Annotated in this window: 58 protein-coding genes (2 of these 58 only partly in view); 26 read left to right on the top strand and 32 right to left on the bottom strand. The window is 45.5% G+C overall.

Annotated features, from left to right (window positions below; all coding sequences use genetic code 11):
* The 4 genes from rpsT to mutM form a co-directional block, all read right to left on the bottom strand.
* Positions 1-55, bottom strand: partial view of a 30S ribosomal protein S20 gene (rpsT, locus tag ACN0QW_RS08465; RefSeq protein ID WP_299378107.1) — the start only. Its footprint begins 209 nt before the window's first position; 55 of the gene's 264 nt are visible here — the first part of the coding sequence; it begins with the start codon at positions 53-55; the stop codon falls past the left edge of the window.
* Positions 56-256: 201 nt separating this feature from the next.
* The gene (locus tag ACN0QW_RS08470; protein ID WP_417430530.1) at positions 257-1,033 is read right to left on the bottom strand and encodes an enoyl-CoA hydratase; all 777 of its coding nucleotides are present in this window, start codon (positions 1,031-1,033) and stop codon (positions 257-259) included.
* 168 nt (positions 1,034-1,201) lie between these two features.
* The gene (locus ACN0QW_RS08475) at positions 1,202-1,609 is read right to left on the bottom strand and encodes a hypothetical protein (protein WP_417430532.1); all 408 of its coding nucleotides are present in this window, start codon (positions 1,607-1,609) and stop codon (positions 1,202-1,204) included.
* A gap of 7 nt (positions 1,610-1,616) precedes the next feature.
* Positions 1,617-2,462: a bifunctional DNA-formamidopyrimidine glycosylase/DNA-(apurinic or apyrimidinic site) lyase gene (mutM, locus tag ACN0QW_RS08480; RefSeq protein WP_417430534.1), complete on the bottom strand. Its 846-nt coding sequence runs from the start codon at positions 2,460-2,462 to the stop codon at positions 1,617-1,619.
* Between the two features lie 123 nt (positions 2,463-2,585).
* Between mutM and ubiE the strand changes: the two genes are divergently transcribed.
* The 8 genes from ubiE to ACN0QW_RS08520 all read left to right on the top strand — a co-directional run bounded on the left by ubiE (position 2,586) and on the right by ACN0QW_RS08520 (position 10,906).
* The gene (gene ubiE, locus ACN0QW_RS08485) at positions 2,586-3,362 is read left to right on the top strand and encodes a bifunctional demethylmenaquinone methyltransferase/2-methoxy-6-polyprenyl-1,4-benzoquinol methylase UbiE (RefSeq protein ID WP_417430536.1); all 777 of its coding nucleotides are present in this window, start codon (positions 2,586-2,588) and stop codon (positions 3,360-3,362) included.
* Between the two features lie 22 nt (positions 3,363-3,384).
* Positions 3,385-4,953 (top strand): 2-polyprenylphenol 6-hydroxylase, encoded by a 1,569-nt coding sequence (gene ubiB, locus ACN0QW_RS08490; protein WP_417430538.1) that lies wholly within the window; start codon positions 3,385-3,387, stop codon positions 4,951-4,953.
* 95 nt (positions 4,954-5,048) lie between these two features.
* Positions 5,049-6,263: a bifunctional phosphopantothenoylcysteine decarboxylase/phosphopantothenate--cysteine ligase CoaBC gene (gene coaBC, locus ACN0QW_RS08495; protein ID WP_417430540.1), complete on the top strand. Its 1,215-nt coding sequence runs from the start codon at positions 5,049-5,051 to the stop codon at positions 6,261-6,263.
* A gap of 30 nt (positions 6,264-6,293) precedes the next feature.
* The gene (dut, locus tag ACN0QW_RS08500) at positions 6,294-6,752 is read left to right on the top strand and encodes a dUTP diphosphatase (RefSeq protein ID WP_299374220.1); all 459 of its coding nucleotides are present in this window, start codon (positions 6,294-6,296) and stop codon (positions 6,750-6,752) included.
* A 21-nt stretch (positions 6,753-6,773) separates the two neighbouring features.
* Complete coding sequence (locus ACN0QW_RS08505; protein WP_299374217.1) at positions 6,774-7,232, top strand: RrF2 family transcriptional regulator; 459 nt, start codon at positions 6,774-6,776, stop codon at positions 7,230-7,232.
* Between the two features lie 35 nt (positions 7,233-7,267).
* A complete protein-coding gene (cysK, locus tag ACN0QW_RS08510; RefSeq protein WP_299374215.1) occupies positions 7,268-8,239 on the top strand; it encodes a cysteine synthase A in 972 nt (323 codons plus the stop codon).
* Between the two features lie 74 nt (positions 8,240-8,313).
* A complete protein-coding gene (locus ACN0QW_RS08515; protein WP_417430543.1) occupies positions 8,314-9,093 on the top strand; it encodes a HesA/MoeB/ThiF family protein in 780 nt (259 codons plus the stop codon).
* 172 nt (positions 9,094-9,265) lie between these two features.
* Positions 9,266-10,906 (top strand): autotransporter domain-containing protein, encoded by a 1,641-nt coding sequence (locus tag ACN0QW_RS08520; RefSeq protein ID WP_417430545.1) that lies wholly within the window; start codon positions 9,266-9,268, stop codon positions 10,904-10,906.
* Positions 10,907-10,930: 24 nt separating this feature from the next.
* Here ACN0QW_RS08520 and ACN0QW_RS08525 read toward each other — a convergent pair whose 3' ends face one another.
* Positions 10,931-11,419 carry an Lrp/AsnC family transcriptional regulator gene (locus tag ACN0QW_RS08525; protein WP_299374208.1) on the bottom strand — a complete coding sequence of 163 codons (489 nt, stop codon included), beginning with the start codon at positions 11,417-11,419 and terminating at the stop codon, positions 10,931-10,933.
* Positions 11,420-11,806: 387 nt separating this feature from the next.
* Here ACN0QW_RS08525 and ACN0QW_RS08530 point away from each other — a divergent pair, with 387 nt between their 5' ends.
* The 5 genes from ACN0QW_RS08530 to astB are packed head-to-tail and all read left to right on the top strand — an operon-like array spanning position 11,807 to position 18,152.
* Entirely contained in the window at positions 11,807-12,997 is a 1,191-nt protein-coding gene (locus ACN0QW_RS08530; RefSeq protein ID WP_417430548.1) for an aspartate aminotransferase family protein, read from the top strand.
* A 12-nt stretch (positions 12,998-13,009) separates the two neighbouring features.
* Positions 13,010-14,239: a hydrolase gene (locus ACN0QW_RS08535; protein WP_417430550.1), complete on the top strand. Its 1,230-nt coding sequence runs from the start codon at positions 13,010-13,012 to the stop codon at positions 14,237-14,239.
* A gap of 31 nt (positions 14,240-14,270) precedes the next feature.
* The gene (locus ACN0QW_RS08540) at positions 14,271-15,314 is read left to right on the top strand and encodes an arginine N-succinyltransferase (RefSeq protein ID WP_417430552.1); all 1,044 of its coding nucleotides are present in this window, start codon (positions 14,271-14,273) and stop codon (positions 15,312-15,314) included.
* A complete protein-coding gene (gene astD, locus ACN0QW_RS08545) occupies positions 15,311-16,798 on the top strand; it encodes a succinylglutamate-semialdehyde dehydrogenase (RefSeq protein ID WP_417430554.1) in 1,488 nt (495 codons plus the stop codon). Before ACN0QW_RS08540 ends, astD begins: the two co-directional genes overlap by 4 nt.
* Before the next feature lie 4 nt (positions 16,799-16,802).
* The gene (gene astB / locus ACN0QW_RS08550; RefSeq protein WP_417430556.1) at positions 16,803-18,152 is read left to right on the top strand and encodes an N-succinylarginine dihydrolase; all 1,350 of its coding nucleotides are present in this window, start codon (positions 16,803-16,805) and stop codon (positions 18,150-18,152) included.
* Positions 18,153-18,270: 118 nt separating this feature from the next.
* Here the strand turns inward: astB and ACN0QW_RS08555 are convergent, their stop codons facing one another.
* Positions 18,271-19,587 carry a class I SAM-dependent methyltransferase gene (locus tag ACN0QW_RS08555; protein WP_417430558.1) on the bottom strand — a complete coding sequence of 439 codons (1,317 nt, stop codon included), beginning with the start codon at positions 19,585-19,587 and terminating at the stop codon, positions 18,271-18,273.
* A gap of 399 nt (positions 19,588-19,986) precedes the next feature.
* On the opposite strand from ACN0QW_RS08555, the gene ACN0QW_RS08560 reads away from it, so the two are divergent.
* The 3 genes from ACN0QW_RS08560 to folD all read left to right on the top strand — a co-directional run bounded on the left by ACN0QW_RS08560 (position 19,987) and on the right by folD (position 22,100).
* Entirely contained in the window at positions 19,987-20,286 is a 300-nt protein-coding gene (locus ACN0QW_RS08560; protein ID WP_417430560.1) for a YggT family protein, read from the top strand.
* Between the two features lie 42 nt (positions 20,287-20,328).
* Complete coding sequence (gene pncA, locus ACN0QW_RS08565) at positions 20,329-20,964, top strand: bifunctional nicotinamidase/pyrazinamidase (RefSeq protein WP_417430562.1); 636 nt, start codon at positions 20,329-20,331, stop codon at positions 20,962-20,964.
* Positions 20,965-21,200: 236 nt separating this feature from the next.
* Positions 21,201-22,100 (top strand): bifunctional methylenetetrahydrofolate dehydrogenase/methenyltetrahydrofolate cyclohydrolase FolD, encoded by a 900-nt coding sequence (gene folD / locus ACN0QW_RS08570; protein ID WP_417430939.1) that lies wholly within the window; start codon positions 21,201-21,203, stop codon positions 22,098-22,100.
* A 123-nt stretch (positions 22,101-22,223) separates the two neighbouring features.
* On the opposite strand, the gene ACN0QW_RS08575 is transcribed toward folD, so the two are convergent.
* From ACN0QW_RS08575 to ACN0QW_RS08595, 5 genes are all read right to left on the bottom strand, one after another.
* On the bottom strand, positions 22,224-22,508 hold the full coding sequence (locus tag ACN0QW_RS08575; protein WP_085901731.1) for a DUF3253 domain-containing protein: 285 nt from the start codon (positions 22,506-22,508) through the stop codon (positions 22,224-22,226).
* 135 nt (positions 22,509-22,643) lie between these two features.
* Complete coding sequence (tam, locus tag ACN0QW_RS08580) at positions 22,644-23,423, bottom strand: trans-aconitate 2-methyltransferase (protein WP_417430564.1); 780 nt, start codon at positions 23,421-23,423, stop codon at positions 22,644-22,646.
* A gap of 67 nt (positions 23,424-23,490) precedes the next feature.
* The gene (locus ACN0QW_RS08585) at positions 23,491-24,693 is read right to left on the bottom strand and encodes an argininosuccinate synthase (protein ID WP_417430566.1); all 1,203 of its coding nucleotides are present in this window, start codon (positions 24,691-24,693) and stop codon (positions 23,491-23,493) included.
* Between the two features lie 168 nt (positions 24,694-24,861).
* The gene (locus tag ACN0QW_RS08590) at positions 24,862-27,015 is read right to left on the bottom strand and encodes a pyridoxamine 5'-phosphate oxidase family protein (protein ID WP_417430568.1); all 2,154 of its coding nucleotides are present in this window, start codon (positions 27,013-27,015) and stop codon (positions 24,862-24,864) included.
* Between the two features lie 103 nt (positions 27,016-27,118).
* On the bottom strand, positions 27,119-27,733 hold the full coding sequence (locus tag ACN0QW_RS08595; RefSeq protein WP_417430570.1) for a glutathione S-transferase family protein: 615 nt from the start codon (positions 27,731-27,733) through the stop codon (positions 27,119-27,121).
* Between the two features lie 151 nt (positions 27,734-27,884).
* Between ACN0QW_RS08595 and ACN0QW_RS08600 the strand changes: the two genes are divergently transcribed.
* On the top strand, positions 27,885-28,787 hold the full coding sequence (locus ACN0QW_RS08600) for a LysR family transcriptional regulator (RefSeq protein WP_299378144.1): 903 nt from the start codon (positions 27,885-27,887) through the stop codon (positions 28,785-28,787).
* A gap of 125 nt (positions 28,788-28,912) precedes the next feature.
* On the opposite strand, the gene ACN0QW_RS08605 is transcribed toward ACN0QW_RS08600, so the two are convergent.
* Positions 28,913-30,289 carry an MFS transporter gene (locus ACN0QW_RS08605; protein WP_417430572.1) on the bottom strand — a complete coding sequence of 459 codons (1,377 nt, stop codon included), beginning with the start codon at positions 30,287-30,289 and terminating at the stop codon, positions 28,913-28,915.
* A gap of 280 nt (positions 30,290-30,569) precedes the next feature.
* Between ACN0QW_RS08605 and ACN0QW_RS08610 the strand changes: the two genes are divergently transcribed.
* Positions 30,570-32,825, top strand: a complete 2,256-nt coding sequence (locus tag ACN0QW_RS08610; RefSeq protein WP_417430574.1) for a methyl-accepting chemotaxis protein — start codon at positions 30,570-30,572, stop codon at positions 32,823-32,825.
* A 54-nt stretch (positions 32,826-32,879) separates the two neighbouring features.
* On the opposite strand, the gene ACN0QW_RS08615 is transcribed toward ACN0QW_RS08610, so the two are convergent.
* Positions 32,880-33,503 carry a LysE/ArgO family amino acid transporter gene (locus ACN0QW_RS08615; RefSeq protein WP_417430576.1) on the bottom strand — a complete coding sequence of 208 codons (624 nt, stop codon included), beginning with the start codon at positions 33,501-33,503 and terminating at the stop codon, positions 32,880-32,882.
* 118 nt (positions 33,504-33,621) lie between these two features.
* Complete coding sequence (locus ACN0QW_RS08620) at positions 33,622-34,269, bottom strand: glutathione S-transferase family protein (protein WP_417430578.1); 648 nt, start codon at positions 34,267-34,269, stop codon at positions 33,622-33,624.
* Positions 34,270-34,480: 211 nt separating this feature from the next.
* Here ACN0QW_RS08620 and ACN0QW_RS08625 point away from each other — a divergent pair, with 211 nt between their 5' ends.
* Both ACN0QW_RS08625 and ACN0QW_RS08630 read left to right on the top strand, forming a co-directional pair.
* On the top strand, positions 34,481-35,377 hold the full coding sequence (locus ACN0QW_RS08625; RefSeq protein ID WP_417430580.1) for a LysR family transcriptional regulator ArgP: 897 nt from the start codon (positions 34,481-34,483) through the stop codon (positions 35,375-35,377).
* Between the two features lie 88 nt (positions 35,378-35,465).
* Entirely contained in the window at positions 35,466-36,269 is an 804-nt protein-coding gene (locus ACN0QW_RS08630; RefSeq protein ID WP_417430582.1) for a class I SAM-dependent methyltransferase, read from the top strand.
* A gap of 67 nt (positions 36,270-36,336) precedes the next feature.
* Here ACN0QW_RS08630 and rlmN read toward each other — a convergent pair whose 3' ends face one another.
* The 3 genes from rlmN to ACN0QW_RS08645 form a co-directional block, all read right to left on the bottom strand.
* The gene (rlmN, locus tag ACN0QW_RS08635) at positions 36,337-37,575 is read right to left on the bottom strand and encodes a 23S rRNA (adenine(2503)-C(2))-methyltransferase RlmN (protein WP_417430584.1); all 1,239 of its coding nucleotides are present in this window, start codon (positions 37,573-37,575) and stop codon (positions 36,337-36,339) included.
* A gap of 230 nt (positions 37,576-37,805) precedes the next feature.
* The gene (locus tag ACN0QW_RS08640; protein ID WP_299375842.1) at positions 37,806-38,351 is read right to left on the bottom strand and encodes an invasion associated locus B family protein; all 546 of its coding nucleotides are present in this window, start codon (positions 38,349-38,351) and stop codon (positions 37,806-37,808) included.
* Between the two features lie 141 nt (positions 38,352-38,492).
* Positions 38,493-39,026 carry an RNA methyltransferase gene (locus ACN0QW_RS08645; protein WP_417430587.1) on the bottom strand — a complete coding sequence of 178 codons (534 nt, stop codon included), beginning with the start codon at positions 39,024-39,026 and terminating at the stop codon, positions 38,493-38,495.
* A 160-nt stretch (positions 39,027-39,186) separates the two neighbouring features.
* Here ACN0QW_RS08645 and ACN0QW_RS08650 point away from each other — a divergent pair, with 160 nt between their 5' ends.
* The 3 genes from ACN0QW_RS08650 (at position 39,187) to ACN0QW_RS08660 (ending at position 42,631) form a co-directional block, all read left to right on the top strand.
* The gene (locus tag ACN0QW_RS08650) at positions 39,187-40,239 is read left to right on the top strand and encodes an asparaginase (protein ID WP_417430589.1); all 1,053 of its coding nucleotides are present in this window, start codon (positions 39,187-39,189) and stop codon (positions 40,237-40,239) included.
* Positions 40,240-40,351: 112 nt separating this feature from the next.
* A complete protein-coding gene (locus tag ACN0QW_RS08655) occupies positions 40,352-41,608 on the top strand; it encodes a class I SAM-dependent methyltransferase (RefSeq protein WP_417430941.1) in 1,257 nt (418 codons plus the stop codon).
* 81 nt (positions 41,609-41,689) lie between these two features.
* Complete coding sequence (locus tag ACN0QW_RS08660; RefSeq protein WP_417430591.1) at positions 41,690-42,631, top strand: DMT family transporter; 942 nt, start codon at positions 41,690-41,692, stop codon at positions 42,629-42,631.
* 25 nt (positions 42,632-42,656) lie between these two features.
* Here the strand turns inward: ACN0QW_RS08660 and ACN0QW_RS08665 are convergent, their stop codons facing one another.
* The 3 genes from ACN0QW_RS08665 to ACN0QW_RS08675 all read right to left on the bottom strand — a co-directional run bounded on the left by ACN0QW_RS08665 (position 42,657) and on the right by ACN0QW_RS08675 (position 44,231).
* A complete protein-coding gene (locus ACN0QW_RS08665; protein ID WP_417430593.1) occupies positions 42,657-43,379 on the bottom strand; it encodes a substrate-binding periplasmic protein in 723 nt (240 codons plus the stop codon).
* A 110-nt stretch (positions 43,380-43,489) separates the two neighbouring features.
* On the bottom strand, positions 43,490-43,864 hold the full coding sequence (locus ACN0QW_RS08670; RefSeq protein WP_417430595.1) for a YkvA family protein: 375 nt from the start codon (positions 43,862-43,864) through the stop codon (positions 43,490-43,492).
* 55 nt (positions 43,865-43,919) lie between these two features.
* Positions 43,920-44,231, bottom strand: coding sequence for a 4a-hydroxytetrahydrobiopterin dehydratase (locus ACN0QW_RS08675; RefSeq protein ID WP_417430597.1), 312 nt, complete (start codon positions 44,229-44,231; stop codon positions 43,920-43,922).
* A 185-nt stretch (positions 44,232-44,416) separates the two neighbouring features.
* Between ACN0QW_RS08675 and ACN0QW_RS08680 the strand changes: the two genes are divergently transcribed.
* Positions 44,417-44,848 (top strand): metallopeptidase family protein, encoded by a 432-nt coding sequence (locus ACN0QW_RS08680; protein ID WP_047763928.1) that lies wholly within the window; start codon positions 44,417-44,419, stop codon positions 44,846-44,848.
* Between the two features lie 25 nt (positions 44,849-44,873).
* Here the strand turns inward: ACN0QW_RS08680 and ACN0QW_RS08685 are convergent, their stop codons facing one another.
* The 8 genes from ACN0QW_RS08685 to ACN0QW_RS08720 form a co-directional block, all read right to left on the bottom strand.
* Entirely contained in the window at positions 44,874-45,458 is a 585-nt protein-coding gene (locus ACN0QW_RS08685; protein WP_417430599.1) for a uracil-DNA glycosylase family protein, read from the bottom strand.
* 193 nt (positions 45,459-45,651) lie between these two features.
* Positions 45,652-46,020 (bottom strand): glyoxalase, encoded by a 369-nt coding sequence (locus tag ACN0QW_RS08690; RefSeq protein ID WP_417430601.1) that lies wholly within the window; start codon positions 46,018-46,020, stop codon positions 45,652-45,654.
* Between the two features lie 41 nt (positions 46,021-46,061).
* Positions 46,062-47,117, bottom strand: a complete 1,056-nt coding sequence (locus ACN0QW_RS08695) for a dipeptidase (RefSeq protein ID WP_417430603.1) — start codon at positions 47,115-47,117, stop codon at positions 46,062-46,064.
* A gap of 37 nt (positions 47,118-47,154) precedes the next feature.
* Positions 47,155-47,949, bottom strand: a complete 795-nt coding sequence (locus ACN0QW_RS08700; RefSeq protein WP_417430605.1) for an ABC transporter ATP-binding protein — start codon at positions 47,947-47,949, stop codon at positions 47,155-47,157.
* Positions 47,936-48,796 carry an ABC transporter ATP-binding protein gene (locus ACN0QW_RS08705; RefSeq protein WP_417430607.1) on the bottom strand — a complete coding sequence of 287 codons (861 nt, stop codon included), beginning with the start codon at positions 48,794-48,796 and terminating at the stop codon, positions 47,936-47,938. The genes ACN0QW_RS08700 and ACN0QW_RS08705 overlap by 14 nt, the downstream gene beginning before the upstream one ends.
* Positions 48,793-49,722: an ABC transporter permease gene (locus ACN0QW_RS08710; protein WP_417430609.1), complete on the bottom strand. Its 930-nt coding sequence runs from the start codon at positions 49,720-49,722 to the stop codon at positions 48,793-48,795. The genes ACN0QW_RS08705 and ACN0QW_RS08710 overlap by 4 nt, the downstream gene beginning before the upstream one ends.
* A gap of 1 nt (position 49,723) precedes the next feature.
* On the bottom strand, positions 49,724-50,791 hold the full coding sequence (locus tag ACN0QW_RS08715; RefSeq protein ID WP_417430611.1) for an ABC transporter permease: 1,068 nt from the start codon (positions 50,789-50,791) through the stop codon (positions 49,724-49,726).
* A 6-nt stretch (positions 50,792-50,797) separates the two neighbouring features.
* Entirely contained in the window at positions 50,798-52,399 is a 1,602-nt protein-coding gene (locus tag ACN0QW_RS08720) for an ABC transporter substrate-binding protein (protein ID WP_417430613.1), read from the bottom strand.
* Between the two features lie 613 nt (positions 52,400-53,012).
* Here ACN0QW_RS08720 and ACN0QW_RS08725 point away from each other — a divergent pair.
* Both ACN0QW_RS08725 and ACN0QW_RS08730 read left to right on the top strand, forming a co-directional pair.
* Positions 53,013-53,495, top strand: coding sequence for a low molecular weight protein-tyrosine-phosphatase (locus ACN0QW_RS08725; protein ID WP_417430615.1), 483 nt, complete (start codon positions 53,013-53,015; stop codon positions 53,493-53,495).
* 1 nt (position 53,496) lies between these two features.
* On the top strand, positions 53,497-54,456 hold the full coding sequence (locus ACN0QW_RS08730; RefSeq protein WP_417430617.1) for a DMT family transporter: 960 nt from the start codon (positions 53,497-53,499) through the stop codon (positions 54,454-54,456).
* On the opposite strand, the gene thpR is transcribed toward ACN0QW_RS08730, so the two are convergent.
* The 4 genes from thpR to ACN0QW_RS08750 all read right to left on the bottom strand — a co-directional run.
* Positions 54,374-54,937 (bottom strand): RNA 2',3'-cyclic phosphodiesterase, encoded by a 564-nt coding sequence (gene thpR / locus ACN0QW_RS08735; RefSeq protein ID WP_417430619.1) that lies wholly within the window; start codon positions 54,935-54,937, stop codon positions 54,374-54,376. The two genes, ACN0QW_RS08730 and thpR, sit on opposite strands and share 83 nt — an antisense overlap.
* A gap of 142 nt (positions 54,938-55,079) precedes the next feature.
* A complete protein-coding gene (locus ACN0QW_RS08740; RefSeq protein ID WP_417430621.1) occupies positions 55,080-56,120 on the bottom strand; it encodes an NADP(H)-dependent aldo-keto reductase in 1,041 nt (346 codons plus the stop codon).
* A gap of 16 nt (positions 56,121-56,136) precedes the next feature.
* A complete protein-coding gene (locus ACN0QW_RS08745) occupies positions 56,137-57,309 on the bottom strand; it encodes an FIST signal transduction protein (protein WP_417430943.1) in 1,173 nt (390 codons plus the stop codon).
* A 2-nt stretch (positions 57,310-57,311) separates the two neighbouring features.
* Positions 57,312-57,346, bottom strand: the final stretch of a protein-coding gene (locus ACN0QW_RS08750) for an arylesterase (RefSeq protein WP_417430623.1). 628 nt of this gene lie beyond the right edge of the window; the window shows 35 of its 663 coding nt (coding positions 629-663); the start codon falls outside the window, past its right edge; its stop codon occupies positions 57,312-57,314.

Genomic DNA, 57,346 nt, shown 5'->3' on the forward strand with positions numbered 1-57,346 from the left:
CATAACGACGAGCGTTACGACGGATCCGGGTCTTCGCAGAAAGATGATTAGCCATCGATAGGCGCCTATTCTTCAGTAATAATGAATCTCGAAAGTTGCGGCGTTATAACGGTGCCTTGTGTGTTCGTCAAGCATGATGAGTCAGTTTTGTGAACATACAATGACGTAATGTATCGTTTTAAGGCTCTCATTTACCTACTGGCTACCCAATTTCTAAACAGAGAACCATTCGATAAACATTGCTAAACCAGCCCTATTAACGGTGTTTCCACTCGGGTTTACGCTTTTCAACAAAAGCCGTCATGCCTTCGCGCCTGTCGTCCAAAGTAAAGGTTGAATGAAAAACCCGTCTCTCGAAACGGAGTCCCTCCGTAAGAGTTGTTTCATAGGCTCTATCAACGGATTCTTTAGCGATCATGGTCACTGGCAAAGAGAAACCTGCAATCTTTTTTGCCGCAGCCAAAGCTTCTTCCATCAAGTCCGCGGCAGGAACAACACGACTTACCAGACCACTACGTTCTGCTTCTTCAGCATCCATCATGCGACCAGTTAGACACATATCCATTGCTTTTGCCTTGCCAATTAAATGCGTAAGGCGTTGTGTGCCCCCCGCGCCAGGAATGGTTCCAATGGTGATTTCAGGCTGACCAAATTTAGCCGTATCTGCCGCGATGATAAAATCACACATCATGGCGACTTCGCACCCACCACCCAATGCATAACCGGCTACAGCGGCTATTACAGGCTTTCTTGTTTTTGCCAGAACCTCCCAATCATCGGTGATAAAGTCTTCCCGATAGGCCGATTGAAAATCCTTTCCGACCATCTCTTTAATATCAGCGCCCGCCGCAAAAGCCTTTTCAGATCCTGTCACAACCATACAGCCAATCGCATCATCGGTTTCAAATTCTGAAACGGCTTTACCCAATTCGTCAATCAAACCGACACACAGGGCATTCAGAGCTTCTGGACGATTGAGTTTGATAAGACCAACACGGTCATGCCTTTCTACAGCGATATATTCATATGTCATTTTAAGCTCGGCTCCTGGTTTCATATTTGCTTGGTTTCAGTTTTGCTGTGCGCAGTATCGTAATTTCTTTAGTAAATATTTCTAATTACAGCTTCGGAACGTATTGCTGGTTCTAGAGATATTTCTGGTTCTGGCTGCACAGTTTTCGATTAGCAGAGTGCCGTATGTTTATTGTGAGGGCGCGAGAATAATTCGCAGAATCGATCTGCTGTTTTCCACACCTTCGAGGATCTCAATTTTCAAAACTTCACCTTCACGAACAAACAATCCTTCACCAACAACGTCCCAACCCAACTGCGGCAATGCCCGGCCATAAAACTCTCTCACATCAACCTGCGACAAATGCCCCGAAGCAAAGGCCTCAACAATACGGCCCTCTGGCTTGTCAAAGACAACCCCAAGCTCTTCCATCTCTTCCATACCCGGAACGATTGGTACACCACCACTACCCGTGAAGAAGCCCCCTTCTGATGCAAGAACAGGACTTGCCACCATTAGCGCACCACCTAGAACCAATCCGAAAAGCGCTTTCGAGGTAATTGGAACAATTCGTAGCATTAGATTAATCATCTTCATCACAACCTTAGCCCTGACAAACGGGACAATAAAAAGTAGAGCGTCCGTTCTGCTGAATACGCTCTATGAGAAACTGGGCATCATCTTTATCATTACACTTTCGACAGGCTTCTCCCTCGCGCCCGTAAACTGACCAAGAATGCTGAAAATACCCCAGCTCGCCTGAAGCCTGAACATAGTCACGCAAACTGGACCCTCCGGCCTCGATCGCTTTATTCAAGACATCACGGATGGTTACCACCAAAAGGTCGGCCTCTTCGGCTGTCAGGCTCTGCGCTTGTCTTTCCGGTGATATTCCTGATAGGTGCAAAGCTTCACAGGCATAGATATTCCCAATCCCGGCGACAACACGTTGATCCAGTATCGTAGCCTTGATATTGGTTTTCTTATTCTTGATTCGCGCATAAAAATCTGGCCCGTTAAACGTATTCCCTAAGGGTTCCGGCCCCAGATCCTTAAAAGCCTTATGGGTTTCAAGATCATTAACATGAACAAGGTCCATCATACCAAAACGACGCGGGTCGCAATATCTAATTTCATCCCCCCCATCAGTTACAAAAATAATATGATCATGGGCCCCAAGGGGTGGACGCTTATCCCCTTGCAAAATTGTCACCCGACCAGACATCCCGAGGTGAAAAAACAAAACCATTTCATCATCAAGATGCGCAAGCACATACTTTGCCCGACGCTTTAACTGCTCAACTTTACGACCAGTTAGCCGCGCTGCCATATTTTCAGGCAAAGGAAAGCGAAGATCATTTCGCCTTTGTGTGACTTTTTTGAGTATACTCCCTTCAAGACTGGGGCGTAAGCCACGCATAACAGTCTCGACCTCGGGCAGTTCTGGCATAACCTTGTTTTCCTTTGCGTTCGACAAGCAGCAGTACTATATCATTCAAGCAGAAACACTAAAGTGCTTTACACAAGCCACAGCAATATAACTGCTCCAGAGCTTCGCAGTTGGAACTTTCTAATGGCAAATAAAACAAACAAACAATCTTCAACAGACACAACTCACTTCGGGTTTGAAGAGGTTTCCGTAACCGACAAAAAAAATCGTGTCCGTGGCGTTTTTGAAAGCGTTGCAAGCAAATACGATATCATGAATGACCTCATGAGTGGGGGGGTTCATCGGTTATGGAAAGCATCTCTGATCGACTGGATTAACCCACAGCCAGGCGAAGCCCATTTGGACGTTGCTGGCGGGACAGGCGACATTGCCATGCAGATTATTGACCGTGTCGGACGCGATAAGGCCGGCCCTGTGACGGTTTGCGACCTGACACCGGATATGATGCTTGTCGGCAGAGACAGAGCCATTGATCAGGGCATTTTGAAGGGACTTAGCTGGACCTGCGGTAATGCCGAGAGCCTTCCCTTTCCAAGCCGGAGCATGGATTCCTACACCATTGCCTTTGGTCTTCGGAACGTGACCCATATTGACTGGGCCTTGGCAGAGGCCAGACGCGTTTTAAAACCAGGTGGGCGTTTCTTCTGTCTTGAGTTCAGCCAAGTTGTCATGCCAATTCTGGATCAGATTTACGACCAGTATTCCTTTAAAATCCTGCCAAATATGGGACAGTTGGTCGCGAATGACCGCGAATCGTACCAATATCTCGCCGAATCAATTCGCCGCTTCCCGCCGCAGGACGATTTGATTTCCATGATGCAGACGGCCGGTTTCGAAAAATGCATCTATAGAAACCACACAGGTGGTGTTGCCGCTATACATTGCGGATGGCGTATCTAGATATTTCAATGAAGTACATTTAATGTTCAAAAATATAGCGACACTTATTCGTCTTTTCCAAATTGCCCGTGTTTTTGCCCGTCACGATGCCTTAGCTGTGCTCGAAGAAAGACGCCTTGTCCCCGGCAAGCTTGCCTCTATTGCGGTGTGGATTGCCCGCAAAGCATCAAAAAAGAATACCGAACTTCGGCCCGGACAAAAGTTAGCCGCTGCGTTAACTGAACTTGGCCCTAGTCATATAAAGCTCGGGCAATTCCTTTCTACCCGCGCAGATATTCTTGGCGATCAATTTACCGAAGATCTTGCTCATTTACAGGATCAGCTTCCGGCTTTTGATGGCAAGAAAGCGATTGCGATTATCGAACGAGAACTTCAAGGCAAGATCGATGACTTCTTCCTAAGCTTTGACGAAACACCCGTTTCTGCTGCCTCTATTGCCCAAGTGCACTTTGCTGAAACTCTGGATGGCGATCTGGTTGCTGTTAAAGTTTTAAGGCCTGGTGTCGAAGAAGATTTCAAAAAAGACCTAACCCTTTTTTATAGCCTTGCTGGATTACTAGAAAAAGCACGTCCCGGACTGAAGCGTTTCAAATTAACTGAAGTCGTTGAGACATTTCACGAGACAGTACGCCTTGAAATGGATCTCCGGATGGAGGCTGCCGCAGCGTGCGAGCTTAGTGACAACTTTGCCGGCGACTACACCTATGACACGCCAGAGATTGATTGGGATAGAACAGCTCGTCGCGTTCTGACCATGAGCAGAATCGAAGGAATCCCGCTAGATGATCGTCAGGCGCTGCTTGATGCCGGACATGATCTGGAAGAAGTTCTAACAACCGCCGCTGCAATATTCTTTAACCAGGTCTTTCGCGATGGTTTTTTCCATGGCGATCAACACCCTGGGAATATGTTTGTCGGCGACGATGGCAGAATCGTCGCTGTCGACTTTGGCATCATGGGTCGAATAGATAAATCAACACGCCACTTTCTTGCCGACATGCTCATCGCCCTTTTGAAACAAGACTATCTCCAACTGGCAAAAGCCCATGTTGCCGCCGGGATGATTCCACCAAATCAAAAGATTGAAACCTTCGCACAGGCACTCCGTTCAGTTTGCCAGCCAATCATGGGGAAAGACCTCAGCGATTTTTCTTTTGCAAAATTGCTCGGCCAGATGCTTCATTTAGCTGAATCATTCGACATGACAATCCAGCCTCACCTGCTCCTACTTCAAAAAAATATGGTCATGGCTGAAGGCGTCAGTAGAGGACTTCAAGAGAACCTCAACCTATGGGCGATATCCCAACCGCTCGTCGAAGAATGGATAATTGAGAACAGAGGACCAGAAGCAATCATCAAAGACGGCGTTACCAGTTTGACCGACAGCCTTAAAACACTCCCTAAATTAATCCATAACCTAGAGGCAGCATCAGGGGTGTTTTCCCAGCAGGGCCTTAGGCTACACGACAAAACTATTCAAGACTTTCACAATGAAAGTAGTGGCACAGCCAAGTGGGCATTTATCATCGCAACTGCAAGTTTCACATTCTCCATTGGATTTGCTGTAAATTTTATATTCTTCAATAGTTAACAATTATTAACATCTACTGTTGACAACTGAGTGATTTAGCCAAAAAATTAATATGTTAATTTACGCAATTTTACAGTGAAATAGTACATTTAATAATGATAGCTGGCAAAAGCATTCTACTGGTGGTTACTGGTGGTATTGCAGCATACAAATCTCTGGAGTTAATTCGACGCCTTAAAGAGCGCGATGTCTCTGTGCGTGCAATCCTTACCAAATCCGGATCTGAGTTTGTAACGCCACTCTCCGTTTCGGCCCTTACCGGTGAAAAGACGTTTGTTGATCTCTTTTCACTTACTGATGAAACCGAAATCGGACACATACAGCTTTCACGCCAATCAGATCTGGTCGTTGTCGTCCCTGCGAGTGCCGACTTCATGGCCAAGATGGCTCAAGGACGTGCAGACGATCTGGCATCCACGGTTCTACTAGCTACAGACAAAGATACTCTTGTTGCGCCAGCAATGAATGTACGCATGTGGGAACATCCTGCCACACAGGCAAATTTACAAATCCTGATCGATCGCGGCGTTAAAGTCATAGGCCCCGATGAAGGCTCAATGGCCTGTGGAGAATTTGGTCCCGGCCGCATGTCTGAACCAGCCGAAATTCTTAAAGCAATTGAAGACTATTTTGCTGCACCGTCACAAAAGCCCCTTACCGGAATAAAGACCCTTGTCACTGCAGGTCCTACTCATGAGGCCCTTGATCCTGTGAGGTATATTGCAAATCATTCATCTGGAAAACAGGGTTATGCCATTGCCAGGGCCATGCAACAACTCGGCGCTGACGTTACATTGGTGTCTGGCCCGACCCAACTGCCCCCTCCAAAAGAGGTAAATTTCATTTCCATCACAAGTGCAGAAGAAATGCTTGCTGCATGCCAAAACGCCCTCCCCGCAGATATTGCCATTTGTGCTGCGGCTGTTGCTGACTGGCGCGTAGCAGAACAGAGTAAACAGAAAATCAAAAAGAAAAGCGGTGAAGCAGCACCAACGCTTAGCTTTGTTCAAAATCCCGATATTTTGGCAACTCTGTCAAAGTCAGGACTAAATCGTCCCAGGCTTGTCATCGGCTTTGCTGCAGAAACGGAGCAGGTAACCGAAAACGCAATCTCAAAACGAGAAAGAAAGGGATGCGACTGGATTCTGGCAAATGATGTATCCCCAGAAACAGGAACTTTTGGTGGAGACGACAATACGCTGTTTTTAATTGATAAAAGCGGTGTCGAAAAATGGCATAAAATGACAAAAGACGCAGCAGCAGAAAAGCTGTCCAAGCGTATAGCAGACTACTTAACCCTCAACGCTTGATAACAAGCAAACATGTCAGGAAGAACTTGTATGAACGTAGAGATTTCGATCATTCGTCTCTCTCATGGAGAAGGTTTACCCCTTCCCTCTTATGCCACCCCACAATCAGCTGGGATGGATCTTCTTGCTGCCGTTAATAAAACAATCGAATTGGCACCGGGCGATCGCACACTGGTTCCAACCGGCCTCAAAATCGCACTGCCTGATGGCTATGAGGCTCAAATAAGACCGAAATCAGGCTTAGCACTAAAACACGGAATAACTCTGGTAAATACGCCGGGGACAATAGATGCCGACTATCGTGGAGAAATCGGCGTTATTATGATCAACCTTGGCAAAGAAACCTTTACTATCGAAAGAGGCATAAAAATAGCCCAGATGGTAGTGGCTCCCTGTATTCAGGCTAGTTGGTCCGCGGTAACTTCACTTGAGAAAACATCACGTGGAGAAGGCGGTTTTGGATCAACAGGCGTCTTTGCTCAGGAATAAAAGGGACTGGGACACAAAAAAATGCTTCGGCTATCAAAAAAGCTACTCTTTGCAATAGAAGCGGTGGTAGATATCGCTTATCACGCAGGTTCTGCACCTGTACGATCAACTGAAATATCACGTCGGGAAGGCATTCCAAGACGCTATCTTGAACAGGTGCTTCAACAACTAGTGCACAATGGTGTTCTTGCCGGACAACGGGGACCTCGCGGGGGTTACCGCCTCGCAAAGGAAAGAAGACGGATAACTGTCGGCGAAATTATCCGCGTTGTCAGAGATTTGGAGGGTGCATCAGATCCTGCCAGCGACAACGAGGGGTCTGACATCGGTATCAATGTCGTTCGTCCTATCTGGGTTGACATGCAAAAGGAAATAATGGAGCGTTTCGACAAAATAACCATTGAGCAACTTTGCGACGAAGCACGAAAACAAAACATTCCCAGTGAGGCCACAGCCGCAATGCCTGATTTCAGTATTTAATCAGGCGGTCTCTTGGGGTCGTATAGCGAGAAACCATGAAGACCAAAAACAACACCTTATCTTCCTCTTTCCGAGGCAAAATATACGATTCGATCCTTGATACGATCGGCGCGACACCACTGGTGCGTTTGCAAAAACTTGCCGACGCTCACGGTTCAGGAGCTGAAATACTCGGAAAGTGTGAATTCTTTAATCCGCTAGCATCGATTAAAGATCGTATTGGCTTTGCCATGATTGAAGCACTGGAAGAATCCGGAGAGCTCGACAAAGATACCGTTATTATCGAACCAACCAGCGGTAATACAGGTATCGCCCTTGCCTTTGTTTGTGCGGCAAAAGGTTACAGGCTGATCCTGACAATGCCAAAAACCATGTCTGCAGAACGTCGCAAAATGCTGCGTTATCTCGGCGCAGAATTGGTTCTTACAGATGGCGCGCTAGGTATTAGTGGCGCAGTTGCACGTGCCGAAGCCTTGGTCAAAGAATTGCCCAAAGCAGTTATGCCTCAACAGTTCATGAACAAAGCCAACCCAGCAATCCACAGAATCACAACCGCCGAAGAAATCTGGCACGACACAGCCGGTCAGGTCGACATGGTTGTTTGCGGCGTTGGGACTGGCGGCACTCTGACCGGTGTTGGCGCTGTTCTTAAAGAGCTGAACCCGGAAGTGAAAATGGTTGCTGTTGAGCCCGAAGACAGCCCTGTTCTTTCTGGCGGACAACCCGGTCCTCATAAAATTCAGGGGATTGGTGCAGGATTTATTCCTAGCATTCTCGACACTGGATTGATTGATGAAATCATTCGAATCGGAAATGATACAGCCTTCAGAACTGCTCGCGAAGCAGCAGCTCTTGAAGGACTGCCAATCGGAATTTCTTCTGGCGCTGCTCTTGCAGCAACACTGGAAATTGGTGGTCGGCCAGAAATGATGGGCAAGAAAATTGTCACCATTTTACCTTCTTTTGCTGAACGCTATTTGAGTACTGATCTTTTTGAAAATAACTAACTGTCTGAAATCTTAACCAGTTGAAAAAATGCACTCAGATAAAAGTGCACATATACCAAACGGAAATTTGAAACGTGAACGAGCAATTGGAAGACGAGCTAACAGACGATCAAATTGACCGTTATGCTCGACATCTTGTCCTTCCAGAAGTAGGCGAAGAAGGACAACTAAAGCTTCTGCGTTCAAAAGTTCTCGTTATCGGTGCTGGGGGATTGGGCTCCCCCCTTTTGCTTTATCTTGCTGCTGCTGGCATTGGGACCATCGGCGTTGTCGATGATGACGTTGTTGATCTGTCAAACCTGCAGCGCCAAATTTTACACGATACAAATCAAGTCAATCACCCCAAGGTGCAATCCGCTAAGTCGCGTCTGGCCGCGATCAATCCGGACATAGATATCCAGCCACACCACTTCCGTCTGGATTCAGGCAACATTGATGATTTGATTGGTCAGTATGATTTGGTAGCCGATGGGTGTGATAACTTCAATACTCGTTATCTAGTCAATGACGCCTGCTATCGGCAAAAGGTTCCTCTGGTCTCCGCTGCAATCATGCGCTTTGACGGACAACTGACAACCTTTCGGGCTTTTGAAGAGGGAGATAAACCCTGCTACCGATGCCTTTTTGGCGATGAACAGGTCGCGGAAAAAGGCAGTTGCGCTGATGTTGGCGTACTCGGCGCACTGGCAGGCACAATGGGCAGCCTACAATCTGTTGAGGCTATCAAGGAATTACTTGGAATTGGCGATAGTATGAGTAACAGCCTGTTACTGTACGATTCTCTGGGAACATCATTCCACAAAATGAAAACCAAGCGCGATCCTGCCTGTAGTTTGTGCGGAACTGCTAAGTAGAACCAGATAACTTCATCACTCCCTATATTCCTCCTTAATTCCAATAAGATAATTCATGGAATCTTCAATATTATTTAAGAAATACAAACTACCGTTGCTGAAACTTAAAGACTCCATAATGTAGCTGTTTTCACAAAACAGCATTAACATAAAAAACAGTACCGTACTTTAAATGATAAAAACCTTCCGAATTCTTGCCATCCTTACCTTTTTCATGACCAGCCCGGCATACGCGTTCCAAATTTTTGTATCTGTGCCAGGAAAGACCATCACTCTTGATGTCGAGGCTTCTGATAAAATTGAAGAAATCAGGATTAAAATTCAAAACAAGGAAGGAATAAGCCCCCCCCAACAAAAACTGACTTTCTCTGGCCAAGTCCTCTTAGATGGCAAAACACTCTCGCATTATAATATACAAAAAGAATCTACGTTACAGCTCGTCATTATTAGCAACGAAATAGACGTATCCAATAATGCTCAAGCAGCTGTACAGGCATCCATATCAAACTCACAATCTATCGTACTCACCAACAATATAGGTGCCAGAATTACAACGATTGGCAGCCCTTCAGGTATTAGCCGTTCGACCTCCACAGGCGCGGGGCGTGATGCTCCTGGTGGCACTGGCCGTACACCCCCCCAATCTGAGTTAAACCAAATCACGCTGTTTACTGAGAACTTTGAGACGGGAGCCAATAGTTCATCCACAAAAGGAAACTCCGCACGAGAACTTGCGATGTTGGCGTCCTTTGATTCAAGTGTGACATCCATATTCGCTGCTCCTCAAACTGATTCTCAAAATGAAATTAAATCCAGAACAGATCTATCAACAGACCTACCTTGGACAGTTTGGGGGCACGGTTCTTATAACAGCATTGAAAACAAGCGTGATGAAACGAATGATGACAGCCGGTTTACGGGTGATGTCTGGGGGTACAATATTGGATTTGATTACAGCCTGAATAATACAACCTACGTCGGTTTATCATTGGGTTATTCAGATAGCGGCCTTTCAACATTGTACAACTCTGGAACTTACGATGAAACCAATTGGTCCCTAACCCCGTATGCTGTGTATCAAGCAACTGATAACATCAAGCTTTCTTTTCTTGGTGGATATAGTATCGGAGATATAGAACAAAGTCGTAATAACGGATCTGTGACATCAAACACAAACAGTTCCATGCTCTACGCTGGTATAAATGCCAGCTACAAAATTCAACCTGTACAGAATATCCCTTTTGCGATCTCAACAAAATTAGGATTAACAGCACTTAATAAAGTCGTCGATGCCTATACGGAAAGCGACGGCACTAATGTCGATAAAACAGTATCTAATACTTGGCAAATACAACCAGGGTTAGAGGCAAGTTATAGCTTTATCAGTGATCAAGCAGAAATTCAGCCCTTTGTTAAAGTGGATTTCATTCATGATTTCAGAGATTCTATAAACAATGATGATAATGCCTATGACTTTGGAGGTGGTATACGTATTAACACCCCATCAATGGGATTGAACGGTATAATCGAAGGGCAATCACAAATAGGTCGTGATGATTACAGCGAATATTCAGTGAGCGGACTATTGGCTTATGGTTTCTCGCTCGGTGATGGTCATTCAAAGACATCAAGCTTTTTGGAACCATTTGTTAAATCGAGTTTTATAAACGACGCGCAAATTTACGGGACAGGAATAACCTACCAACATGAAACAGGGTTGATAGAAGCCGACTTTGACGTATCCCATACAATGGAAACAAACAGCCAAGAAGGCTATACTTCGGTACTTCTTGGCGCAAAAATCAATTTTTAATTCCATATCATCCGTAAAAAATTGCTAAAGCAGCTTTTCTATGGGATAGCCAGAAAAATGTTTGGATGTGTTTAGCACGACATGACTACTGATGTTCATCACGCCTGGTGTGTCCGTCGCGTCCAGTAGATGATCGTTTATTTCGTTGTATCGTCCCATATCAGGGGCAACGATGCGTAAACAGAAATCAAAAGACCCACTGACCATATAACATTCGACAACTTCCGGGATCTTTTGCACATAATCCTGAAAGGCCTTGAATTGATCCCGGCTATGGTCTTTGAGGGTCACCGTCGCGATGACCATGACAGAACGACATACCCGTTCCAGATCAAGCATTCCAAAATAGGGACCGATAAAACCGCGTTCTTCCAGTTTACGTACCCTGTTCAAACAAGAACTTGGCGATAAGTTCACTCTGTCAGACAAATCCTGATTGGTTATGCGGGCTTCTTGCTGAAGAATCGAAAGAATCTTTTGGTCTATTCGATCCAGTTGCTGACTAAATGACATTTACAGGCCTTATTTTTACCAGACTATACATTACAGAACGCAGTTTCATTCTAGATACACAGAAAACTATTCTCTAGAAATCCTTATTTTCTCTATACATCAAGCTTGAAAATTAATCAAAATACTAACGATATCTGTAAATACCTATTGCAAAGAACAAAACAAAATATAATTCGGTATAGCTTATTTAAACCGCAGTATCTGCAGTTAAATAGAGCGACTTCGATAAGACCTTCGGCAGATTCTGCGATAAGCTTATTTAACTGAGTGAAACAACGGCGTTAGAAATTCGCCAACAACAAACTCGCCGAGCAATGCGTAATACACAGGTAATATACTGGGACGCCTGATCAAAAATCAGGCACAGATCCACCAAAGGAGCATATAATGTCTAACGTTCTTCCTGGCCGCGAAGCCATGATGACCACCTACAACCCGCCAAACATCGCCTTTGAAAGAGGTGAAGGAACCTGGCTTTACGCAGAAGATGGTACAAAATATCTCGATTTTTATAGTGGGATTGCCGTTTGCGCTTTTGGTCACGCGCACCCGCATCTGGTTGCTGCGCTGAAAGATCAGGCGGATAAATTCTGGCATTGTTCCAATATGTTCCGGGTCACACAATCAGAAACACTGGCAAAACGCCTAACAGACAATTCTTTTGCGTCAAAAGTTTTCTTTAGTAACTCAGGTGCAGAAGCCAACGAATGTGGTCTGAAAATCCTCCGTAAATATCAAGAAGCCAAAGGTCGTCCGGAACGCAAACGTATTATCGGTATGTCCAGCGCCTTCCATGGTCGGACACTCGGAACAATTGCTGCCGCGGGGAATCCTGCGCATACGGCTGGCTTCCTGATGGAAGATGAAGGTTACGATCAGGTTCCTTTTGGCGATCTTAAAGCACTGGAAGCTGCAATCACAAATGAAACAGCTGGTGTCATTCTTGAACCTGTTCAGGGTGAAGGTGGTATTCGCCCGGGTACAGCCGAGTATCTGCAAGGCGTTCGCGCCCTTTGCAACAAGCACGATATCCTGATGATGGTTGACGAAGTCCAGTGTGGCATGGGTCGTACGGGTAAACTCTTTGCCTATGAATGGTCTGGTATTGAGCCTGACGTTATGTCCCTTGCAAAAGGTATTGGTGGTGGGTTCCCTCTAGGGGCTTGTCTCGCAAATGACAAAGCAGCAGAAGCAATGATTTTCGGCACACACGGCAGCACCTATGGCGGCAACCCTCTTGCTGGTGCCGTTGGCAATGCTGTTATGGATCTCTTGATGGAAGATGGTTTCCTTGCCTCTGTCACCGAGAAATCGAACAAAGTTCGTGCTCAACTTGAAGAGCTTATTGCGAAACATCCAAAAGCGCTGGTTTCCGTTCACGGCCGTGGCCTGATGATTGGCCTTAAATGTGCAATCCCAAATGGCGATGTACTGCTTGAACTTAGAAACGAAGGCATGCTCTGCGCAAAATCCGGGGACAATCAGATCCGCTTCCTGCCACCGCTCAACGTTTCTGATGACGAGCTGGATACTGCGATCGAAATCCTTGATCGTGTTTGCACGAAACTAACAGCCTAAGGAAAACGGTCGATGACTTATACTCCTTTGCTCGAATGGATCGATGCGCAACAGGACAATATGCTTTCGGAAGTTTTGGCGCTGAGTGAAATCAATTCCGGAAGCGCTAATATTCCGGGAATTGAAAAGGTCATCGACCGACTTTCTGACTTTGCATCCTCACTAGATGCAGAAGAAGAACGTCTTGAGTTGCCACCCAGGACAGATGTTCTTGATAGTGGCGAGATTGTCAAAAGCGAAAGCGGTCCTCTGCTGCGCCTAACAAAATGGCCAAACGCCAATCGCCGCATTCTTTTGGTTGGGCACAGTGATACCGTCTATCCCAAAAACCATAGTTTCCAGCACTGTACCAAGCTTGATGAAAATACCATCAATGGTCCCGGCGTTGCTGACATGAAGGGTGGTATTGTTGTTATGCTAACTGCATTACAGGCTCTTGAGCGCAGCCCCTATGCCGGTAATATCGGTTGGCAGGTTATTATCAACCCGGATGAAGAGATTGGCTCTTTTGCATCGGCACAACATCTGGACCAAGCCGCCAGAGCAGCCGATGTCGGTATGATTTTTGAGCCCGCATTGGCCGATGGTACATTGGCTGGGGCACGTAAAGGCAGCGGGAACTTTGCTCTAACGGCTCGTGGACGTGCCGCGCATGCTGGACGCGAACATCACCTCGGCAGAAATGCCATCGCAGCCCTCGCCCGGGCGATCTCACTTCTGGATGGCCTGAACGGTCAGATGGAAGGCGTCACGATTAACGTTGCTAAATTGACAGGCGGTGGACCGAATAATGTGGTTCCCGACTTTGCTTTATGTCGCTTTAACATCCGCGTGCCAAGCCCGGAAGGGCAAGCCTGGGCAGAAAAAAAATTGCACCAAATCATTGATGAGATCAGTCAGGCCGACGGTATTTCACTTGAACTACATGGTTCCTTCGGGCGGCAACCAAAGGTTATGGACAAGGCTCACCAGCAACTCTTCTCCCTACTGAAAAGCTGCGGAGATGATTTGGGCCTTTCAACAGAAGCAAAAGCGACAGGCGGGTGTTGCGATGGCAATAATCTCGCGGCTGCTGGTCTTGCAAATATAGATACCCTGGGTGTTCGTGGTGGCGCAATTCACAGCACAGATGAATTCCTGCTGATCGACAGCCTGAGTGAACGCGCCAAACTTTCTGCTCTTCTGCTCTTTAAACTCGCAGCAGGCGAAGCCAATTGGCCCGACCGTACAACCACAGCCTAATTTGGCTGACAAATCCGGGGAAAACGTCCCAATGTTAATTATCAGACCTGCTCGACAAAGTGATCTAGGTGATCTTATGGATTTGTCCCACGCTGTGGGAACAGGCATGACATCCATGCCAGCCAACGAAGGTTCTTGGCTTGAAAAGCTCACCCGGTCAGAAGCCAGTTTCAAATCCCCTGCAATGGGACCACAAGGTGAGATTTACTTTATGGTTCTTGAAGACACAAAAACCCAAAAGGCGGTTGGCACCACAGCTGTATACGCCGGGGTTGGGTTAAAGTACCCCTTCTATTCCTATAAGATATCGACATTGGTCAATGCCTCATCCGAGTTGGAAACAACCCGTAAAATGAAGGTCATGATGCTAGTGAACGACTACACCGGCGCAACTGAGATTGGATCGCTTTATCTTTCCAAAGAATACCGCCAGCCCGGTATCGGTCAGTTTCTGTCCAGATGCCGTTATTTAACTTTGGCGGATTTCCCGGATCGTTTCGGCGACATGGTGATGGCCGAAATGCGTGGCTGGCAAAACAATGATGGCTCGTCCCCATTCTGGACACATCTCGGCGAAAAATTCTTTGGCATTGCTTTTGAAAACGCAGACAAGATTTCTTCTGTCAAAGGAACCCAGATCATTTCAGATCTGATGCCAAAGTACCCGATCTATATCGATCTGCTTCCGGAAGAAGCGCAGGAAGTTATTGGCAAACCCCACGAATCATCCAGCCCGGCCTTGCGCCTGCTTGAAAAAGAAGGCTTCAACTTCAACGGTTATGTTGATGTTTTTGACGGTGGTCCCTCTGTAGAGGTTCCAACCAGAAACATTAAAACCTTACAATCAAGTCGTGTTGTATCTGTTAGCGGCACAACAGAACAGGTCGCAGCAGAAGATCAATCAAATCTTTATATGATCAGTAACGCGAATATCGATGCTTATCGTATGTGTCTTCAACCCGCAGAGCTGGACGACACGAAATCAATCAAACTTACACAAGAAACGATCGACGCGCTCCGCCTGAAAGATGGCGATGAAGTACGTTACGTAAAATTCCGGGAGAACAAGTCATGAGCCTAGCACAGAAACTTTATATCAATGGCGCGTGGCGCGATGGCAAAGGCAGCACGCTTTCCTCGACCAACCCAGCAAACAACGAAATTATTTGGCAAGCAACCTCGGCAACAGCAGACGATGTAAACGATGCGATTATCGCAGCACGTTCTGCGCTGCGTGGATGGGCACTCGCCTCATTAGACAGCCGCATTGAAATCATCACAAAATACCGTGATCTCCTCAAAGAGCGTCAGGAAGATATCGCCGTTGCAATCGCAATAGAAACCGGGAAACCACTTTGGGAAACAAAAACCGAAGCCGCCGCAATGATTGGTAAGGTTGCCCTATCTCTAGATGCTTTCGAAAAGCGTACAGGCGATCATGAAAATCAGATGGGCGAAGGCTTGAAAGCAACTCTACGTCATAAACCTCACGGCGTTGTTGCCGTCTTTGGTCCCTACAATTTCCCCGGCCATCTCCCTAACGGGCACATCGTACCATCCCTGATTGCTGGTAATACGATCGTTTTCAAACCCAGCGACCTGACCCCGATGGTTGCCGAAGTTATGATGCACGCGTGGCATGACGCCGGACTTCCTGCTGGTGTTCTCAATTTGGTACAAGGCGCCAAGGAAACAGGTATAGCCCTCGCCGGACATGATGGCATTGATGGCCTCTTTTTCACTGGTAGCTCAGCAACGGGTGAACTTCTACACCGCCAATACGCAGGTAAAACCGGTAAAATTCTGGCTCTGGAAATGGGCGGTAACAACCCACTGGTTGTTATGGAGGCAAGCGATCATAAAGCTGCTGCTTATCACACCATACAATCAGCCTATGTCACCTCTGGACAACGTTGTACCTGTTCTCGCAGGTTGATCGTCCCAACAGGGGCAGAAGGCGATAAGTTTATCGAAACTCTTACAGCACAGATTGATGGCATCAAAGTCGGACAGGATGATCAAGATAATCCACCCTTTATGGGGTCTTTGATTTCCAACGCCGCAGCGGATGGCATGCTTGCAGCACAAGATAATCTTGAGAAACTGGGCGGTAAAGTTATCAAGCGCTTGGAACGCCTTTATGAAGGAAAGCCATTTTTAACACCCGGCTTAATTGATGTTACAGCCATTACAAATCTTCCTGATGAAGAATATTTTGGCCCTCTCCTCCAAATTATCCGCGTTGCTGATTTTGATGAAGCCATTGATGTCGCAAACAACACCCGCTTTGGTCTTTCCGCTGGGATTCTAACGGATAGCAAAGGCCTTTGGGAAAAGTTCTGGGTCGAAAGCCGTGCCGGAATCGTGAACTGGAACCGTCCGCTGACAGGTGCCAGTGGATCAGCACCTTTTGGGGGTGTTGGTGCCAGCGGCAACCATCGCCCAAGTGCTTTCTATGCCGCGGACTATGCCGCTTATCCTGTCGCTTCTCTTGAAGCCGATACGCTTAACGTCCCTGCACAGCTGACACCTGGGATCACCCTACAGGAAAAGGGATAAGCTGATGACCTACTACGAAGTTAACTTTGACGGCCTTGTGGGCCCGACACATAACTTTGCAGGTCTTTCCTATGGCAACATAGCATCCGATAAATCAGCCAAAGGAACCTCGAGTCCCAAAGGTGCTGCCTTGCAAGGGTTGGAGAAAATGAAAGCCTTGGCAGATATGGGCATGAAGCAGGGGGTTTTACCACCCCAGGAACGTCCTCACCTGCCAACCCTTCGCGGTTTGGGTTATAGTGGAAACGACGGTGATATCCTTAAGAAAGCCGCAAAAGAAAATCCGGCTCTATTTGCAGGTACTTGCTCTGCCTCTTCAATGTGGGTTGCCAATGCGGGAACGGTATCTCCGCGTCCGGATACAAAGGACGGCAGAACACATTTCACCCCGGCAAACCTGATCTCCATGTTTCATCGCTCTATTGAGCATCCGACAACAGGGCGTACGCTACAGACGATCTTTGCCGATGACAGCCGCTTTGCTCATCACCCTGCCCTACACGGCAGCCACCATTTCGGGGATGAAGGTGCCGCGAACCACACCCGTTTTTGCACCAACTATGGCGACCCCGGCGTAGAGTTCTTCGTTTATGGTGTCGAAGCCCTGCACAAAAACGCGCCGGGTCCGAAAAAATTCCCAGCCCGACAAACCTTAGAAGCCTGCCAGGCTGTTGCCCGCCTCCACGGCCTATCTGAAGATCGGGTTGTTTATGCGCAACAGAACCCCGATGTAATCGATCAGGGGGTTTTCCATAACGATGTTATCTCGGTTGGCAACGGACGAGTCCTGTTCCATCACGAAAAGGCTTTTCTCAATATCGATGCTGTCAAGGAAGAGCTGAATAGGAAGCTCCCGAACGGTGACATGATTTTTGTCGAGGTTCCCGACAATCAGGTATCTGTTGAAGATGCTGTGCAAAGTTACCTCTTTAACAGTCAGCTGATTTCACCTTCAGGCAGTGGCAGCAATGCCATGACCTTGATAGCCCCTATCGAGTGTCAGGAAAATCCACGGGTAAAGAAATACCTGGAAGGTCTTGTTCAACAAGGTGGGGCCATTAGTAATGTAGAGTTCTTCAATCTTCGCCAATCCATGAAAAACGGTGGCGGTCCGGCATGCCTTAGACTGCGTGTTGTCCTCAGTGACGACGATCTCAAGAATCTGGGAGCGCGTGTTCTTCTTGATGAAGCCCTCTACGAAGATCTAAAGGCTTGGGTTTCCAAACACTATCGCGATGAACTCTCACCCAATGACATCAAAGATCCAGCACTTCTATGCGAAGTTCGCGCAGCCCTCGAAGAACTAACCAACATTCTAAATCTTGGAAAACTATACGATTTCCAGCGGGCTTAGGTCGGATTCCCGTCCTGACTTAAGCTTCTTTTATCCCGGGTGATCATCGCATCACTCGGGATCTTTTTTGACTCTACGAGCCATGTTTAACTCCAAGATTAGTCTTTTCCTAATCGGGTTAATCTCGACAAAGGCTTGTCTCATAAAGATCAGATCGTGTAGGCCGCATTCCGGAATGCCCCTTGGTTCTTTTAGTGGCGACGGTCTGGAAGATATTCAGAGTTCCCCGTGTGAAGGCTAATGACACGCCAGTCAGGTAGAGCACCCATAGGCGGTAGCGTTCTTCACCAGCTTCTGCAATCGCTTCTTCTTTTCTCTCAGTCAAGCGACGGGCCCACAACTCAGTGGTTTTGGCGTAATGCTCGCGCCATGCTTCGACGTCATGGACCTCGAAACCATGTGCTTCAAGGTTTTTGGCAGTCATGCCGATATGATCAACTTCCGCGCCGGGGAAAATATATTTGAGCATCGAATTATATTCCGGGCGCTTTCGATTGAACTTCGCATCGCTTGTTTTGCCCCTACGGGTAATGGCGTGATGCAAATAAATTCCGCGCGGTTCCAGCAAACGATTAACCGTCAGATAATATTCCCGGTGATTTTCTATGCCCACATGTTCAAACATACCAATGGATGAAATCTTATCAAAAGTGCCTTCAAGCAAACGAAAGTCCTTGAGTTCAACCGAGACCTTATCTTCAAGACCTCTCTCTTTGATCCGCTGCTGTGCCAGAGCCAACTGTTCTTCGGACAAAGTAACCCCGACAGCAGTGACGCCAAAGTGTTCAGCCGCATGGCAGATCAACGCGCCCCAACCACATCCGATATCCAGCAAGCGATCCCCGGGTTTCAGGCGTAGCTTGCGACAGATCATATCCAGCTTGTCGCGCTGTGCCTGTGCAAGATCATTAGCCCAGTCCGTAAAATAGCCACAGGTATAAACCATCTCGGGATCAAGAAAGAGCTCATAAAACCTGTTCGACACGTCATAGTGATAAGCAATGTCGTCCTGCTTGCTACCCCGGCCCGACGTCTCGCCCTGACCATCCAGTTGAACGTTCTGTTGATCCGTGCGTGCAAAGAGAAGCGGAAAGAGGTTTCGCAGTAAAAGGCTTTTATTCAGGCTTTTAACCAGCTTCTTAGTTTTGCCTTTGGGGCGACGTTCGGCCAAATCAAAAAGTGTGCCGCCACGAATATCCAACCCACCTGAAAGATAGAGGTCAATAACCGTCTTAAGTTTTGGCCGCCGGAGTAATTTCGTTAAAACCGTTCTGTCTGTTAGGGCCAGACGTAGGTTATTTTTTTCAGCATCAGAAGGCGGAACAAGAGACCCATCCCAAAGTTGAAAAGAGAAATCCAAACCAAGTTTTTCGTGGAGATGCGAAAGTGCTTTTCTGACGCTTTCTAGCGAACGGTCCTGTCCCATAACAGACATTACTAATCCTTTGATAAATCAAACAAGATTGCACCACCCCCATCAAAAGCTTACTCAAGCAAATAGCCAGAAGCAAATACTCTATCCGGCACCACTGAAAATTGATCAGAACGATGATAATTAAACCATTATCATCGTTCCACACTTACCCAATCAACAAAGGTTCTAAACATACATTGAGAGATAAGTATCAGCTTGTAATTTAGCTTTCCGCGTCCTATTTAGCTTCGAAGAGATGTCACGTTTAAGTAGACAAAAACACCCAGATAACTTCTAAGGTAATTGCCTTAGGTAATTGCCTTAGGTAATTGCTTTGCTTGAATATAAAGAAGCAGGTATGTAGGCTGTTCTTAATTTATTATTGCCTGCAACCTCCCAACCAATTGAGATGTGTTTACAATGGATATTATTCTAGGGCCTTTGATTACTGTACTCGTGATTGCGCTCGATCTATTCAAATGGGCTGTTATCCTTTCGGCAATTCTAAGCTGGCTCGTTGCTTTCAACGTGATCAATACAAGCAACCAGTTTGTCAGTATGGTTGGGGAGTTTCTCTGGCGTTTAACAGAGCCTGCGCTTCGGCCGATCAGAAGTATCATTCCCAATATCGGCGGCATGGACCTGTCCCCAATCGTACTTTTACTGGTCATCATATTCCTACAAAATGTGCTCATTAACCTCCGCATCAGTTTTGCGTAAAACAGCTTAAATCTGGCTTTTCAACAAAGAAGGTATCGCGTTATGTCCCATTCTCTCAATTTGAGCAGTCGCGATGCCCTCTTGATCATTGATGTACAAAACGATTTTTGCACAGGTGGGGCTTTGGCGGTGCCAGAAGGTGAAGCCATTGTCCCTGTTATAAACAAGCTAATTAGCCGCTTTCCCCACGCGCTTGCCACACAAGACTGGCACCCCGAGGGACATTTATCTTTTGCTTCATCCCACGAAGGGCAAGCCCCTTACGAAATGATAGAGCTTAGCTATGGCCAACAGGTTCTTTGGCCGGATCATTGTATTCAAGGAGAAGCCGGATCAACCCTGCATAAAGATCTCAATAAAAATGCCTTGGAACTAATCCTGCGTAAGGGCTTTCGGAAAGAAATCGATTCCTATTCCGCCTTTTACGAAAATGACAAAAGTATCTCTACGGGCCTCAGCGGATATTTGAAAGAGCGCGAGATCACGCGCGTATTCCTTTGCGGCCTTGCAACGGATTTTTGTGTGTATTACTCAGCAATAGATGCCATCAAGCAGGGGTTTGAAACCTTTGTGATTGCCGACGCCTGTCGAGCAATTGATCTGGATGGGTCATTGGCTAAAGCGATGGATCACATGCGGGAATCAGGCGTTGAAATTTTGAGCTCTGACGAGCTTTAACCGGATTATCCGATCAATCAATTCACGATTCAAAACAGAAAGCCCATCCTGCCTTGCGATAAGACATTGCATCGCCAGACCGAAAGCCATAAAACCACGAAAACAGAAGTCGAGATTCCCCATACTTTACATCGCCCCAGGCGGAATTTTGTTGGGCTTATGATACTGACCAATTGACATTGAGATCAATCGACCCCGATGTCAATTGGCACTGGGATCAATCAAGGAGACCTATGATGTCCACTGCGACAATTATTGACGGTAAAAAGTTTTCCGCTACCCTTCGTGGCCGCATTGCAGAAGAAGTTACCCGCCTGAAAAACGATCATGGGCTAATACCCGGTCTTGCCGTTGTTCTCGTTGGTGAAGACCCTGCCAGTCAGGTTTATGTGCGCAGTAAAGGCAAACAGACCCTTGAAGCGGGCATGAATTCTTACGAACACAAGATGCCCGTTGAAACTACTCAGGAAGAGCTTTTGGCGAAAGTTGAAGAGCTCAATAACGATCCTGCTGTTCACGGTATCCTTGTTCAATTACCTGTTCCCGATCACATTGATGACCACGCCATCATTAATGCCATTGATCCAAACAAAGACGTTGATGGCTTCCACGTTATCAACTCTGGTCGTTTGGCAACAGGCGCACGTGGCGCAAGCGCACCAATGGTCCCTTGTACCCCACTTGGCTCTATCATGTTGCTCAAAGATCATCTTGGTGACCTTTCTGGCAAAACAGCCGTTGTTGTTGGTCGTTCTAACATTGTCGGCAAGCCAATGGCCCAACTTCTGCTACAGGAAAGCTGTACCGTGACCATCGCGCACAGCCGCACCAAAGACCTTCCAGACGTTGTGCGTCAGGCAGATATTGTGGTTGCCGCTGTTGGACGCCCTGAAATGGTTAAAGGCGATTGGATTAAACCGGGCGCAACCGTTATCGACGTTGGGATCAACCGCATTGAAGTTGATGGTAAAAATAAACTGGTCGGTGATGTCGCAACAGCTGAAGCGATGGAACACGCAGGTGCAATTACCCCGGTTCCGGGTGGCGTTGGCCCGATGACAATTGCTTGTCTTCTTGCCAACACACTGACGGCTGCAAGTCGCCAAAACGGACTAAAAGAGCCTAACCTTCTCTAAGTTTTGCTATCAAATCAGCCATAAAAAAGCCCGGGTCTGAATTCTCAGTCCCGGGCTTTTTTTTATTATCGTCGTTGGCGCTAAAAGAAAGCCAAGCCAAACACATCATTTTAATGCATGCCCTTAAGCAATCACAAGCTTGAACAGCCCCTTGATCGGTGCCTTCGGGTCAGCCACTTCGCCTTTGCGAATAATATTGATCCGGCCTGTGCGTGCCAAGTGCAAAGCCTGTTGACGAACGGCAGGTAAATATTTACGCCAGGCATCCGGGCGATCTTCTTTCTTTGCACGAGGCTTGTAATAAGCGCGCGCAAGAGCATCCGGGCTAACGGCATTCTCAGCCCCGTAGAGTTCCCCGAGGATAAAAATCGCAATCGGGTCGTCAGTTTTTTTCTTCTCGTCGCTCATATCAATCTCTCATCATAAGAATGGCGCCTTCACTAACGTGAATCTCGCCCGGGGGCAATGACAATCTACACGATCCTCCGCCTAGCAGCTCTGCGGTGAAGGCATGGGATTAAGCCATGGGGTTAAGATAGCTTATCAAAGTTTCTTTTGGACAACGATAAATAATCGCGGAAAAGTCAGTAGAACGCGGCCATCCTGCAACGGCTTATAAACCTGTTTAATCTTGCCTAAATACTGTTCCAGATATGCAGTCCGTTCCTGATCATTTAGAGGGTCCAGGAAAGGCCTGAGACCTGTTGATTTGAACCAATCCACAATGCCCTCCGCATCAACCAAAACATGCTCATAACTGGTTCGCCATATATCAATCACATCAGATTGATCCGCCACCCAATTATAATAATCCGCACAACTGCCAATAGTTTCGCGCGATTTCACCGCTTCTGAGAGCACCTCTGCCCATGACCCTTCTGACGCAGCCTCTCTCATCAAAGCATGAGTTGGCTCGGATAGGTTATCCGGCATTTGAACGGCAAGGATACCACCCGGCTTAAGGCACTGCATCAAACGAGGAAACAAATCGCTATGCCCAGTTACCCACTGAAGCGAAGCATTGGCAAAAATAACGTCTGCTTTTTCCTGCGGGTGCCACATTGCAATATCATCAAGGGCGAACTCTGCGTCAGGTAATCTCTTTTTTGCCTCCTCCAGCATTTTCGGCGAAGAATCCACCCCAAGAATAGCTGCTGATGGGAACTTTCTCTGCAAAAGCTCTGTCGAATTGCCGGGACCACAGCCAAGATCAACAACCGTCTCAGGCTTATCAATACTTACCCTGTTCAGTAACTCATACGCAGGACGAGTCCTAAGATCCTCAAACTGAAGATATTGATCAGTATTCCAGTCGTTTTTCAAAACATCTCTCCCAAAAACAAAAAGCCCCGCGATTGCAGGGCTTTTTTATTCGAAATTTACAAAGAAATTATCTTTGCTTATTCAGTAGCTTCAACCGCAAAGCATTAAGCTTGATAAAGCCTTCAGCATCACGTTGGTCATAAACTGTATCTTCTTCAAAGGTAACATGTTCAAGGCTATAAAGTGACTTCGCAGACTCTCGTCCGGTAACGATTGCATTACCTTTATAGAGAGATAGACGCACATTACCTTCTACATGTTCTTGCGATTTATCGATCATAGCCTGCAGCATTTCACGCTCTGGGCTAAACCAGAAACCATTATAGATAAGCTCGGCATATTTCGGCATCAGCTCGTCTTTTAAGTGCATCGCGCCGCGGTCCAACGTAATGGATTCGATCGCACGGTGAGCTGCAAGAAGGATTGTTCCACCCGGTGTTTCGTAAACACCACGAGACTTCATACCGACAAAACGACCCTCAACAAGATCAAGACGTCCGATACCATTTGCCCCACCCAGTTCATTCAACTTGGTAAGGATCTCGGCAGGGGACATTTTTTGACCGTTGATTCCAACCGCATCACCTTTTTTGAATTCAATGGTGATCTCAGTTGCTTCGTCCGGCGCATCCATTGGCGAAACAATGCGCTGATAAACATGTTCACCAGGCGCAATCCATGGATCTTCCATCTCCTTACCTTCAGAGGAAGTATGTAGAAGGTTGGCATCAACAGAAAACGGCGCTTCGCCACGTTTGTCTTTCGCGATTGGAATTTGGTGCTTTTCAGCAAAATCGATCAACTTTGTACGAGATGTCAGATCCCATTCGCGCCAAGGTGCGATAACCTTGATATCCGGGTTTAATGCGTAGCAACTAAGCTCGAAACGAACCTGATCGTTTCCTTTACCGGTTGCACCATGAGCAACAGCATCTGCACCTGTTTCTTCGGCTATTTCAATCAAACGCTTGGAAATCAACGGGCGTGCGATTGACGTTCCCAAAAGGTAAACACCTTCGTAAACCGCGTTGGCACGGAACATTGGGAAGACAAAATCGCTGACAAATTCTTCGCGCACATCTTCGATATAGATATCTTTAACACCACAAGCTTCTGCTTTCTTACGGGCTGGCTCTAGCTCTTCACCTTGACCAAGATCCGCTGTGAAAGTCACAACTTCACAGTTGTACGTTTCCTGAAGCCATTTCAGGATTACCGAAGTATCAAGTCCGCCTGAATAGGCAAGTACGACTTTTTTGATATCGCCCATAAGAGTTCACGCCTCTGCAAATAGTGGCCATGCCGCAAGAAGGCATAAGTGCCGTTAGTTGGTAAATCTGCCGAGAGTATAGGTAAATCCTGATCCAGAGCAAGTATTGTCCGCAGGATTTATGGGGAAAAATACAATTATTTTACCTAATCAAATTAGTCTATTCACCTAGAGATCCAATACGACTTCCCCCTCATCACTATAATGCCCCGTTGGCATTTGTGGCACGGCTGAACAAAGAAGAACCTCATCATCTGCAATTCCCGCTGAATACCCTTTCGGATAAGAAACAGCACCAGACTTCAATTTCGTTACGCAAGCACCACAATTTCCTGATCGACAGGAAAAATCCGGGAAGAAACCATTTTCTTCGACAAACTGTAGTAAGCTTCCCTTTTCTGGGCGCCATTCTGCCGCTTGACCTGTCGACGCAAAACGAACCATGACAGGTTCTTGAGGGAGATCGCTTTGGGCAGCCATTTCGAGACTACCGCGACCTTCTTCCGAACTTGTTTTTAACTCCGTCAGGGATTTAAGCACCATTGAGGGTCCAAAATTTTCATAACGAATACGTTCCTCGCGCACGCCCAGTGTCCTCAAGGCTTCATAGACCGATTGCATAAATTTTTGAGGGCCACAGAGATAAAAATCGTAATCATCAAGGGACAGATGCTCCCTCAAAAAATTTAGATCAATACGACCTTGAACTTGTAACCCTTTACCCAAAACATCAGAAGATTCTGGCTGAGAATAAATGTTATTTACTTCAAAGCAGTCAAACCATGTCGCCAAGGCATTTGTATACTTTCCAAAGGCGTGCTCATCCCCATTCCGCGTCCCGTGGATAAAATGGACTTTACACCCACGAGGGAACTTTTTCTCTTGCTCCAATAATGCTTCGGCCATGGCCATCATTGGCGTCACACCGACACCGCCAGAGAGAAGAACCACAGGACGCGTACTTTCTCTATCCAGATAAAAATCACCGCGCGGCCCTTGTGCTTCAATAATGTCGCCGGGTTTCATACGATCATGGAAATGTCTGGAAACCGATCCAGCTTCTTCGCGTTTGATTGACAGGCGATAATACCGACCGTTAAAAGCATTCGAAATTGTGTAGGTTCTTCTCATCTCCAGCTTTTCTTCCGAGAATGTCCCGTTCGGAACACTAACCCGTATTGGTAAGTGTTGGCCGGGCTCATAGTCAGCCAGTGCCTTTTTATCTTCCGGGACAAGGTAAAAGGATGAAATGCTTTTGCTTTCTTTCTCTACTTTAGCGACCACATAGCGCCGCCATGCATTCCGGTCCTTTGAAGTCGAGAGTATCTCTTCTGCTTCTTCCCAAGACCCCGTCAAATCAAGAAAAGGAGAATAACTCTCAAAAGTCCAGGACATCGGTAGGCTCTTTTCAACAAGGCGTACCTCTTCCACCTTAATTTGCACCAATCGTTGAGCATCAGCAAAAGCCAGAACTTCTGGACCATCCCAGATGACTTCAGCCTGCCCGGTAATATAGAGAAGATCGCCAGTTTCGAAATCAGGAACCAGCAAACCAGCTTTCGGATAAACCTCTATGTTCCCAAAAGTATTAAAGTGGTTATTTCCCGGGAAATCAGGAAACAATAATGTCGTGTCATCAACAACCTTTAGAAAACCCGGTTTGCCGCCACGGTGGGATACATCCACACCAAAACGATGATCACTATTATCCGGATAATAAGCAGTTGCTATAAAGAAAGTATCCGATTTGCCAATGATGCCTTTAGGCGTTTTACCCAAAACCTCAGAATGTTTTCCTGACTTTTCTTCCAAAGTTTTTAGAACTTCTAGTTCAGAGTTTTCATCATAGGCGGGCGTACGCGCTTGTATATATTGTGGGCAATTGCCAAAGCTCTGATCAACGTCAACAGTAAACCCGTTTTTAGCCGTTCGCCCGCGCACCTTACCTGCCAGGCGATTTCGACGCCGCGTATGGAATTCAATTCCTAAAAATCCTAACGGAGATCCGATTTCCACATTTTCTGACAAGGGATCCCCCGATAAAGGTGCGTTATCAATAACCAGCGTTTCTCGATCAGGTGAACTGATAAAGCCTGACTGACCAACAATCATTGATGCCCACGGGCGCCCCTTTTGATCCAATGATCCGACAACAATTTGCGGCAGTTGCCCATAAAATTCACGGTGTTGGTCTGGTAAAAAATTGCGAACAAATTTAGGTGCATAGCTGTGAACATTCTCTAGAACTCCGACCCGCCGCTGTACTGCCAGCTCTCCTTTGTGAAAAGGCGTGGTTTTTGGATCAAAAAAGGATGTGTTCATAACTAACCTCCTTATTCATTCTGATTTTCTTGGGAGAATGGGCAAAATGGGGTGAGAACTCTGAATCATTCACTATTTTCAGAGTTCTCGCGCAAACCTTTAATTAAGCCACATCACTCAAAGGCGTTTTTTGCATGCCAACAAAATTCGACAGAGCTTCAATTTTTGAGATCCAGATCTGAATGTTCGGATAGTTTTGGAGAGAAACACCACCTTCTGGTGCATGAGCAATATAGGTATAGGCTGCAATATCTGCGATCGTTACCTTTTCTCCAACCAGATACCCCTGATCATCAAGGATCTTGTTCATTGTTTCAAAAAGCGCTGTCGCACGAGCTTTCGCAACATCATGATCAAGATTTGCCCCAAATACAGTTACCAAACGCGCCGAGGCAGGACCGGATGCAATCGGGCCCGCTGCGATAGAAAGCCATCCTTGAATTGCTGCTTCGTTCTGTGCAGAACCCAATCTCCACGCCTCACCACCATACGTGCGGGCAAGATAAACAAGAATGCCATTGGAATCCCACAGAACAACGCCATTATCATCAAGCACAGGTACTTGCCCAAAGGGATGCATTTTTAAAAATTCTGCTTCTTTATGCGCACCAGCCATCAAATCCACGTCGACCAACTCATGCTCAAGACCCAGCAGAGAAAGGAACAGTTCAACACGATGCGCATGACCAGAAAGTGCATGGCGATATAATTTAATCATTCTTCTAATCCTTAGAGGCTTAAATCAAAATTGGAGTCGTTCGTTTGAGAAACAGAAAATTATCCGTCCTTCTGAGCTTAAGATAATTCGCTAGCTGTTCATTTACTATCCGTACATACTGGACATAATTATAAACAAAACAGATATAATAATGGATACACTCGAGAGTATGCGTGTTTTTACCGCAGTCGTAGAACACGGCAGTTTCACCGCAGCCTCAAAAAGCCTGGGCATCTCAACAATGCTTGCCAGCAAGCATGTAAAAAATCTCGAAGAAAAAATACAAGCACGATTACTCAACCGCACGACACGTAAAGTAAGCGTCACAGAGCTTGGACAAGCCTATTATGATCGATGCCTGCTCATTATCGAACAAACCGATGAATTGCATGACCTTGTAGGTGAGCAAACAAATACGATAAAAGGTCACCTTCGTATCACTGCCCCCAGAGTGCTTGGCGAAGAAATCGTTGTCGATTGCGCTAATGAGTTCATGAAACTCCATCCCGAAGTCACTATGGATTTAAGATTGGAAGAGAGAACCGTAGATATCATTCAAGAAGGGATTGATGTCGCGGTAAGATTGGGCGCCCTCAACGATAGCAGTTTAATTGCCAGACACCTCGCCAAATACAAATACCTACTTTGTGCTACCCCTCGTTATCTAAAAAAAAGGGGGATTCCAACACATCCTAACCAGTTAATCGATCACGATTGTATTCTAGGATCAACCATCAGCCCCACCAACCAATTGGACTTTATCGTTAACGGGAAAAAGACGGCGCTAACTATAAAACCCCGAGCACGTGTAAACGCCGCACAGCCCATCAGAAAAATGACGTTAGAAAGCCACGGTATTGGTATGTGCTTGATTTCTACTGTTAGAAAAGACCTTGAAGAAGGCCGTCTCGTCCGGGTTCTTGAAGAGTTTGAAGCCTATGACAGAAGTGCTTATGTGATTTACCCACATCGGCGGCACCTTGCCCCGCGGGTGAAGGCCTTTGTTGACCATGTTGCTCTTCATTTCAAAAAATCAGACAAGGTTGAACACTAGTCGATAAAAGAAGTCCAACTACCTAATTACCAGTTAAACTAAATCTTGGCCTTTGCGGTACTCTCTTATTAATTGGGTAGCCTCAACACGTCGGCGTACCGTGACCTGAGTTAGAATCAATAAATCTAATTTCTATTTGGCCAAAGCTCATGATGGCTATCGATCACAAAGGTATGTTTGTGTACCTGTTTGGGGTGGTAATGCGGGTGGCGATGTGGTTCAGGGCCTTCCCAACCTTCGTGATCGTGATCGTGGTGTTCATCATGGGTGTGCAAATGTAGGTGCGATACTTCCGGATGTACATGAGTCAATACCGCACTATCTTTTGAAGGCCACACAATCATTGCGACGACCAGTCCACCAAACACACCAGCAGCGCTGACAAGGAATGTTTCTGATAGCCCAAGATACAAGCCCAACCAACCAGCGGCCGGATAGGCAATAAGCCAGCAGGCATGGGATAACGCAAAGTGGCTGGCAAATAATGCGGGAAGATCCTGTTTATGGGCGGAGCGCTTCAACAATAAACCGCCCGGTGTTTGGATCAAGGAAGTCCCTGCCCCAATCAGGCACCAAACGACCAAAGCAAAGTTATAGGACAGTTCCAAAGAGCCTGCAACAAGCGTGATCAGCAGAACCACAGCTCCCAAAAGCATAATGGATCTAGGTTCAAACTCATCGAGTATTTTCCGTAAGCTCAAAGCAACACACATCGAACCTAGACCTGCTGCCCCAAGAAAAACAGCGACGTCACTTTCGGCACCACCAAGGACTTCACGCACGTAAACAATAGTATTCACGATGACCATGACACCCGCTGCTGAAACAACAAAACTCAATGCAAGCAACCCTCGCAACCGAGGTGTCGCCAGATAAATCCTTGTACCTCTAGATACTTTGCGAAAGAAATTTCGCTCTTCTTCTGTTGGTTCAACTTTGGGGAGAACAACCGAAACCACAAGTAAGGCAGACGCCAAGAAACCAATGATCGTTCCTAAAAACAGCCAATGAAAACTCATAATCGATAATAACAGCCCTGCAAAAAGCGGGCTCAATAAGGCTTCGAGATCATACGACAAACGAGATAAGGAGAGCGCTTTGGTAAAATCACTCTCTTTAGGCAAAACATCCGGGATAGTCGCCTGAAATGTCGGAGTAAAGGCAGCAGAGAACGACTGAAACAAAAATACCAAAAGATAAATCTGCCAGACTTCAGTGACAAACGGCAAAAATATAACCATTCCTGCCCGACATAAATCCAGCATGACTAAAAAGCTTTTACGTGGAATCTTATCTGCAAATGCCCCAACAACAGGCGCAATTCCTACATAAGCAACCATTTTCAAAGCCAGCGCAGTTCCCAGAACAGCACCTGCATTTTCGCCGGCCAAGTCATAAGCGAGAAGGCCGAGTGCTACCGTTGTTAATCCACTCCCCATAAGGGACAAAATCTGAGCGGTAAACAAAGTTCGGTAAGTCTTGTTTTTCAGAACGCTGAGCATAATAAAAGTCTTACAGAATGATTAGTTACTTCGTAACGCTATCCCCCCATAGGGGATAAATCAAGAATCCTTTCTCAAAAAAAAACATAACTAAGTGAATTTATTAATAAATACATTAAGGGATTCTATGATTATAAATAACTGTATTAATTTATCTTTTTATACCTATCGAAGAAAAATAAAAAATTTCACCATCGTGACAAATTATTTACCTTTTGCCCTTTAAGCTTCGGGTCAAAATTAAATAGAACAGTAATTGTGCGGTTAAGGAGCAAGAGGTATGAACGTCCCAAATACTAATAATTCCCATGAAGAGGGCGTGAGGGAAGATAAGGTTGGCGACATGCCTAATACAGGTGAAACCAATACCATCGCAACAAATGACGATGTAAATAACCATAATCCGCAGGAAGGTACTGAAATAACCCAAGCTACAGAAGAAGAAGCCCCACAAATAAAATTTGGTATTGGTAAGCGTCTTATTCTTTCGTTTGGTATTGTTGCTGCCATGACAATTTTGGTGAGCTTCATTAGCTGGTATAATCTAACCAAGATTTCCCAAACACAGGTCGCACTGACAGAAGAGACTGTTCCGGCCATAACCTCTGCACTGAAGTTATCTGAAGAAATATCAAGACTGGCTGCAACCGCACCCCTTTTAGAATCTGCATCAGACACAGCACTAAGAGATCAAAGGTTTCTAGAGTTACAAAGCTCTATTTTGTCTGCTCAAGGTCACCTTTCGAGCTTAGGCGAACTAAATGTGAGCCAGGAAACAGTTAATAATATCCAAACGAGCCTGGGGGATATTGGACCAAAAATTGATGAACTGCGCGAACTTGGGAATGAAAAACAAACCTATGCCGTTCGCAGAGAAGAACTGGGCAAACAGCTTTCATCTTACAGAGATCTCGTTGCCAAGGAAATTTCGCCTCACCTTATCAAAGTCCGACTTGCCGTCATTGACGGAGAGGGTGAGCCACTCCAACTTTTCCAACTACAACAAGGCCTGTTGGAATTCAAAGGATCAACCAACCTTCTTATTGGTCTTCTTGCAGAGGGCGGGCAGACGAATACACTGGAAGATATTGCAAAAATTGAGCAGTTATTCCTGACATCTTTGGGATCAATGGCAACACCGCTTTCGAAGCTATCCCAAACCCAAAAGGTGGAGAAGCTCTCAGAACTTTTCCAAAACCTCTTAACTCTCGGCAGTAAAGGGGATCTTCAGAATAACATCTTCGCGCTTCGCAAAGCTGAATTAACAGCGCAAAACAAAAGCAACGCGATTATGGAAGAAACAAGAACAATCGCAGAGAACCTCTCGGGACAAATCAGCGAATTGGTCAATAATACGGAAGCTGGGATTGCTGTCACCGCAAAAGAAAACAAAGCATCATCCAAACGAACTGAAATTATTATGATTGTGATTGCAGCAGCTTCCCTTCTTGTATCGGTTTTGATCGGATGGCTTTATGTTGCGCGTTCTTTGCTGAGACGATTGATGGGTCTTGTCCAATCTATGGAACAAATTGCCAATGGCGATCTGACGATCAGCATCATGCGAAACGGAAATGATGAAATCAGTAAAATGGGTTTTGCTTTGGCAGAACTTCGAAACGTTTCAAGAGAAGCAGAAGCTTTGAAACAAGAGCAAGAGCTTAGCCAAGTGCGTTTAGAGGAAGAAAAGCGCCTCAACGCAGAGAAGCTCGCCAATGATTTCGATGCTTCGGTTGGTTCTTCTATCAGTATTCTCTCTAGTAATGTCACCGTAATGCGAGATCAAGCCAAAGAAATGCAGAATTTGGCCGCAGGGTCACAAAAAGAAGCCCAGGAAATCAGTGGTGCAAGTGAAGCTATGTCCAATGACATTTCCACTGTTGCCGCCGCAACAGAAGAACTTTCGGCCTCAATTTCAGAGATTTCAAATCTCGTAAATAAATCAACAGACTGCTCAAACAGTGCCGTCGAACGTGCTGCCACAATGAACGGTAATATTTCTCGTCTCAATGAAGGCTCGCAAGAGATCGAAAATGTCATCAGTATGATTAGTGGCATTGCAGAACAAACCAATCTTCTTGCTCTCAACGCGACCATTGAGGCCGCTCGCGCTGGCGAGGCAGGCAAAGGATTTGCCGTTGTTGCTGCCGAGGTCAAGAACCTCTCAAACCAGACAACATCAGCCACGGAAGATATTCGTTCTCTCATTGGCAACATTCAAAACGAGATTAGTAGTGCCGGCGGTGCGGCAGAACAAATTGATACTGTGATTAAGGAAATTAATGAGATTGCAGGTGGGATTTCTACCGCCGTTGAAGAACAAGGTGGCGCAACCCGAGAGATAAGTCAGACGGTCAACCAGTCCGCAAACAATTGCTCGGTCATTGCTGAACGTGTGCAAGAAGTTTCCACAGCCTTAAGCAAAACAAACCAATCTATGGAGCAGGTCATAAACGGTGTCCAGAAAATTGATGAAGAAAGTTCACTACTCACTGAGAATGTGGACCAATTCCTGAAATCAGTTCGCGGACAGTAATACGAAGACAAAATCAAGCCCCGGGTATGTTAATGCTCGGGGCTTTTTCGTGTCTTATGACACAGCTTGCATCACCAGCGATATAGCAATAGTCCACATGACAATGCCAATAAAACTGTCCAGTATACGCCACGCTATCGGACGTTTGAATAAAGGGGCCAGCCACTGCGCCCCTAAGCTGAGCGAAAAGAACCAAACAAAAGAAGAAACAACAGCCCCCAGCCCAAACCATATTCTGGTCTCTGCTGGGTATTGGCCACCAATAGATCCCAACAAGATCACAGTATCCAGATAGATATGCGGATTAAGCAAACTAACTGCCAGAGTTGTTAACACAGCTTTGATAAGTGTATCAGGCCCCCGGTCCTGCTCCGCAGTCAGAACATCTGGGTTTAAAGCTGACCTGAATGCTTTCAAGCCATATACAAAGAGAAAAAGAGCACCACCCCAAACAGCGAAATCAAGAAGTAAGGGGTTTGATGTGATCAACACCCCCATACCAGCCACGCCAATAGTGATCAGTAGCGCATCAATCAGACTGCAGAGCGCAGCAATAAGATATTGATTATTTCGGCGAAGCCCTTGGGTAAGAACATACGCATTCTGTGCCCCAATCGCGATAATCAACCCGGCACCAATTCCCATGCCTTTTAAAAAGGGTACAGCAATCCCGAACATTATCCCATTCCTATAAAACCAATTGAAGCCACTGAGTTCCATCCTCAACGGCTTCAATTTATTCAATCACAAGAAACAAGTAATGCTAATAATTTTTATGTTACATAAGAATTACTAATTAAGCTTCATCTTCCTGCACGATCCAAGGTTCAGCCTTTCCTCCTTGCTCCCATTCCTGCCAGGCGGATAGATCCGTCATCGCTGAAGAATAGCGTTTAACGACGGGATCATCGCTCAACTGATACTTAGCAATACGGTTCACAACCGGGGCAAACATTGCATCAGCGTTACAAAATTCCCCAAACAGAAAAGGCCCCCCGGACTTTTCCAAATAATCGCGCCAGATATCAACGATACGTCGGACATCTTTATGAACACCATCAGAAACATTCATCGCTTCGTCCTTACGGCGCATGTTCATGGGACACTCAGCTCTTAAAGACATAAATCCCCCATGCATTTCATTTGAAATACACCGGGCTTTCGCTCGATCAGCTTGATCAGCAGGCCACAAACCTGCATCTGGAAATTTCTCTGCTAGGTATTCAAGTATCGCCAGCGATTCCCATACTGTCAGCTCACCGTCTATGAGAACCGGTACCTTTTTTGTCGGTGAAAAAGCCGCAAAATGTTTGTGCCCCGTCGATTCATCAAATTGAGAAAAAACCTCTTCAAATTCAATTCCTTTCACCTTTAAGGCAATCCAGGGGCGTAAGGACCAGGATGAATAGTTTTTATTAGCAATAATCAGCTTTAAATCTGACATAACAACCTCTAGGGATCAGTCGTGGAGCAAAGAAAACAAGATAAGAGAATCACACTATGATCAATAAATCCTCCGTCTACTACCAACTATTCCGCTTTTGGCAGCACTTATCTGAACTTTGTCATTTTTCAGTACACCTTTTCAGTCAACAAAAACCTCTCTACAGTCGACCTAATGAAATGAAATAAGATAAGTATTAGCAGAGCTAATTATGTTTGATTATCGACAACTTGCTGCACTCAATGCCATTCTCGAAGAAGGTAGTTTTGAGAAAGCTGCAAAAATATTATTTATAACCCAATCTGCCGTTTCTCAACGTTTACGACAGCTCGAAGACAGTCTAGGGCAAACACTCGTTGTTCGCGGTACCCCACTTACCGCAACGGTCTCTGGTCAACGCCTGCTCAAACACTATAAACAAGTCAGCCTGCTGGAAAACGAACTGGATACAGAGCTCAAAAACCAGAATAGTGAAGATTTCACCAGCCTCACAATCGGTTTGAATGCGGACTCCATCGGTACATGGTTCTTCGGAGCAGTTAAAAGCTTTGCTGAAGAGAATAAAATACTGTTGGAGCTCAAAGTTGACGATCAGGAACAAACCCATCACCTTTTAAGAACTGGCGAAGTACTTGGCTGTATTAGTGGCAGTCCCCTTGCTGTTCAGGGATGCCGCTGCATCCCTCTGGGCCAGATGATTTATCAGCCTTTGGCCTCTCCTGATTTTGTAAATCACTATGCGCCAAGGGGCCTTACCAAGGACAATGCATCCAGCACCCCCGTCGCCGTCTTTAATCGCAAAGATCCCTTACAGCACCGCTATTTGGAAAATAAATTCGGCATCACGGACTTCCCTCATCACCTTATTCCAGCCTGTGATGGCTTTGTTGATGCACTAGTCAAAGGATTTGCCTATGGCCTTATTCCCAATCAACAGGGGCAGCCTTACATTGATAGCGGCGATCTGGTTTCGATAGATCCCGATCATAAAATTCCGGTCCCTCTTTATTGGCACATCTGGAATTTACACACCGACATAATGAAGGGCCTGACAAAAGCATTGGTTTTAGAAGCAAAGCGTGTGCTCGCACCGCTTCCTGATTGTTAAACTGTTTAGTCTTGCTACTTGTCAGGATGTGACTGCATTATCACCACAAATATTTTAAATAGCACCCAAAAAATAAAGAACAAAATCAATGCAAGATCGTAAATATTATACCGAAGCTAATCGCATTTCTTGGAATGAAGCTGCACCGCGGCACGAAAAGAGAAATCAGCAAAAGCTGTTACAAGACGTCACACATACAGATTTCAATGCTTTGGAACCCGAGCTCACACAAACTTTAAAGCGGATAGATATTCAGGGAAAACGGGTCGCTCAAATTTGCTGCAACAACGCAAAAGATTTGCTGTCTGTTATGAAGATGGGCGCAAGCTATGGCCTAGGTATCGACGCAGCCTCAGCCTTTATCGAACAGGGAAACGAACTGATCACAGCAGCACACTATCAAGACAAAATGGAATTGCTCGTCAGTGATGTCTACGACATTCCAGACCAGCATAAGGAACAGTTTGATGTCGTTTTAACCACTGTTGGCGTGATGAGCTGGATGCCTGATATCTCTGCCTTTTTTAAGGTAATTCACAGCCTGATTAAACCCGGCGGGCACTATGTCGTCGAAGAAATGCATCCTGTATTGCTGATGTATGAAACCGATGATCAGAGCGTATCAAAACCTCTTTATTCATATTTCAAGAAAGATCCGTGGAAAGATACTGACGGCCTGGATTATTTCGGACACGTTGAATACGAATCAAGCCCAAGTTATAGCTTCCAACATAAGATGGATGACATCCTCATGGCAGGGATCAATCTGGATATGAATTTGAAATATATTCGGGAAATTGATCGGGATATTTCAAATTTTTGTATGGATCTCGAGCATCAGCAAGCGAAGCCACCCCTTGGCTTTAATATGATCATGCAAAAGCAAGGATAACATCTTGTCCCAATGATCCTAATAACGCAAAAGAAGGTCCGTAAATCCCGGGTTTTCTTTTGTTCTATTATTCTGCGGCACAGGGTTTCTTAGTTTTGCGCTTTCTTTCCGATTCAGATTTCAACTGACCACAGGCGGCAAGAATGTCTTCGCCTCGTGTTGTACGGATCGGCGCTGACACACCCTTTTCAAAAAGATAATTCGAAAAGCGGCGGATCTGATTGTTTGAAGAACACTCAAAAAACGATCCTGGCCAAGGGTTAAAAGGAATCAAATTAATTTTTGCTGGAATACCCTTCAGAATTTGAAGCAGTTTCTTTGCATCTTCCATAGAATCGTTCACATCCTTGAGCATCACATACTCAAAAGTAATGCGACGGGAATTACTGACACCCGGATATTCACGACAAGCATCCAACAGCTCTTTCAGGGGATACTTGTTATTGATTGGCATAATCTTGCTTCTGGTCTCGTCGTCAACCGCATGAAGAGAAACTGCAAGATTTACACCTAAATCAACACCACAGCGTCGAATTTCGGGTACAACGCCAGATGTTGAAAGTGTAATGCGCCGTCTTGAGATGGTCAGCCCTTCACCATCCATAACGATCTTCAAAGCCGCTTTTACATTTTCATAGTTATAAAGTGGTTCCCCCATTCCCATCATCACGATGTTTGTCACCCGACGTCCGGGCGCAGAGCTTGGCCACTCTTCCATCGCATCTCTGGCATGAATGATTTGAGAGACAATTTCATTGGGGGATAGATTACGAACAAGTGGCTGCGTGCCTGTATGACAGAACTTACAGGTCAAAGTACAGCCAACCTGTGATGAAACACAGAGTGTGCCGCGATCATCCTCAGGAATAAAGACAGTCTCGACTTCATTTCCATCGGGAAAACGAAGGAGCCATTTGCGCGTCCCATCAACCGAGATTAGGTCTTCAACAATTTCCGGGCGCCCTACAACATATCCAGCTTCCAGCTTTTCCCGAAAAGGTTTGCCCAAAGACGTCATGTCTTCAAAGGACGCAGCGCCGCGATTATAGATCCATTGCCACAGTTGTTTAGCACGAAATTTTGCTTCGCCAAGGCTGAGAACTTCGGCCTCTAGTTCTTCGCGGGACAACCCCACCAATATCTTCCGACCATCCGCAGCATGTGACGACGGTGGGGCAAAGGCTTTCGCGTGCCCTCGAGAACCTGCATTACTTGCCTGCGCACTCTGAACTTGCGCTTTGTCAGTATTTTCAGCTTCTTGGGTCGTCTCTACCGTATTTTCTGTGATTTTCGGTGCTGTGGTCATAGCTCATCAATCCTTATGGCAGATATTTTATCTGCGATTGAGGCTTAAATAAAGCGAGTCACTTCCGGGTTCAAGCGGATTCGCTCTGCAGTAACTGCATAACAGCCGCTTGCTGCGGGTTAAAATGCCTCATTGCCCCCAATGACGGCGACAGCTTTCCATGAATTTACCAATCTATAAGTGACTGTTCTATCCCGATCAAAACAGTCACTTGCAGAGTATCAAGGATATTATTTTTTACCGCACGCCTGATTAATCGCGCGATAGGCCGCTGAAAAACCACTTAAAGAGTAGGTATCTTTGGTTTTTGTACCACGGCCAGAAACACCACGTACAATAAGACTGGACCCTTTGATCATCGCCTTGATAACCTTCTGATCATCTTCTTGATTATAAGCCCAAGCACTGTCCCCAGCGGTAAAGAATTTATAACTGCTTTTACCCACACTGAGAGTTACTTGAGAATCCGGGCGATAGCTATAACCAGCCTGGATAGAAATTTCATCCCAGCGCTTTTCAGCTGCTCTGTGGGATACAACCAGATAAATATCACCACGTTTTTTGTAATTCCCTTCAGCTTTCTTCGGAACCGAGTTCATAAAACAAACTTTATGACCATTTTCTGTATAGCTGTAAGAAGTCCAATCCTTGTGCTGTCCGATAGCTTTAATTCCCTGGGCAGAACTTGGTGTCGCAGTAAAAGCAGACAGACCAAAGGAAACGGATACCATAAGAGCCATAGGAATGGCGGATTTCATTGATAATAGCTTACTCATTATTTTCCCAGTTTATTCTAAATACCCAGTTACTCTAATACTCTCCGCTGTATAATATACTGCGCGGTAAATTCTTGATCTCAAGCACTAAGCCACAAAATAGGTAATTCTAAGGCAGGTCTTTCAATTTCGTCCAGCCTGTTAATCTTTTTTTGTTCGAATGATCTGACGACCCTGAACATGTTTGGGTAGAGGAACTGCCGCAGCCCTTGAATTAACAGGCCGTCCCGGGAACCTGCCTATAGAAATCAATCTGTCATAAAGCACGATTGCACCTGCTACGCCAACATTCACACAAAACTTCATTGGAATTTTCACAATAAAGTCACAGCGTTCTTGCATTTCAGGTGACAAGGATCCTTTTTCGGGACCTAAAACGTAAGCTGCCTGTGTTGGGTGACGAAAACTTGGAAGCTCAATTGATTCATCAGTAAGCTCAACCCCAACCAATTGAACACCCTTTGGCAGAACCATTTCCTCGACACTGTCAAAGTTATAAAGCGGCAAAGTCTTTGCCGCATCTGATGTATCAGATTGTTTGACCTGTTTTGCATCATAATGCGGTGCAACTGTAAAAAAGAAACTTGCCCCAAAGCTATGCGCCGACCGAAGCAAATTCCCCAGATTCATGGGTTTACTGCCGCCCTCGACCCCCATGCCAAAAAATCCTCTCATGGTTCTCTCTGCCATAGTCTTAATTCAGGTCCTTCTTAAGCCTGTTAATCTTCATTATTTTGCGCCTATAATGCCTGCGCAAAATAATGTGGGTGGTTGAGCCCCTCGGTTCAGAGTAGTTCTGAATTGAGCCTCGTGTTCTTAACATAAGAGTTTTCTAGTGTCCGATTTAACAAAAAACAACAGCTCATCCTCAAATGAGGGTCAAAATAACCCGATTATGGTCGAAGTGACCCGGGGAAATATGGTCGAAAGTATTCATCGTGCATCTTATGCAGTTGTTAATACCGACGGAAAAGTTGTTTTATCTGGTGGCGATTATGAAAAAATTACCTATGGGCGTTCAGCGATAAAATGCATGCAGGCTCTCCCCCTTATTGAAAGTGGTGCCGCAGACGCGTTCAATCTAACCGATGCAGAAATATCTATTGCCTGTGCCAGTCATGACGGCCAGCCAAAACACGTTGAAACCGTTAAAAAGTGGTTGGACAAAATTGGCTGTACCGAAGACGATCTGGAATGCGGATCTCACCTTCCCTACCATGTCCCTTCAATGGTTAATCTTTTGAAAAATGGTGGTTCAGAAACAACGTTGCACAATAACTGTTCCGGCAAACATGTTGGCTTCCTAACAGTCTGCAAACAATTGGGCTTCGACCTCAAAGGCTATGTAAAATACGACCATCCTTTGCAACAACGCATCCTTGGCGCAATGGAGACCATGTGCGGCATGGATCTAGGTGATGCCCCCCGCGGCATCGATGGTTGCGGTATCCCTGTTATTGGGGCGCCCCTTGCCAACATCGCTCTGGCCATGGCGCGCTTTGCCGACCCTTCCGATCAACCAGAAGCACGTCAGGAAGCTTGCCAACGAATTAACAAAGCCATTGCAGCAGAACCCTTCATGATTGCGGGGTCGGATAGGTTCTGTACAAAAATTGTTGAGGCAACCAAAGGTCGCGCCTTGATCAAAACCGGGGCCGAAGGTGTTTACACAGGTATAATTCCGGAACTCGGATTAGGTATCGCTCTTAAAGCAGATGATGGGGTTACACGCTCTGCCGAGACAGTTATCGGTATGATTTTAAAGCATCTAAAGATTATTGATGGCCCCCTAGCCCAAGAAATGAAAGACGTGCTGGAGCCTCCTTTGTTTAACCGTGCTGGAATACAGGTTGGTCAAATTAGAGCCGCGCAAAACGTTCGCTTCTAAAAAACAAGGCCTCTTCTCTTAAGCTATTGCCTATAAGAGAAGGGGCTTCTTCTAATGAAATACAGATACAGCTGCCAATTATTAATCTGCCAGAGGGATCGGCTTGACCAAGATGACCGTTCAGCCAGAAGTACAAGATCAATATGAAACCTATCCCTATCCGTCCAGAAATCCAGCGGATGAACACAAACGCTTAATCACAGGTTCCCCGAGTAATCTCGCAGAACTTAATCACTATCTTTTTGCTGGTAAGAAAGACTTCTCCAAACCCTTCAAAGCTTTAGTTGCAGGTGGCGGCACGGGTGACGCTACTATTATGCTTGCCCAACAGCTTGCAGATGCGTCCAACGATGGACAGGGTCAACCAGGACAAGTTACCTATCTTGATCTTTCGTCAGCATCACGGGACATCGTAGAAGCAAGAGCAAAGGAACGGGGTCTTAATAATATAACCTTCCTGAGCGGATCGTTGCTCGATTTACCAAACCTTGCTTTAGAGCCTTTTGACTACATAGATTGCTGTGGTGTCCTTCACCATCTCACCTCTCCTGAACAGGGATTGCAAGCTCTGACCTCTGTTCTCAAGGAAGATGGCGGTATGGGTATAATGGTTTATGGGGAATATGGGCGTGAAGGCGTTTACCCTATGCAGGATCTACTCCGCAGCCTCAGCCGGGATTGCGCCAGTTTGTCTGAAAAAGTAAAACTGACCCGTCGTCTTTTGGAAAAACTCCCCCCAACGAACAGCTTTAACCGCAACCCCTTTGTCATTGATCACAAAGCAAGTGATGCAGAGCTTGTCGACCTCCTATTACATAGCTGTGACAGAGCCTACACAGTCCCACAGATTACCGATCTCGTCGCCTCATCTGGATTAGAACTGACGACGTTTGTCGAACCAATTCGCTACAAAATCGAGACCTATGTAAAAGACGCAAAACTTCTTCAGCATGCACATGCATTGCCCCCTTTAGAGCAGGCTGCTGTAGCTGAAAAACTTGCCAGCAACATGAAACTGCATGTCTTCTATCTATCTCGTCAAAAAAATACGATTGCTGATCTATCGCAAGCAGAAAGCGCAATCCCAGTTTTTCGCGAGATGCAGCCCAATGCCATTGCTGAAAGCCTGAAAAAAACAACCACGCTAAAAAGCAATCTTGATGGCGTTCCACTCAACCTTGCATTACCGCGACTGTCTTCTGCGATTGCAAAAAGATGCGACGGTAAGAAAAACCTGTCCGAGATTTATAGCGAGCTAAAAGAACTGGATACCCAATTGGAATGGGACAAATTTTTGCGACAGTTTAAAGAATTTTATATGGCCTTCAATGACCTGAACCATCTACTTCTCAGGTATGAAGAGAATTGAATTTATTCACTTAAAACATGACAATCCCTTTTGGGTGCAGTAGGCTTTAGATCCTCTCCAGCCTCCAAGGCGTCTATTTTTATGTCCCGTTACAAAAACATTCCGGCTCCTTTACAAGGAGCCCTTTTGGTCGTTCTTGCGACTTTCGGCTTTTCGGTTATGAATTTACTCGTTCGCATAGCCGCAAAAGAGTTGCCACTGTTTGAAGTTACTTTTTTCCGTAATTTCTTTGCCTTCCTTTTTATGCTTCCTTGGATGTATAAAATTGGTTTTAAAGAACTCAAAACAAACCATCTCAAATTACATTTTTTACGTTCTGCTGTGGGCATATCTGCAATGATTGTGTGGTTTGCCTCTGTAAGCTGGCTACCGATGGCACAGGCCGTGGCCTTGAACTTCACCGTTCCCCTTTTTGCTACAATTGGGGCCGCGCTAATCCTGAAAGAAGATGTTAAACTTCGCCGTTGGGGCGCAACAATTATGGGGTTTGTGGGTGTGCTTATTATTGTACGCCCTGGGTATGGAGACTTCAGCCCCTTATTAGTTCTACCCGTTTTAGCAGCCTTATTAATGGCAGGGTCGGTGATGATCGTCAAAACGCTCACCAAAACAGACTCTTCAAGCGTTACTGTCTTTTATACGACGATTTTTATGACCCTCTTATCTCTCTTGCCAGCAATTTTTGTCTGGGAGTGGCCAAGTACCAATGTTTGGTATGCTGTTGTTGGACTTGGTGTCATTGGCGCCCTTAGTAACTTGTTAATCACAAAAGCACTTTCAATTGCAGATGCGTCTGCCGTAATGCCCTTTGATTATGCCCGCCTCCCCTTTATGGCACTTATGGCCTTTCTTGCCTTTGGAGAAATTCCAGATATATGGACCTGGATTGGTGGTGGCGTAATCGCAATCTCGGCAATCTATATTGCACAGCGAGAAGCAAGTATTCGCAAAAAAGCTGATGCAGCGCTATCAAGTCGTAATACAGTCAAACCTGCGAGTAATTCCCCCCAAGGCACGCTATAGCTTATTTAAATATACCTAGATTGTCTTAACTTGGGTTTTCCACTGATTGTCGCTTACGAAGACGATCCAGCGCAGCCTGCCACTTTTGAACCGTCGCAATCGGGGTACTTTTAGAGAAAGCTAGATACATATCATATTGCCCGATGAAAGCTGCCTCGCTGACAGTATCCTCGGAAACATCTTCCTCTTTAGCCATATAAGCCATGTAAGTGTCCGATGTTTCCAACAAATCATACCGTCCTTTTAGCAATAAAAATAAAGCTTTATTGACGTTTATAATTTTATTTAGGTTCTGAAACTTTAACGTTGTCAGCAATTCTTCACCTGCGCCACCTAACTGAACAGCGATATTACCAACCTTTCGAGCCTGCTCTAAGTTTTCTTTATTACTTCCCTGATAAAAGTGTTTATTCCCTTGTATTGTATAGAGGCCAACACGAACGGTATAAAGTGGCCCAACCCATTGAAAAACGTCTTCTCTCTTTGGCGTTCTCACAATAGAAAAAATACCGACATCCGGCATTTCTTGTGCATATTTATAAGCACGAGCCCAAGGTAAAACCCGTATCTTGGGCTCCTCCCCAACCTCCGAAGACAACGCTCGGATGATATTTGGGCCTATTCCTCTTAACTCATCATTTTCCAGATAGTTATAGGGAGGAAAATCTTCTGTATAAAATTCGAGCGCACTCACGTTTCCAAGAGTTAGAAAACAAAAAATCCAACCAAAAAATAATGTTCTAATCATATTCGTATTCCTGAGCGATCTCAGCGCGCAATACTATTGTATGCAACAAAGGATTAGAAAACTACTAAGATTATACAAAAAAATTTGTATAAAATATTTCTATCAGAGAATTAATCATTCACATCAAGCCAAACTTGTGCCTTTTCAATGTGTTCAGTCTTAATGTGTATCTTTACAGAATTAATCGCCGCGATAAGGACCGATATATCGTCAGTATAACCAAAAGCGATAATAAAATCAGGTATTAAATCAGCTGGCACAACGAAGTAAGCCAAGGCTGCCATCAAAATCGCTTTCGCCTTCAGCGGCGTTTGCCGGTCAGTGGCACAGAAATAGGCCGCCAGAAGCTTTTCTGTGAAGGTTATTTTTAAAGCTACTTTTTTAAGCTTCCTTAAAAAGCCTTTTTTAACAACCTTTTCATCAGCAACCAGTAAGGTTGGTTCAGAATTTTTAGGGTCTGGTTTATGCAGTTGAATAAATCTCATACATCGAAGATGAGAGAGTAAGGCGTAGATTACAAGTCCTGCCCCCCATGTCGATCTAGACTTTAGAAGCAAAAAGATTCATTTTTTTCGCCAGTTCAACATCCAAAGCCGACAACCCATTGCAATCATGTGTGGTCAGAACAATATCGACCTTGTTATAAACATTAAACCATTCAGGGTGATGCCCCATCTTTTCAGCAACAAGAGCCACACGGTTCATAAAGCCCCAAGCTTGATTAAAGGTTTTAAAGGTAAAAATCTTGCGAATAGCATCCCGGTCACTTTCCAGCGTCCATCCTTCCAGCTCCGGAAGCAGGGATGTTCTTTCGCTATCAGATAGCTTCGTGGGAATTTTACGTTCCGGCATAATGAAAATCCTGTTTTACTGAAATTTGTTCTTTTTTTAACAATAGCATAGAATGATTTGATAGATGAACGGCGATTATGAAAAAAGGTTCTTGATTTTTCCTACGGTCTACGGGCAAGACTTAAAGATTGACAGCGCCTTTGAATCTATGCCTATTGCCGTCCTCGGTTAACTGGATTGAGAAAATGGGCCAGCTTCATAACATAGAACGTTTTACGACTCCCCCAGAGATCAGTGATATTGAATCTCTGGCGCGTGAAGCCTATGCGCATATGCCTGATGAGCTCAGAGACGTCGCCAGCCAGCTTAGAATAGAAGTTCAGGACTTCCCATCAGAATACATGATGGAAGCTATGGATTGTGAAACCCCTTTCGAAATTTTGGGGCTATATCAAGGTGTCGATCGCCGTTCAATGACTCAACAAAGCAGAGAGCTGAACGAAGAAAAAGATACTGTTTTCCTTTTCCGTCGTCCTATTCTTGATTTTTGGTGTGAAAACGGTGAAGACCTTAATCAGGTTGTCCGCCATGTCCTGATTCATGAGATCGGTCATTATTTTGGCATGTCAGAAGACGATATGGACAAAATGGAAAGCAGAACGGTAAGTCTTTCTTAAGGCTCAGCATCGACATAGAACCCGACTAAACAAGTCCTTGCACGCGGTTACGCAATACAGGCAGCACATCATCTTCAAACCATGTATTTTTTTTGAGCCACATGGCTGAACGCCAACTCGGGTGTGGGGTAACAAAATAATCCGGTTGATATTCCTTCCATGCTTTTACTGTTTCCGTCAGTGTTTTCTTCTTTCTCTTGCCCAGATAATATTTTTGGGCGTATTGGCCTACCAATAATGTAATGTTCAAATTTGGTAATACGCCAAGCAGTTTTTCATGCCACAAAGGGGCGCATTCCGGTCGCGGTGGCGCATCGCCCCCTTTATCTAATCGTCCCGGATAACAAAATCCCATCGGCATAATTGCTATTTTTTCTGGGTCATAAAAAAGCTCTTTCTCAATCCCCAACCACTCTCGCAAACGATCACCCGAGGGATCATTCCAAGGAATACCTGTTTCGTGAACCCTGGTACCAGGGGCCTGTCCAATTATAAGAATTTTAGCTTTTGGAGAAATTTGGACAACAGGGCGAGGCCCCAAAGGAAGATCCTTGGCACAGTGCGTACAGGCACGCACTTCGACTAATAGTTTGTCCAAAACACCATCCATCAATGCTGCATTCTCCATAACAACAGAGCGTACGACACCCCCCCACGATAAACCAATGAGAAGTTACAGACATCAATTCAACGTGATTATCTTCTTTGGAAAGGTATCTATTGATACTCTTCGAGCACTTTGAAATGGAAAACCTAGGTACCAAACACTTAAGCATTCTTTTCTTACTCAAAAGAACTCTTAATCACGCACCCGTCTTTTGCATAAACTCAAGGCGGTTACCAAAGGTATCATTCACGAAAAATCTTTTATAGCCATCCAATTTATCATCCCATTGTACGGCAACATTATTAATAGCCAACTTGTCCGCCAGAAGATCAAGATCTTTTAAAAGGAAGGCAGGATGAGCCTTTTTCGCAGGTCGGAAGTCTTGTTCTACGCCGAAATGAATTTGAAAAGAATCTGTACAAAACCAAACACCTCCTCTACCCGCTAAGCTTTCGGGTTTAGGGACTTCAGTCCAGCCCAGAATTGCTCCATAAAAGTTCCGACAAAGGTCTTCACTATCAACAGGAATAGCTAATTGAACATGATCAAGTCCTACCCAATTCAAACGACGTTCCCTCATAGATATAAAATTTGCCGCCAGAAATCCTAAATCCCTGTACGTTCTAGTACAGACAACCAATTTTCACGGGCAATTTTGTTGATTAATTTATCACCAAAACCAGATTGCTTCAGTCCGTCCAGTAACTTTGGCAGACCTGTTGCATCCTTTATTGCATCTGGCACCAAGCACCCGTCAAAATCAGACCCAAGGGCAACACCATCTTCTCCTAGCTTATCAACAAGATACGCGGCATGCCGAACCAATACATCAATAGATGTGCTCGCATCATGAGCACCATCATCGCGCAGGAAAGCGACATGATAATTGATGCCCACGAGTCCTTTACTTTCTTTAACAGCATCCAACTGTTTATCCGTTAGATTTCGTGCCGAAGGGCATAAAGAATGTGCATTGGAATGGGACGCAACCAAAGGTTTGGTTGATAATTTAGCAACATCCCAGAAACCTTTCTCTGTAATGTGGGACAGATCAATCATAACCCCCATGCGATTACAATTCGCGACCAGCTCACACCCCACATCGGTCAAACCAGTACCCGTATCAGGCGAACTGGGAAAAGCCATAGGAACCCCGTCCGCAAAAATATTTTTGCGGCTCCAGACCGGACCAATAGAACGAAGACCTGCTGCATAAAGGATTTCCAGAGCATACAGATCTTTATCAATTGCCTCGGCCCCTTCGATATGCATGATCATGGCAAGCTTGCCTTCGGACATCGCTGCGCGGGCTTCGGCAACCGACTTCGCAATAACGACCTGGCCATCACTCTCCCTTACCCAACGTCGTGCCATCGCAAACATTCGATTGGTAAAGTTAAGAGCTCCGGGTTGGTCAACAGGGGCAAAGTTAGCAGGATCTTCAGGATCAAACGGCACACCGGATGTATCATCATATTTTGAAGGAACAAACATCGCAAAAAGGCCGCCTTGCAAGCCACCTTTTCGTGCCTTTGGCAGGTCAATATGTCCGCGTTCATTTTCAGAGAAAAAAGATACTTCTTTCGCTGTTCCTTCGTTCATGACATGACGAAGTAAAGTATCATTATGCCCATCAAATACGGGAATAGGTAAAGCTGACATTAATCAATCCTGCTACTAAATACAACAATATAAAATTTCAGGCTTCTGGTTGATAGCCTTCACTGGCTTCGAGTAACTCGCGGGTATATTCGTGTTCAGGTTTTGATTCACGCATCGTTTCGACATCCATCACTTCAACGATTTCACCATGGCTCATAACCGCAATTTCATCACACATATGAGCAACAACCGCGAGATCATGCGTCACCAGAATATAGGTCAATTGACGCTTTTTACGAATATCCGAAAGCAAGTTGAGAATTTCAGCCTGCACAGAAACATCCAGTGCAGATGTAGGCTCGTCTAACAACAGAATGTCTGGCTCCAACATCAGAGCCCGCGCAATCGCCACACGCTGTCGCTGACCACCAGATAACTGATGGGGATAACGAAATCTGAACGAGGTCCCCAAACCAACATCAACCAAAGCCTGATTCACACGGTCATCAATGTTATCAAACTTGTGAAGTCGCAGCGGTTCCGACAGCGTACGATCGATACTGTGTCTGGGATGCAAGGACGCATATGGGTCCTGAAAAACCATTTGGATCGTCCGACAATAAGACATCTCTCGTTTTTTGCTAATTGGTTCGCCGTTAACGGCAACAGTACCGTCCCAGCTTGGTACCAAGCCGCTTACCGCGCGAAGGACCGTCGATTTACCTGATCCAGATTCCCCAACGAGACCAAATGATCCCCCTGCCTCAACAGAGATAGAAACATCTTTAACCGCACGAAACTTTTCATGCCCTTCACCAAAATAAACATTCAAATTTTGAATATCCAAGGCAATCGTAGCTTGATTCAACTTTGTATTATCAGAGGAAGGCATCGACACTTGGGTCCTCTATCCATTTCGGGTCACGTTCAAGAACCGATAACTGATCTTTGGGCTTGTGAATATCCGGCAAGGCATTAAGCAAGCCCCGTGTATAAGGATGTTTCGCATTTTGAAGTTCATCCGCGCGACAAGTTTCAACAATCCGGCCACCGTACATAATAATCACACGATCACAAAAGGAGGCGACAAGGTTCAAATCATGGCTAATAAAAATCAAGCCCATACCTCGTTCTTGCACCAACTTATCCATAATCTGCAAAACACGGCGTTGAACGGTTACGTCCAAAGCTGATGTAGGCTCATCCGCAATTAACAAATCTGGTTCTGGAATCAACATCATGGCAATCATGATACGTTGGCCCATACCGCCAGAAACCTCATGCGGATAGCTATCATAAACCCGCTCAGCATTACGAATTTGCACAGCATTCAGCATCGCAATAGACCTTTCCTTGGCCTCGGTCTTCGATGCATTTGTATGAACGCGATAAGCCTCGGATATCTGATCACCAACCTTCATCACTGGGTTCAGTGAAAATTTTGGATCCTGCATAACCAGAGAAATCTTATGTCCTCTGACATCACGCATTTCCTTTTCGCTTAAGGCCTGTAAATCCTGTCCATCAAAGTGAATTTTCTTTGCTTCAACCTCACCCGGATGGCGGATCAACCGTAAAATCGACCGACCAGTCATAGATTTACCGGATCCGGATTCACCAACAATTCCTACGCGTTCTCGACCAACAGAAAAGGAAATGCCCCGAACGGCCTCTACAACACGCTTTTTAGACGCAAAACGCACCCAGAGATCTTCTACTTCTAAAAGTGCTTTACTCATGACTGTGCCTTCTTCGGATCCAAGATATCACGCAAGCCATCACCAAGCAGGTTGAACCCAAGAGAGACAATAAAGATCGCCAACCCAGGCATCGTCGCAATCCACCAATGGTCATGAATGAACTGTCGTCCAGAAGAAATCATCGCTCCCCATTCCGGACTAGGCGGTTGTGCGCCAAGACCGAGAAAACCAAGTCCAGCAGCTGTCAGAATAATGCCCGCCATATCCAACGTCACCCGCACAATCAACGAAGACATGCACATAGGCCAGATATGTCCCAGAATGATCCGTAATCGACCTGCCCCCTGAAGCTGAATAGCAGCAATATAGTCACTGTTCCGAATGGTCAGCGTTTCTGCCCGCGCAATACGGGCATAAGGTGGCCAAGCCGTCAAAGAAATGGCAAGAATTGCATTTTCGATCCCCGCCCCCAAAGCAGATACAAATGCAAGTGCCAGAACAAGTCGGGGAAACGCAAGGAAGATATCAGTGATACGCATCAAGACCGTATCAACCCAACCGCCGAGATAGCCGGCTACAGTTCCTACCAACAGTCCAAAAACAGGCGCTGTAAAGGCAACCAATGCGACAATAAACAATGTTATCCGTGATCCGTATATAATCCGGCTCCAAATATCACGCCCGGAATCATCCGTTCCCAGAATATGTCCATCTGTAAATGGTGGCAGCAGTGTAGATTTTAAATTTTGAATAGAAGGATCATGGGTTGCCAATAAGGGCGCAAAAATTGCCACCAAGATTAGCAAAACAATGATCATAAAGCCCAAAAACGCAAGACGGTTGGCAACAAGAGACTGCCACCCTGCATATAACTGTACCATTTGGGCATGAAATCGTGATTCAGGGGACTCGCTGTTCAACCAGCCCTTCAATCCCTGATCGTACGATGTTGTATCTGTACTCATTCTAACGTGCCCTCGGATCAACAACTTTATATAGGAAATCAGACAAAAGATTGAGGCCGACAAAAATCAAACCAACGACAACTGTCCCGCCGATAACAGCATTCATATCGGCTGAAAGCAGAGCTGTTGTCAGATATGAGCCTAATCCAGGCCAAGCAAAGATAATCTCTGTCAAAACAGAGCCTTCTAGAAGATTTGCATAGGAAAGCGCGATCACGGTTATCAAGGGGATCATGACATTACCCAATGCATGACGCCAAATAACAGTTCGTTCTGAAAGGCCTTTGACTCGGGCCGTTGTAATATATTCTTGCGAAAGCTGCTCAAGCATAAAGGATCTGGTCATACGGCTGATATACGCCAGAGAATAATATCCAAGGATAGAAGCCGGAAGAATGATATGCGAGAAGGCATTCCAGAAAATATCAAGGTCTCCCTCGATAAGGCTATCGATCAAAATTAATCCCGTTACGACAGGAATGATATCTTCGTAATAAACATCCAGCCGCCCAGGGCCACCGACCCAGTCCAACACGCCATAGAAAACAATAAGCCCGACAAGACCAATCCAGAAAATGGGCATGGAATAGCCAAAAAGGCCGACAAAACGAACAATTTGGTCCTGCCACTTTCCTTCGTGCACCGCAGCCATAACCCCCATTGGCACACCAAACAACACGCCAAAAATAGTGCCAACTGTTGCCAATTCAAGGGTAGCAGGAAAAACACGTAAAATGTCTTCGGATACAGGCCTTGCCGTTAGGTTGGAAACACCAAAATCACCCACTGCGATCTGTTGTAAAAAGATCCCAAACTGAACCATCAGGGGTTGGTCTAAACCTAGGGACTTGTAAGCCGCGTCATAAATTTCTTGGGACGCACGTTCGCCTACGATCGCCAAAACGGGATCGACGGGCATGACACGACCAATAATAAAAGTAACAAACAAAAGGCCAACTAAAGTGAGCAGCACAGTAAAAAGCACTGTGATCAAACTCTTAAGACGCTTTAGAAGCGGCACGGAAGACCCGCGCCGCTTCGGCGTCGCTGTATCAACAGCATCACTCATCAGATACTACTTTGTAACGGTCCAGTAATAAACTCCTGTCACAGCTGATCCTGTGTAGAAGCCTTGAACATTGGCGCTACGACCAGTCTGTTCATTTTTCTGGAACATTTCAACAAATGGAGAGTTCATTTGATGCTCTTTTTGCATATCAACATACATCTGAGCACGTTTCACACTATCGGTTTCCTGAGCAGCAGCTATCGTTAAAGCGGTCATTTCCGGGATATCCCATGAATTACGCCAAGCCAATTTACCAGCGTGCGTTCCGTTGTTATCTGGGTTTGATGCAAATGTATCCGCATTTGTATGTGGATCTGGATAATCAGGTCCCCATGCCCCAACATAAATCTGGAAGTCACGTGCACGATATTTACCCAAAATCTGCTTGCCAGTCCCTTGGGTCAGACTAACGTTAATACCAGCTTGTTTGAAGGTATTCTGAACAGACTGAGCAATCTGAATACGTTCTTGCGCATTCCGCACAATGATTTCAACATCAAAACCATCTGCGTGACCAGCTTCGGCAAGTAGTTCCTTGCCTTTTGCTACATCCAGTTTAAATGGCTTGTCTTTCAGCTCACCCATATAAGTCAAAGGCAAGAAAGCTTGATGAACAACGTACTGACCTTTTAGGAAGGAATTCACCATTCCATCATAGTCGATCAGATAACGCAGCGCTTCACGTACTTTTGGTTTAGAAAGAATAGGATCTTTCTGATTCATGGAAATATACATGATACGGCCACGAAGATCGTTATCTACAGCCAAATCAGAGTTGCCAGAAATACCTTCAACATCAGTCGGGTTGAGATTTCGCGCTACATCAACGTCACCCTTTTCCAGAAGGAGGCGTTGAGTCGCTGATTCAGGTATATGACGCACGATAATACTTTTCATTGCTGGCTTTGCAGCCCAATAGTCCGCATTCTCTTTCAGACGATAGGACTCGCTTGGTTTCCATTTAACCAGTGAATAGGCACCCGAACCCGCAGAATTTGTCTGTAACCATTTATTACCCCAGTCACCCTCGACTTCATTGGATTGGACCAGTTTTGAATCCACAATTGAGGCAACAGCCGCTGCAAAACAGTTCAACACGAAAGATGGCGCATACTTTTCATCCGTTGTCACAACCAGAGTGTAATCATCCGTCGCTTTGATTGCAGCTTCGACATTCTCTTCATTAAACCCAAACTGAGTCAGAATAAAAGACGGTGTCTTTTTCAACATAACAACTCGGCGTAAGGAGTATTCCGCGTCGTGAGCTGTAATATCATTACCCGAATGGAACTTACGTCCCTTGGCAATTTTAAATGTAAAGGTTTTCCCGTCATCGCTAACCGTCCAACTATCAGCCAGCCCCGGTTGATAGCCTTTAGACAAGTTTTTAGGGTCAAAACTTACAAGTTTATCGTAAACGTTATTCACATAATCCGTGCCCGAAAACTCAAACAAATCATGTGGATCAAGAGATGTCATATCGTCAATTCTATCTGCAACGACAAGGACATTATCTGGTGTTCCAGCATAAGTAGCAGTCGCCGACAATGCAGAAACAGAAACAGCCGTGGCAAACGCCAGACCTTTCAATAAATTCTTTATCTTCACTTTGGACTCCCTGTATTAGATGCGCCGCTTTTTGGAAAACCAGTTTCGGTTCTCAGGTGATTTTTTACGCGCCGCTGCCATAGCGTTGCCGTAATCAGAACTTTTGTCAACGCTATGGAAACAAATTAACCGAATGAAAACTATAGAAAATTATCAAAACGCGGCCTCCACATTTCAACTTAAAATTGAGAAACAGATTGTAAATAATATTTTAAAAACGACTAATATTATTCAATATCCATCGTCAAAGATGTTTTAATATTTACAGTAATTCAAAAGTTTAGCACTTTTACAAGATACGCGTATGAAGTGTCTTATCAAAAATTTATATGCATTAAGTGACTTCTTTGTGATTCAGTAAAATTGGTTGAACCAAATTTTTCCTATTTTTTTCTCGCCACATCAAATCGTATACAATCTATGCTGGACAGACGATCTCGCATAAGATTTAGTAATTGTAATCACAATGCACCGTATCGGTTTTGCGTTCCTTAAAACGGAAATTCGCAGTCCGTTTTTCCAAAGAATCTCTGAGTAAGTTGTATCACACAAGCCATACCATTCCTTAAGACCACATAACAGAACACAGACCTTTAGCAGGAATATTACATTAATGAAAAAGTACAAAGTTCTCTTCGTTTGCACAGGCAACATTTGTCGCTCACCCGCGGCTGATGGCGTCTTAAGGCACAAGCTAAGGGAACAGGGCTTGAATGAGATGGTTACGACAGATTCAGTCGGTACACACAGTTACCATATAGGTGAACCACCGACCCAAACTGGTCTGAAACTAGCGTCAAAGAGAGGCTATGACTATTCTGACCTCAGAGCACGCCAACTTTCAGCAAAAGACTTTGAAGAGTTCGACATGATTCTCGCAATGGATTTTGGCCACCGTGACATCATTCGAGAAAAATGCCCCCCAGAATACCGAAACAAAATAAGCATGTTTCTGGATTACAGCCCCTTTGATATCAAAGAAGTTCAAGATCCTTATTATGGCGGACCGCAAGATTACGAAGACATGCTTGATGTCATTGAAACGGGCGTTATCAACCTTGTGAACCACTTTAAAACACAACTCAAAGATCAATAAAATGAGTACATCGACAGGGGCTTCGAAAAAGCAACACGAAGATAGAATTATTCTTGGAATCATTTTGGCGATTCTGATGGTTTTTTGCACATCTGTTATGGATGGCATAGCCAAATGGCTCACAGCGTCTTATAGCATCATTAGCATTATACTTATCCGGAATTTATTCAGCCTGCCACTTGCTGTCGTCCTAGTCGCTAAAACAGGTGGAATTGCTACTCTTAAGTCAGATCGACCACTTCTTTTACTAGTGCGATCATCGCTGATTATTTTTGCTGCCGGATCATTTTATGCGGCATTGCCTTTTATGCCACTGGCGGAAGTCTTTGCCATCGCTTTTGTCGCCCCCTTGTTCACAACATTACTATCCGTGATTTTCCTTAAAGAAAAAGTGGGCTTTCATCGCTGGGCCGTCGTCTTCACTGGCTTTGGCGGTGTTCTGATCATATTGCAGCCGGGGACTGATACTTTCCAGCCCGTTGCAATACTCCCGGTCATTGCAGCCTTTTTTTATGCCTTGCTGATGATCATGACCCGACAACTCCGTCATCATTGTAGTTCATCCGGCATGACTTTCTGGGGGACAGTTACAACTGTTTGTTTGGCATCAACAACCCTCGCCTTACCCTGGGAAGCCTTTGCCTGGACTCTGCCAAGTAACACAGACCTTCTTATGCTAATGGGCATGGCAGTCGTTGCAACAACCGCACACTTTTTAACCGGACAAGCCTATCGCTACGCCCCCGCAGCTGTTGTCGCACCTTTTGACTATACCATGCTGATATGGGGACTTATTTTCGGTTGGGCCTTTTGGGACGAAATTCCCGAAGCACATGTTCTATTTGGGGCGAGTATCATCGTCATCAGTGGCCTCTACATTATATATCGAGAGTCTCGGTCCACGAATAAAACGGTTCAGGATAGTCAGCTTCCAGAAAATAGCACGCCCCCAACGGTGTAAGTTTGCTGGAATAAAGGCCAAAACTTTCCACTGTAAACTCAGGATGAGAAAAAAGATTATTGTCGCGTAGATACGCCCCAAAAGCAGGACCGGGGTTACTTTTAAAACGACAGAGCGTCACATGGGGCGTGAACTTCTCTCGCTCTAACCTTATGCCAGTTGATTGTGCAGCGTATTCTACCTTACGGCGGAGATCTGAGATTTGAGGGGTTTTCTCAACCCCTGCCCACAACATCCTTGGACCATTCTCTTTGCCAAAAAAGCCAACGCCACTTAAGCGAACTGGGAAGGGATTGAAATGCAGCCGACTAAAAGCATCGTCCAGATCCCGGGCCTGTGCACCATCCAAGTCCCCGAAAAACCGTAAAGTAATATGAAAATTTTCAGGGGCAACCCACCGCTGTCCGGGTAATCCGTTACAAAGCCCCATAAGACGTAATCTTGCTTCTTCGGGAAGAGCAATGGCGCTGAACAGCCGCATGGGTACCTCCTGTAAACAACCAACAAAACAAAAAGCCTGAATCAGAACAACTTATTCTTAAAGCACCACAGCGAGACGGTTTTTAAATCCTGAATGACTTTTCTATAACCGATGCCTCAAAGCACCTATCAACCACGAGCAATTACGGGCAAGGAATCGTATGTTTTCGTCCAAGCTCTTCGATTTCCGCTAAAACCTCTTTTGAAAGATCAAGTTCCGCTGATTCAATATTTGCCTTCAATTGTGCCATCTTTGTGGCCCCGATAATAGGCGCGGTAACAAAGGGACGCGAACGAACAAACGCCAATGCCATTTGCGCAGGATCAAGGTGATATCTCTCCGCAAGATCCACATAGTCCGCAATCGCGGCCTGACCTCTTTCGCCCATATAACGGGTATTATCAGGAAAGAGTGTCATGCGCGCACCTTGTGGCCGGGCACCGCCAAGATATTTACCAGTTAAACTACCTGCACCCAATGGCGCATAGGGAAGCAAGCCAATATCTTCGCGCATAGAAATTTCGGCAAGGCCAACCTCAAAGCTTCTGTTTAAAAGGCTATAGGGATTTTGGATAGAAGCCATACGCGGTCCTCGCCCTTCTTCAGCGAGCTTCAAAAACTGCATGGTTCCCCAAGGTGTTTCATTGGACAATCCAACATTTCGGATCTTCCCGGCCTTAACAAGATCATCAAGAACACTCAACGTTTCTTCAGGCTGAGTAATTTGTTCCTGATCACGATACTCAAACCCGAGTTGGCCAAATATGTTGGTGTTCCGATCAGGCCAATGAAGTTGGTAAAGATCGATATAATCCGTCTTTAACCGTTTTAGTGAGTTATCTAGCGCCTCGACAATGTGTTTTCGATTAAATCGCGAGACTTCACCGCGAATATAAGTTTGCACAGCACTTGGACCTGCCACTTTCGAGGCCAGAACAACTTTATCCCTATTGCCTCGTTCCTGAAACCAATTCCCGATTATTTCTTCTGTACGCCCATAAGTCTCAGCTTTAGGTGGCACCGCGTAGATTTCAGCAGTATCAAAAAAATTAACCCCTTTATCCAGTGCATAATCCATTTGTTCAAAGGCTTCGTCTTGTGTGTTTTGTTCCCCCCAGGTCATAGTTCCCAGGCAAATTTCACTGACGTTAATATCTGTACGACCTAGTTTGGTATATTTCATAACATCCTCAATAACTTTAATAAAAAAGCGTCAAAACCCCTGTGTACCCATACAAGCGATCATGGGACACTTCACCATTCGCGTAAAAACCGACCAATGGCATATCCCCGAATTCCTGACGGAGGATATTGAGTTCTTCCGAATTTGGTCCAAAAAGTGCCTGCCCTCTTCCCAGACAAGAATAGTATAACCCAGCTTTTGGAGGGCGTGGTAATCGTGCGCGTATATCATCCAGTAAACGGTTGAGATCCTTCCGCGCGGCCTCGTTATCCCGTCGGCAGAAAAAAATCGGCTGTCCTGCCTCTACCTCTTCTGTAATGTTCAAGGAACCGTCACTGATATCAATGCTCATCAGGTTTCGTACCAGATAGTCATCACCGTCACTGCCTTCAACCGGAAAACCGACAAAGATATAGCCCCCAATCTTGCTCAAATCCCGGGATAAAAGCTCTCCTATATCTTCTTTGAGAACATCCAGCGCCGGTCTGCCATCGATGGTATAAATCTGCTGATCATCCGCTGATGTAATCGTTCTCTTTGGGCCGATTGGTGTACACCCTTGCGTCAACCCTGTGATTGCAGGCACAGAATCGTTAAAGAAAACACCAGACAAAGGACAATCTGTAATATGGTTTGCAATTTGTGGCAGCTCGCCCCGCGAAGACGTCAATCCCCCCACGAGATAAACCTCTAACCCCGCGGAAAGAGACGAAATCTGCAAAGGAAGATCATAATGCCGTGGATCACCATGTATCAGCCCCAGATAGGCCTGATTCTTTTCCAACCAGCTTTCAACGCCCTCACCAGTAACAACAAGTTTGACCCCTTCTTCCGTTTCCATCTGCCCCGATTCAAACACTTGAAACGTGCCAGATGGAAAAGAGCCAATCATAACGCTCAAGCCTGGTTCGTCGTATAGCTCTATAGCCGAAAAACGACCGAGTTGGTTGGCAGCATTTGTTCCAACACCAATGCCGATTGTGCCTGTCCAGTTTTCAAGGCCCGTTTTTGTCTTCAGAAAGGTCAAAATACTCGACAAATTATCTGCGAAAACATCGGTGGCATAAATAAACCCCAAGTTTGCTTCTGACGGCAGATCCCCCAGACCATTCAGAATCTCAGCACAAGCCTTGGACCAGTCCGGCGAGGACGAGAAAGCTGCCTTAAATTTAGGATCTGCCTGTAACATACTCACTCTATGCCTTTCTCTGCGCCTTTTTCAAGCA

It is taken from the genome of Kiloniella sp. (genome assembly GCF_048259265.1).
In the GTDB taxonomy this organism is placed as follows: Bacteria; Pseudomonadota; Alphaproteobacteria; order Kiloniellales; family Kiloniellaceae; genus Kiloniella.

Excerpts from the sequence above, each read along its gene's own strand:
- ACN0QW_RS08470 (WP_417430530.1), bottom strand. The coding sequence starts at position 1,033 with ATGACATATGAATATATCGCTGTAGAAAGGCATGACCGTGTTGGTCTT.
- ACN0QW_RS08475 (WP_417430532.1), bottom strand. The coding sequence starts at position 1,609 with ATGAAGATGATTAATCTAATGCTACGAATTGTTCCAATTACCTCGAAA.
- mutM (WP_417430534.1), bottom strand. The coding sequence starts at position 2,462 with ATGCCAGAACTGCCCGAGGTCGAGACTGTTATGCGTGGCTTACGCCCC.
- ubiE (WP_417430536.1), top strand. The coding sequence starts at position 2,586 with ATGGCAAATAAAACAAACAAACAATCTTCAACAGACACAACTCACTTC.
- ubiB (WP_417430538.1), top strand. The coding sequence starts at position 3,385 with ATGTTCAAAAATATAGCGACACTTATTCGTCTTTTCCAAATTGCCCGT.
- coaBC (WP_417430540.1), top strand. The coding sequence starts at position 5,049 with ATGATAGCTGGCAAAAGCATTCTACTGGTGGTTACTGGTGGTATTGCA.
- dut (WP_299374220.1), top strand. The coding sequence starts at position 6,294 with ATGAACGTAGAGATTTCGATCATTCGTCTCTCTCATGGAGAAGGTTTA.
- ACN0QW_RS08505 (WP_299374217.1), top strand. The coding sequence starts at position 6,774 with ATGCTTCGGCTATCAAAAAAGCTACTCTTTGCAATAGAAGCGGTGGTA.
- cysK (WP_299374215.1), top strand. The coding sequence starts at position 7,268 with ATGAAGACCAAAAACAACACCTTATCTTCCTCTTTCCGAGGCAAAATA.
- ACN0QW_RS08520 (WP_417430545.1), top strand. The coding sequence starts at position 9,266 with ATGATAAAAACCTTCCGAATTCTTGCCATCCTTACCTTTTTCATGACC.
- ACN0QW_RS08525 (WP_299374208.1), bottom strand. The coding sequence starts at position 11,419 with ATGTCATTTAGTCAGCAACTGGATCGAATAGACCAAAAGATTCTTTCG.
- ACN0QW_RS08530 (WP_417430548.1), top strand. The coding sequence starts at position 11,807 with ATGTCTAACGTTCTTCCTGGCCGCGAAGCCATGATGACCACCTACAAC.
- ACN0QW_RS08535 (WP_417430550.1), top strand. The coding sequence starts at position 13,010 with ATGACTTATACTCCTTTGCTCGAATGGATCGATGCGCAACAGGACAAT.
- ACN0QW_RS08540 (WP_417430552.1), top strand. The coding sequence starts at position 14,271 with ATGTTAATTATCAGACCTGCTCGACAAAGTGATCTAGGTGATCTTATG.
- astD (WP_417430554.1), top strand. The coding sequence starts at position 15,311 with ATGAGCCTAGCACAGAAACTTTATATCAATGGCGCGTGGCGCGATGGC.
- astB (WP_417430556.1), top strand. The coding sequence starts at position 16,803 with ATGACCTACTACGAAGTTAACTTTGACGGCCTTGTGGGCCCGACACAT.
- ACN0QW_RS08555 (WP_417430558.1), bottom strand. The coding sequence starts at position 19,587 with ATGTCTGTTATGGGACAGGACCGTTCGCTAGAAAGCGTCAGAAAAGCA.
- ACN0QW_RS08560 (WP_417430560.1), top strand. The coding sequence starts at position 19,987 with ATGGATATTATTCTAGGGCCTTTGATTACTGTACTCGTGATTGCGCTC.
- pncA (WP_417430562.1), top strand. The coding sequence starts at position 20,329 with ATGTCCCATTCTCTCAATTTGAGCAGTCGCGATGCCCTCTTGATCATT.
- folD (WP_417430939.1), top strand. The coding sequence starts at position 21,201 with ATGTCCACTGCGACAATTATTGACGGTAAAAAGTTTTCCGCTACCCTT.
- ACN0QW_RS08575 (WP_085901731.1), bottom strand. The coding sequence starts at position 22,508 with ATGAGCGACGAGAAGAAAAAAACTGACGACCCGATTGCGATTTTTATC.
- ACN0QW_RS08585 (WP_417430566.1), bottom strand. The coding sequence starts at position 24,693 with ATGGGCGATATCAAAAAAGTCGTACTTGCCTATTCAGGCGGACTTGAT.
- ACN0QW_RS08590 (WP_417430568.1), bottom strand. The coding sequence starts at position 27,015 with ATGAACACATCCTTTTTTGATCCAAAAACCACGCCTTTTCACAAAGGA.
- ACN0QW_RS08595 (WP_417430570.1), bottom strand. The coding sequence starts at position 27,733 with ATGATTAAATTATATCGCCATGCACTTTCTGGTCATGCGCATCGTGTT.
- ACN0QW_RS08600 (WP_299378144.1), top strand. The coding sequence starts at position 27,885 with ATGGATACACTCGAGAGTATGCGTGTTTTTACCGCAGTCGTAGAACAC.
- ACN0QW_RS08605 (WP_417430572.1), bottom strand. The coding sequence starts at position 30,289 with ATGCTCAGCGTTCTGAAAAACAAGACTTACCGAACTTTGTTTACCGCT.
- ACN0QW_RS08610 (WP_417430574.1), top strand. The coding sequence starts at position 30,570 with ATGAACGTCCCAAATACTAATAATTCCCATGAAGAGGGCGTGAGGGAA.
- ACN0QW_RS08615 (WP_417430576.1), bottom strand. The coding sequence starts at position 33,503 with ATGTTCGGGATTGCTGTACCCTTTTTAAAAGGCATGGGAATTGGTGCC.
- ACN0QW_RS08620 (WP_417430578.1), bottom strand. The coding sequence starts at position 34,269 with ATGTCAGATTTAAAGCTGATTATTGCTAATAAAAACTATTCATCCTGG.
- ACN0QW_RS08625 (WP_417430580.1), top strand. The coding sequence starts at position 34,481 with ATGTTTGATTATCGACAACTTGCTGCACTCAATGCCATTCTCGAAGAA.
- ACN0QW_RS08630 (WP_417430582.1), top strand. The coding sequence starts at position 35,466 with ATGCAAGATCGTAAATATTATACCGAAGCTAATCGCATTTCTTGGAAT.
- rlmN (WP_417430584.1), bottom strand. The coding sequence starts at position 37,575 with ATGACCACAGCACCGAAAATCACAGAAAATACGGTAGAGACGACCCAA.
- ACN0QW_RS08640 (WP_299375842.1), bottom strand. The coding sequence starts at position 38,351 with ATGAGTAAGCTATTATCAATGAAATCCGCCATTCCTATGGCTCTTATG.
- ACN0QW_RS08645 (WP_417430587.1), bottom strand. The coding sequence starts at position 39,026 with ATGAGAGGATTTTTTGGCATGGGGGTCGAGGGCGGCAGTAAACCCATG.
- ACN0QW_RS08655 (WP_417430941.1), top strand. The coding sequence starts at position 40,352 with ATGACCGTTCAGCCAGAAGTACAAGATCAATATGAAACCTATCCCTAT.
- ACN0QW_RS08660 (WP_417430591.1), top strand. The coding sequence starts at position 41,690 with ATGTCCCGTTACAAAAACATTCCGGCTCCTTTACAAGGAGCCCTTTTG.
- ACN0QW_RS08665 (WP_417430593.1), bottom strand. The coding sequence starts at position 43,379 with ATGATTAGAACATTATTTTTTGGTTGGATTTTTTGTTTTCTAACTCTT.
- ACN0QW_RS08670 (WP_417430595.1), bottom strand. The coding sequence starts at position 43,864 with ATGAGATTTATTCAACTGCATAAACCAGACCCTAAAAATTCTGAACCA.
- ACN0QW_RS08675 (WP_417430597.1), bottom strand. The coding sequence starts at position 44,231 with ATGCCGGAACGTAAAATTCCCACGAAGCTATCTGATAGCGAAAGAACA.
- ACN0QW_RS08680 (WP_047763928.1), top strand. The coding sequence starts at position 44,417 with ATGGGCCAGCTTCATAACATAGAACGTTTTACGACTCCCCCAGAGATC.
- ACN0QW_RS08685 (WP_417430599.1), bottom strand. The coding sequence starts at position 45,458 with ATGGATGGTGTTTTGGACAAACTATTAGTCGAAGTGCGTGCCTGTACG.
- ACN0QW_RS08695 (WP_417430603.1), bottom strand. The coding sequence starts at position 47,117 with ATGTCAGCTTTACCTATTCCCGTATTTGATGGGCATAATGATACTTTA.
- ACN0QW_RS08700 (WP_417430605.1), bottom strand. The coding sequence starts at position 47,949 with ATGCCTTCCTCTGATAATACAAAGTTGAATCAAGCTACGATTGCCTTG.
- ACN0QW_RS08705 (WP_417430607.1), bottom strand. The coding sequence starts at position 48,796 with ATGAGTAAAGCACTTTTAGAAGTAGAAGATCTCTGGGTGCGTTTTGCG.
- ACN0QW_RS08710 (WP_417430609.1), bottom strand. The coding sequence starts at position 49,722 with ATGAGTACAGATACAACATCGTACGATCAGGGATTGAAGGGCTGGTTG.
- ACN0QW_RS08715 (WP_417430611.1), bottom strand. The coding sequence starts at position 50,791 with ATGAGTGATGCTGTTGATACAGCGACGCCGAAGCGGCGCGGGTCTTCC.
- ACN0QW_RS08725 (WP_417430615.1), top strand. The coding sequence starts at position 53,013 with ATGAAAAAGTACAAAGTTCTCTTCGTTTGCACAGGCAACATTTGTCGC.
- ACN0QW_RS08730 (WP_417430617.1), top strand. The coding sequence starts at position 53,497 with ATGAGTACATCGACAGGGGCTTCGAAAAAGCAACACGAAGATAGAATT.
- thpR (WP_417430619.1), bottom strand. The coding sequence starts at position 54,937 with ATGCGGCTGTTCAGCGCCATTGCTCTTCCCGAAGAAGCAAGATTACGT.
- ACN0QW_RS08740 (WP_417430621.1), bottom strand. The coding sequence starts at position 56,120 with ATGAAATATACCAAACTAGGTCGTACAGATATTAACGTCAGTGAAATT.
- ACN0QW_RS08745 (WP_417430943.1), bottom strand. The coding sequence starts at position 57,309 with ATGTTACAGGCAGATCCTAAATTTAAGGCAGCTTTCTCGTCCTCGCCG.